Genomic DNA, 57671 nt, shown 5'->3' on the forward strand with positions numbered 1-57671 from the left:
GGCGTGTTGATTGCGAGGGCCGGAAGCCGCAGAAGGTCTTACTCCTCCACTGGCCCGTAGAGGCCGAGCTCATCGAGCAGCGCGCGCTGCCGGTTGACACTTTCGACGAACAGGCCGGTGTGCCGATCGATGATCCGGCCGCGGCGATCCGGATCGGAAACGGCGGAGAGCGCGCCGAGGATCGCCGCGACCTTTTCCGACGTCTGCCGCAGTTCCTCCAGCAGCTCTGCCTTGCCGGCGACCTCGGTAACCACCTGCTTTGTCACCCGGCCAATGCCCGCCGGCGTGCGGCTGCCGGCCGACACGTAGCCCTCCGGCAGATCGCCCTTGAGGTTGGTGACCGACTTGAAGCGGATGACGTCGAAGATCTGGTCGACCGCTTGCTTCGCGCCGGTCACGCGCGAGGGATGATCGGTGTCGGCGGCGGCATGCGGCAGCAACTCCAGCTTGCCCTTGTGGCCTTCTTGGAGCGGCAGGTAAGGAAGCATCGGCCCACTGAGCTTGCCGGTCGCGGCGTCCTTGAAGAGGTCGGCGTCGATCGCCGCGTGCGCGATCTTACCGGACGACAGCGCGTCGTCTAGCGCAGTAGCATCGACGACCTCGCCTCGGTCGTAGTTGACCAGCACTGCGCCGTCGTTCATGGCACCGAGCACCTCCCGATCGACGGTGCGGGCGTTCGAATAGACGCTGGTCGCCGCGTCCAGGCGGCCGAGACCGATGTGGACGGAAAGCACGTCGGCACCTGTCGCCGCCGCGACGGGGCTTGCGGCATAGTCGAAGCCTTCCGTCTCGATCCAGTGCCTGTGATGCTCGCGGGCGTAGATCGCCACCTTCATTCCGAAGGCCTTGGCGAGCTTGGCGACTTCACGGCCGATATTGCCGTAGCCGAGAATGGCTATCTTGCGGCCCTCGAGCTTTGCGGTCGGAAAATCCTTGAGCTGACGGCCGGTATCGAAGTCGCCTTCGGCGACCATTCGGTGCAACCTATCGACCGGCAGATCGGGCAAGACCTTGAGGACCGCCTTCATCGCCATCTGGGCGGTCGCGCGGCTGTTGATGCCCGGCGTGTTCATCAGCGGCGCGTCGCCGCCCTCGCCGTTACCGCCGCCCCAGGAGGCCGAGCTCATGTTGCCCGTGCCGGCGCCGATGCGCACGCCGCCGAGCGGAAATACGGAGGCCTTCGGAATGAAGGTCGCCGCCGCGATCAGCGCGTCGTACTGGCCCTGGTCGGTCTGCGGCAGGATCTCCGCCTCAGTGCTGAGGTTCGGCTGGTAGAAGAAATGGATGCGGCCCTTCTCGAGCGCCGAGCGGTCGCCGAGCGGCCCGAGATGGAAAACGCCGCCCTTTTCCTCGACATAGGCCTTGATCTCGCTGTGGTCTGGCTGGCCGTCCGCGCCGAAGCGCAGGCCGACCAGATCGGCGATCAGAACCGTATAGGCGCGCTCCGGATCGTCCTTGCGGACGGTGCCGGTGGCCTTGGCCGGAGCCTCGAAAGTGACGCCGTTCTTCGCCAGTTCCTCTTCGAGAACGACGACCTTGGCACGCAGATAGGCATATTGCAGATTTTCCAGCAGCGCGACGACGTCTTCCGGCTCGCGGATGCCGCCGACCCAGGCGCGATAGTCGCCGGGCGTGCCCGGGAAGGCATTGACGTAGCGGGCCGCGTCAAGGCCGGACTCGTATTCGCCGTTCGGATGTGTAATGCCCTCATAGCCGAGCAGTTGCTTCGAACGGGCGATGATGCGGGCGTGGACGGCGGGATCGGTGATGCTGTCGTCCTCGACCTTGAGGAGCGTCACCGCCGCGCCGCGCCGCTCGGAATCGGTGACCGTCAGCGACAGGAGCGGATGCGACTTCACCCAGTCATCGATCACCTTGCGGTTGGCCGCGGAGCGGCGGTTGAGCTCGACCACCGAGCCGACGCGCGCCTCGGATTGCAAGAGGCCGAAGGTGGTCTCGGCAAAGGCGAGCGCGCTGTAGGTATTGATGACCCCACCAAGCATGCGGTCTTCGGCGGCATCGTAGAACGGTCCGGCATCGACCGAGCGTTTGGCCGAAAACGGCTGCCTGGGGTCGACCGGCGGCGCGATCTTCAGCTGGCGCGGGATCGCCCAGGCGGGATCTTGCTGGTTCTTCTCGATCAGCGCCAGCGCATGCGGCGTGAAGGAGGCGACGAAATAACCCGAAACCCCGCCGATCGCCTTCTGGAACGGCATGAACAGGCAGCACTTCGCCATGACGGCGCTGACGAGCTCCGGTTCCCACGGCATGGCGCCGAGCATCGAGGTGGCATCGAACACCGCATGGCGGTTTGCCGGATCGCCGTCGATCCAGCTCAAAAGCTCGCGGATCTCACGACCGGTATAGGCATTGGCCCCGGTCGTCTCGTGGCCGACGCCGACGAAGATCGAAACGCCGAGGGCGGAGAGCTCTTCTGCCGTCGGGATTACACCTTCCGAGGCGGCAAAATGGATGCGGCTCTCGCAGCCTTTTTCAGCGAAGCGCTGCATCTCGATGATCTGCGTGGCCCAGGACTGGCGGAAGAACCCAGCGGCCTTGGACGGATCGCTCTCCGGTCGCGGCGTATCGACATAGACGCGCTGCGAGGCGTCATTGGCGTTCATCAGGTGCTGGACGCAGACGGTGAAGCCGCTGTGGCCACCGCCGAGCCCCACGGCCATGCGATTCGTCTTCGGAAAGCCGAAATAGCGATGGATCGCCCGCATCATGTCGGTCAGGATCTTGTCGGCCGGATAGCCGCGATGCATGCTGCGTGAAATCTCGGCGGTGGTGAAGCCGCCGATGTCGTTGCCCCGGTCGTCAAGCTTGCGATAGGTCTTCTCGATCCAGGTATCAAAGGCGATGCGCCGCAGACGACTATCCACTTCGTCGGTGGTCGCATCGGTGATCGGGCCGACGCCGAAGAACGGGTTGGACGGCAGCCTCGGCGCGCCGGATCTCGTCAGTTGGAGTGCCCTCAGTCGCTGTTCCTGCATCTGCGCGATGTTCATCATGATCTGCCTATCTGTTTTCGAGGCGGGAGATGGCGCTGATAGTGGATCGAACACTTCAGAAAGAAGACCTCATATGCGCCGAACAGCACGCGGAATGCGTCATTGTTGCGCCTGCCGTGAGGATTGGTGCCGCGCTGGCAGCATGTCGACGATCCCGCAGGAACTTCTTGCGGAAGGAGGGCGTAAAAGGCGCAAATTTCGACCGGTGCGTATCGGAGGCAGAGACGTCGCTTTGATCAGCCTTGCGATTTGCTGTCGCTAAGAACCCAAGGATGCACGGAAATTTTGCGGTGTGTTGGCGAACCGCCTTCGGAACGTCCGACTGAGATGGGATGAATCACAGAAACCGCTTTCCGCGGCGATCATGGCAATCGACTTGTCGGTGTTCTCAAGCATATGGCGCGCAAGCAAAAGCCGCATCTCGATGAACGCGGTCAGGGGTGAGGTTCCAAGCGCCTCCCTGAAATGCCGTTCAAGGCACCGCTTACCGACCTTTAGATGTCTTGCCATCTCGGAGACGGAGACTGGCGTGTCCAGACTTTGCTGCATGAGCAAGAGTGCTTTCCTGACAATTGGATCCTTGGTCCGGAAGCTGAGCGTCAGGCCAGGCTGCGGTGCGCCCCCGTCCTCCGCCTCGCTGATCATCATGATATTCAAGCTCTTCGTGGATTGAGCCTTGCCGATGTGCCTGTCGACCAGGAATGCCGCGAGATGAGCCGTACTCGTGCCGCCAGAGCAAGTCAGTCGGTCGCGGTCGACCACGAAGATCTGGTCGGAGATCGGCCTGAGCCCGTCGAACTGCGAGAGAAAGTCCTGGTGGTGGAACCAGCTCACACAGCCGCGATAGCCCTCCATTAAACCGGCACGATGGAGGATGAAGGTGCCGGTGCAAAGGCCGACCAGCGGAACTCCGGCCGCGGCGGCCTGGCGCAAATACCGTTCGACCCGCTCGTCGGGCCGGTCCATTTCGTCGATGAGCCCGCCGACCACGACGATATAATCGAAGTGTTTGGGGCTGCCGAACACCTCGTGAGGCTGAACAGAGACACCGCAGCTGGCCGTGATCGGCCGCATGTCCGGGGCGACGACTTTCCATCGGCATTGAATTGGCCGGCTCCGGTCGCCTTCGTCCGCAGCGAGGCGCAACACGTCCACGAAGTTGGCGAAGGCGCAGAGCGTAAATCGCTGCACCAGAACAAACCCCACTGTCAGGCGCGCATCCTGCTCACGCCGCACGCTCCGCTGGGAAACGTCGTTTAAGACCATGCTGTCTCATTTCTACTGCCGATATGACGCAATCATTCTTTTCAGATCTCCAACGCAAGTCAATATTTCGGGAGTATGTCGCGGATAGATGGCCATGCGACGCTGGGGGATACGAGGCCGCTCGGCCGTCGGGGGGAGGAATTTGGATGAGAATAGTGAGCGCTGAACAGCGTCGGTTTGCCTTCTACCTTGTGCCGGAATTCACGATGCTGGCGTTCTCCTCCGCGGTCGAGGCCTTGCGGCTGGCAAACGCGGTTGTCGGTTACGAAGCCTACTCCTGGCGCGTAGTCTCCTCGGACGGTGCCAAGGTCCGCGCGAGTTGCGGCCTCACGCTTGAAGCCGACAACTCCATAGCGGCTGAACGCCAGCATCTAACCAGCCGGCTGCGTCCCTCGGTGTCCGTCATTTGCGGAGGAAAGCACGTGGAGCGCCACGTCGACCGTGCGGCCGATGCCTGGCTGCGCGAATGTCGCAATCGGGGTGTCGCGGTCGCGGGTCTCTGCACTGGTGCCCATTTCCTGGCGAGAGCCGGGCTGCTGGACGAGCGAAAATGCGCGATCCACTGGGAGAACCAACCCGGATTTGCCGAGCGTTTTGGCGCGGCAAACGTCAGCACCGGAATCTACGAAGTCGACGGTAACATCTTCACCTGCGCCGGCGGAGCCGCTTCCTTCGACATGATGCTCCACATCATCGGCCGCGATTTCGACGAGAGCGTTGTGAGTGGCATATGCGAACTGGCACTTGTCGACCGCGTGCGCGATCCCGGGGAACGGCAGCGCCTTCCCTTCGCCCAACGCATCGGGGTTCGAGATCCCATTGTGCTGAAGCTGGTCGAGAAGATGGAGAAGAGCCTGACCGAGCCGATGCAAGTGGAAGAGCTTACCTCTTCAATCGGCCTTTCACGGCGGCAGGTCGAGCGGCTGTTCCGCAACGAGTTGCACTGTTCGCCGGCGCGGTATTATTTGAAGCTCCGTCTCGAGCGCGCCCAACTGCTGCTTGTACAGTCGACGATGCCTGTCGTGGAGGTCGCCATCGCTTGCGGCTTCGTGTCAGCTTCGCATTTTTCCAAATGCTACCGCGAGACCTTTGCGTGTTCGCCGCAGGAAGCGCGGGGCCGCATCATGAGAATGCCGGCGGCGCGCCCGGCCGCATGTGCATCGGCCGCGTGACGCCTCCAGCCGCCCGTCTTATCAGACGCGCAAAGGTCGCTATAGCACTTTGATTTGCTGCCTGTTTTTGTCCTTAAGTCGGCTACGATTTGGGACACATGCAGCAGAGCAGAGCAGTCAAGCGGCCATCTGGCTGTCTTGACCATCCTTCAGGCACTTTTGACCGTTTTGTATTTCCAAACGTGAAGTCAGCCCCTTCGAGGCCGTGCTGAAACGCCGAAGGTGTAGGTGGAAATGCCTGTCCTCAACCATATGTTTGGTCGTATAACTGATCGGCACTGCACTCGTCCCGTCTTTCAGACCACGTCCGACCCCGGAGAGTTCAATGGCACAATCCCAGGACAATATCGTCAAGCTTCAGGTCGCCAACACCCGTCCCGAAGACTCCGGCGGACCATTCGCGAGAATTACGCCGAAGATCATGTCCGCGCTCGGAGTCGAGGAAGGCGACATTATCGAGATTGTGGGGAAACGTCATACAGGTGCGATCGCCTTCCGCGGCTATGGTGAAGACGAGGGCCTCAACATCATCAGACTGGACGGCCTGCAGCGTGTGAATGCGGGCGCAACCAGCGGCGACCATGTCGAGGTTCACAAGGTAGACGCGAGACCTGCCCAGCGGGTCGTTCTCGCCCCTGCTCAGAAAAACCTTCGGCTGCAGGGATCGGGCGAAGCGCTTCAGCGTACGTTCTTTCGCCGCCCGATGGCTGCCGGGGATGTGATTTCGACATCGGTGCAGCAGCGCATCAGCCGCAACGCCCGCACGGAGCACGACATCATGCGCGGCCTGGTCGAGCTTCCGGCTTACGGTCTCCAGGAAATACGTCTGGTGGTCGTGTCGACCCAGCCGCGCGGTATCGTCACGATGGGAGAAAATACCATCGTCGAACTGCGGCCGGAATTCGAGGAGCCCAAGGAAGCCAGGCGAGCCGACGTCACCTATGACGACATCGGCGGCCTTGGTAACGCCGTCGATCAAGTGCGGGAAATGGTGGAGCTGCCGCTTCGTCATCCGGAACTGTTCCAGCGCCTCGGCATCGATCCGCCGAAAGGCGTGCTGCTTCACGGGCCTCCGGGAACCGGCAAAACGCTTCTGGCGCGGGCGGTTGCAAACGAAACCGAGGCTCATTTCTATCATATCGCCGGGCCGGAAATCATGGGTAGCCAATACGGCGAATCCGAACAACGGCTGCGCCAGGTGTTCGAGGAGGCGGCCAAGAACGCTCCTTCCATCATATTTCTCGATGAGATCGACTCGATCGCGCCAAAACGCGAGAAAGTGACCGGAGAGGTGGAACGCCGGATCGTCGCACAGCTTTTGACTTTGATGGACGGTCTCGAGCCGAGGCAGAACATCGTCGTTATCGGTGCCACCAACCGTCGTGACTCGATTGACGAAGCGCTGAGGCGTCCAGGCCGCTTCGATCGCGAGATCGTCATCGGAGTGCCGGATCAGAAAGGCAGGCGCGAGGTTCTTGCCATTCACGCGCGCGGCATGCCTCTGGCGGAAGACGTCGACCTCGACGAAATCGCAAGAACCACATACGGTTTTGTCGGCGCGGACGTCGGCGCGCTCGCGCGCGAGGCAGCGATGGATGCGCTTCGCAGGATATTGCCGGACATCAATCTCAGAGAGGGTATCCCGTCCGAGGTCCTCGAGAACCTGAGCGTCAACCAGGCCGACTTCCTGAGCGCCATGAAGCGGATACAGCCCTCGGCACTGCGCGAAATCATGATTCAGGCCCCCGATGTTCGGTGGGCTGACATCGGTGGGCTCGACGAGGCGCAGATGCGGCTTCGCGAAGGGGTCGAATTGCCGTTGCGGTCTCCGCAATCATTCAAGCGAATGGGCATTCGACCGGCCAAGGGATTCCTGCTGTTCGGTCCGCCGGGAACCGGCAAGACCTTGCTGGCGAAGGCCGTCGCGCGGGAAGCGGAGGCGAATTTCGTGGCCACCAAGTCGTCGGACCTGCTTTCGAAATGGTACGGGGAGTCCGAGCAGCAGGTGTCGCAGCTCTTCGAACGGGCAAGGCAGGTCGCGCCAACCGTGATCTTCATTGACGAAATCGATTCCCTTGCGCCGGCTCGGGGCGGCGGCATCGGCGAGCCGGCGGTGACCGAACGGGTGGTGAACACGTTGCTGGCGGAAATGGACGGATTGGAAGATATGCAAGGCGTGGTCGTCATGGCGGCAACCAATCGGCCGAATCTCCTCGATCCCGCCCTGCTTCGACCTGGCCGTTTTGACGAGCTTGTCTATGTTCCGGTTCCGGATCAAAAGGGCCGGCGCAAGATTCTCGGCATTCACACGCGCAAGATGCCGCTGGCCAAGGACGTTGACCTGGACGATCTTGCACAGAGGACCGAGCGGTTCACGGGCGCCGATCTTGAAGACCTCACAAGACGCGCGGGTCTTATCGCGCTCAGAGAAAATCTCGACGCCCAGGACGTCACGTCAGAGCATTTCAACAAGGCATTCGATGAAATCCGCCCGTCCGTGACGCCCGAAGTCGAGCGCGAATACGAGGCGATGCTCCGCACGCTGAAACAGGAAGACCCGCAGCGACAGCAGATCGGTTTCCTGCCTAGAAAAGGCGGCTGAACCTGCCGGTCCACAGCGCCGTACCGTTGTGGTGGATGCGTTGGGACGATGGAGTGCTTTGATTTATCGCGTGCCGTGCCCAAGATCGGCAAATGCTTTCAAGGAGGCGGAACCGCCCAAGTCTAAGGTAACTCGACGAGCCGGTTCACCGGCCGCTTTCGCCTTTGCAGGAGGGATCGGCTCTGGCAACATCGGGTCGCTTTTCGAACAGAGCCTTTCAGGTCCTGCGGGCCCGGCGGTTAGCCGCCCGGAGCGGCATGGGTGAGCGCCGCGACCCTCTTTATATGCGCAACCGCCGCCGTCCCGCCGGTGGTCTTGGTAAAAAGTTCGAGCGTCTCCTCGTCGTCTGCTCCGACGGGCGTCAGCGCCTGGTCCATGTAGGCCTTCGAAGCCGGATCGCGGGAGATCCTGTAGGCGGCAGCGGTCAACCGGACGATCGTGCCTGCAAGCGTCCCATGCCTGCGCACCGTCTGCAACAAAAACTGCGGCCAGAATATCAGGGGATGCACCCGCTTCATTCCCGGTCGCCGCTCCGACGACCGCTTCAGGCGCAAAAAACCGCTTTGCAGCGGGTGGACGTGTTCGAGCGGCACCATCGTCGCGAAGGAAACGAGCAGTTTGACAAGGCTTCCAACCGGCACGCCCGTCGCGACCGCACGGCGCAGCAAAGTCTCCATGTGCTCTGGCGAGTAATAGAGCCGCCACGCTTCGTGGTAGATGTTTTCCCACTCCTCCCGGCTCATTCTCGCATGCGCCGTGCACACGTGCTCGACATCGTAGACGTTGAGATCCGCCTCCATCTCGACGCCAGTCCTCCAGAGCTTCTGGTGGTCCTCCGAGCCCGGCAGTGGTGTGAGGATGAAGAATTCGACGATGTCGACCGGCAGTTCGTGTTGAATGATGGCGACGTCGCGCCGGATGGTCTCGGGCGTATCCGCCGGAAAGCCGAGGATATAGCCCGCGAGCGTCATGATGCCCTGGGCCTTCCAGGCAAGCAGCATCTTGCGATATTCGGTGATCTTGTTCTGGCTCTTCCTTGCCGCGGTCAGATTTTCCGGGTTGACGTTCTCGAGACCAATGAAAACGCGGGTAACGCCAGCACGCTTGGCCTTCTCGATGAAGTTCGGGATCCTGTGGCAGAGTGTGTCGACCTGGATCATCAGGCCGAGCGGAATGGCGTCCTTCTCCCGCAGTTCGATCAACCGGTCGAAGATCGCCTCCCAATTCCTGTTGCGGGCAAAATTATCGTCGGTGATGAAGAACTTGTGGACACGTTGTGCCCAGTTCATCCGCACCAGCTTCTCGACGTCGTCGGCCGAGCGGAAACGCGACCTGCGCCCCTGTACGTTGATGATCGTGCAGAAGGAACATTGATATGGACAGCCGCGACCGGCATCGAAACTCGTACTGAAGCCGAGCGTGTGGGCTATATTTTCCTTCGGCAGGAAGGGCGCCGGCGTGTCGGCAATGGCCGGCAGGTCATCCATGAAGTTGTAGATCGGCTCCAGCCTGCCGGCAGCCGAATCGCGCAGCACCGCTTCAAGACGGCCCTCCGCCTCGCCGGCAAACATGGAGATGCCCATTTCCCGGCAGGCGTCGAGTTCCACCGCCTTGCCGTCAAGCATGGCAAGGCAGCCCGACACATGAAACCCGCCGATGGCAACGGATATGCCAGCATTGCGGAACGGCCGCGCAATATCGAGTGCGCGCGGAAACTGGTTTGATTGGACGCCGACAAGCGCCACCATGCCGAAATTGTCATGTCGGCCAAGCACGCGCAGAAGGGTCGGGAAATCGACCCGCGTATTCGTTTCGTCGACCACCGTGATATCGATGGCAATGTCCGGGCCGAGCACCTTGCGTTCGGCGCAGTCGGCGGCAATGCCGTAAAGCGCGGCGAGCGAGTTCGAGGGGATCATGGCACGCCACCACCGGATCACGTAGCCTTCGTCATCATAGTGCGACGGCTTGATCAGGATGAGCTGGAAACGCTTCCCGCTAGCTTCGGAAGAATGCGCCACGTGCTCCCTTTCGTTTTTGGAAGCAATGGGAGAGCGTAGCAGAGCCCCGCCACAAGACAAGGCCGCGCCGGTCGGTTCAAGCAGAGCCCGGCATGTCGTGAGATAGCATGCCCCACGACGATCTGGGTGGACTTGAAAGCAAACTGTCAGACCGGCATTGCACGGAGCCTCGCCATCACGGCGCTCGGCACCATGACCTCGCCCTGGAAGAGCCTTCGAGCGGTCATCACGGCGCTCGCGCTTCTCACATCTATGCGACCCGCTTCGTCATCCACCTCGGCCGCCATCGTCCAGGCTCCGCTCGGGTGGCCGATGATAATATCTCCGCCCGCGGCCGCGCGAGCGCTCAGCAACCCGCGAGGGATCGTGCCCGGGATCTTGCAGGCGACCGCAAGGCAAAGTGCCGTCGTGATCGGCACGGCGAGATGTGGCCTGCCGCGTCCGATCATCCTGATGATGATGTCCGTGTCCTCCTGTTCCAGCATACCACCGGAAATGATCGGCGAGCGCGCGCTTCTTGCCACGAAGGCGATGCGGGGCAGCGAGACCGCACCAGCTGCCTCAAGATCCGGTGCGGCGCCTGCGGCCACTGTCACATGTCTGCGAATTCTTTCGATTGTTCCGAGAAGTCCCGGCACGGCTTCAATGGCATCGGGCAGTTCGGAGCCTGAGAGACCGATGCTCTCGGCAGCGACGAACATCACGGGATTGGCGGCGTCGACGAAACTGTAGGCGATGCGCCCTACGCCCGCGACGTTTATCTCGCTGACGGGGACTCCCATCGGGAGAACCTTGCCGGTCGCGGCTCCCGCGGGCGAAAGGAAAGCGATGCGGACGGGCGATCCGGAGCCGGCAATACCATCGACCGCGAAATCGCCGTCGACGCAGGCTCGCCCGCCCCGCATCCGGAAGCGCGATATGATGAGCTTATCCGCATTGACGTCACGAATCCTGACGACAGCGTCACCGTCTTGCGGCACCGGGACCAGACCTTCGTCTGCGGCAAACGGACCTATTGCCGAGGCCATGCTGCCGCAACTGCCGGCATAATCGACGCGCGCCGCATGCATTTCCACCTGCCCGAAGAGGTAGTCTATATCGGCATCGGGATGCGCGGACTTCTCGATAACGCAGACTTTCGAAAGCGAGGAGAGCCCGCCGCCCATGCCATCGAGCTGCCGACCGTTCGGATCCGGCGACCCCATCGCCGCCAGGAAGATCGCATCCCAATCGGCGCGGTCCTGCGGCAGGTCCTTCCTGTGAAAGACCAGGGCCTTCGAGGTGCCCCCGCGCATGAAGACGGCGCGTATGGCCTGCTGCTGCGGATGGATCGACTCCATGCCTTGCCTCCCTTTCTCAGCCGCGCCCGACAAAGGGCATCTTGTTCGCCATCACGGTCATAAAAAGCACATTGCTGTCGAGCGGCAGCCCGTCCATGTAAAGCACCGCATCGGCCACATGTTTCGTGTCCATCAGCGGCTCGGTCGAGCGCGACAGATCGGCCTGCAGCACGCCCTCCCTCATGCGCGAGGTCAGCGGTGTATCGGCATTGCCGATGTCGATCTGGCCGCACACGATATCAAAGCCGCGTCCGTCGAGCGCCAGCTGTTTGGTGAGCCCGGTTATCGCATGTTTGGTCGCAGTATAGGCAGTTGCGAAAGGCCTCGGCGCATGAGCCGAAATTGAGCCGTTGTTGATGATGCGCCCACCCCTCGGCGACTGGCCGCGCATGAGGGCGAATGCGGCACGCGCGCAAAGAAAGGCGCCGGTCAGATTGGTATCAACGACGGCGAGCCAGGTTTCGATCGCCAACTCATCGATTGGCACCGCCGGTGCGCCGCGGCCCGCATTGTTGAACAAAAGATCCAGCCTGCCGAAAGCCTTTTCTGTTTCGGCAAAAAGGCTCTCGACCGCTTCGGCATCGGTCACGTCAGTCGGCAGTACAAGCGACTGGCCGCCGGTTGCGAGGCGGGCGGTTTCCTCGAGTTCCGCGTGCCGGCGGCCCGCCAAGGCAACGCTGTAGCCGGCGCCAAGTAGCCCCAAGGAGACCGCCCTTCCGACACCAGATCCCGCGCCCGTAACGATTGCGACTTTCGACATCCACCCCTCCAACAATTTGGGTGCGGCCCACACCGAAGAAAGCCAACCGGCCACCCTCCTCATGCTTCTGTATTTTATAGTCGACATGCGTATACAATCAACATCCATTTTGCTAGCGTCGCGGAAATCGCCGCAGCAGTAGCGTGATCGCCGGCGCAGTGTTGTGATGCGGCTGATAGGCTCCCAGGTTTGAGCAGCAACGTCATGAACATGCCGAAACCTGTTCTGCCCGAACGATGACGCGACCACACCTTCAATTGAAGAACAGACCGAGAGAAAGGAATATCCAATGGAAATTCGGCTTGACGGGCGAACAGCGGTCATCACCGGCGGCAGCAAAGGGCTTGGATTGGCAATGGCAAAACGTTTTGCCGAGTCTGGCGCCGAGGTCGCAATTCTCGCCAGAGGCAAACCGGCGCTCGACGAAGCGGTGTCGTCGATACGCAGTGGAACGAAGACCCGGATCGAGGGTTTCGTTTGCGACGTTGCCCGACCTCAGGACACCACCGACGCCTATGAGCGCCTCATGACGGCCTTCGGCAAGATCGATATCCTGGTCAACAATGCGGGCCAGTCGCGCCTCTCCACCTTCGAGAACATCACAGACGAGATGTGGCAGGAGGATATCGAACAGAAGCTGATGGGCGCGATCCGCATGACCCGCCATGTCTGGCCGCAGATGAAGGAAAGACGCTGGGGGCGGGTCATCAACGTCCTCTCCATCAACGCCAAGCAGCAGCGTGCCGGGGGTGCACCGACCACGGTCACACGTGCGGCAGGCCTGGCGCTAACGAAGGTACTGGCCGGCGAAGGCGCGCCTCACAACGTTCTCGTCAATGCGCTGATGGTCGGGTCTATCATCAGCGACCAGATCGCTCGCCGCGCCAAAGCCCGGAACGATGGAGTAACCTTGGAACAAATGATCGCGGATGTGGGCAAAGAAATTCCCCTCGGACGCATGGGCACGGCCGACGAATTCGCCAATGTTGCCTGCTTTCTTGCCTCGGAGGCTGCCTCTTACGTTACCGGCGCGGCGCTGCCGGTGGATGGCGGCAAAGCGGCCTTTATTTAGAGCGGGATGAGAAAAAGTGTGCGCGGTTTTCCACCCGCATCCCGCGTCTCAACTTAGATCGCGGTGATCGAAGACGGACTGCGCATCATCGGCGACGCTACGCGGCTCCATTGCCGGCATGCTCGGCGGAGATGGGATGGGTTTCGCCAGTGGTGATCAGCGTGCGCGTCGCCTCGACGGAGGCATATGTCCAGAAGATCCTTGTCAAATCCGTTTCGGACGCATTGAGAAAGCGATGCGGGACGCCACCTGGAATGAATGTCGTGTCATGACGGCCGAGGCGATATTGCCGGCCGTCGATTTCAGCGATGCATTCCCCCTCCAGCACGAGGACGCTTTCCTCGCAATTGTGGGAGTGAAGGGGGATGGCCCCGCCCGGCTTGAATTCTGTGATGCCGTTTAACATGGAAGTCGAACCACAGGCTTTCGTCACCAGAGGGATCGTCGACGCACCGTTGCCGCGCTCCACCCATTGAAGTTCCGCCGGCCGCAGGACCATTCCGGTGCTACCATCTTTCATTCGAAGAGGCCCCGAGCTTCGGCCGCCTCTCCCCGCCCCGACGCCTCAACTCCTGAAATCCGCGTCAGCCTGTGCATGCGGTGCAGGTTATCCGGCAGCGGCTCGCCAGGAAACAGCGATGGCCAGGCCCTGGTGCTGACTTCGCCGACATAGAGATTGCCGCGGGAATCGACTGCGAGCGAATGCGGCGAGAGAAATTGTCCGGGATTACAGGGGCCCGTCGGAAGATCGCCGAAACGGGCGAGGACCTTTCCATCATTGGTGGTAACGCTGATGCGCGGACCGAGATTCGGGTTCTTGCGATTGACGTTCATGTAAGGGCCGATCTCGCCGACATAGCAGATCGGACATTTTCCTGCACTGATCTGCAGGGCACTGGGCCTATGCAGATTGTTGATCTGCGTCTCGTATCTGCCATTGCCGTCGAAGATCTGGATACGATGGTTTTCCCGGTCGGCGACATAGACCCAGCCGTCGGCGTCGCAGCAGATATTGTGGGGAAAGTTGAATTGGCCGGCATCGATGCCCGGAGCACCCCAGGAGAGTATCGGCTTGCCTTCGGGGGAATATTTATGCACCCGGGCATTGCCGTACCCGTCGGATACATAGAAATCGGCCTCCGGCGAAACCGCCGTATGCGTGCATCGGTGAAACGGTATCCCCGACATGTAAGGAGACGGTTTGCCCGGCGTGCCGAGCGTCAGCAGCACCTTTCCGTCAAGCGTGCATTTGCGCACGGTATGATCCCCATCGTCCGTGCAGTATATGCAATCGTCGGGACCGATATGCAGGCCGTGCGGATTGCTGAAGACGCCTTGCCCCCAGGTGTCGAGGAATTCGCCTTCGATATCGACCACGATCATCGGATTAGGACCGCGGTTGAAAAGGTACACTCGATCCTGTCGGTCGACGGCAAGTGCCGCGACATCGCCCATGACGAGACCCGCCGGGAGCTTCACCCACTGTTCCTCGACCCGATAGATAAAATCACCGCTGCCAAGAATGACGCTCATCTGTTGTTCCACCTCTCAGAGGAAATCTGTTCGAGCCCGACGTTCCGCCTCCGGATCAAATCAGCGCGCGTAGCGCCTGCGTGCGCCTGCGGCCGGAATCGATCAGTAGGGTCACGTCGTTGGCGGCGAGAATGAATCGGTATCCCATCTTGAAATAGACGTTCAGATCCTCTGGCGTGCGCACGCCGCCGAGACCCGCATATCGGCCACTCCTCTTGCAGGCAGCCGCAACGCGCTCGAACGCCTCGACGGTGCGCCGGTTCATCACATCGCCTGGAATGCCCAGATCGAGACAAAGATCATTGGCGCCGATCATGATGACGTCGATGCCCTCGACGGCGGCAATCTCCTCGCAGTTTTCGACGCCTTCCATGGTTTCGATCATGATGGCGACCAGGAAATTCTTGTCGAGTTCACGCGTGAGTTCGCCAACCGGCAGCGGGCGAAAATCGACATGGACCTGGACGCTGGAAATCGAGCGGCGGCCGACGGGCGGGTAGCGCAACTGCCTGACCACCTCTCGCGCCTGCGCGGCGTTGTCGACATGCGGCATGATGATGCCCTGGGCGCCCCCGTCGAGTGCGCGGGTCGCCATCGAATATTGAAACTCCGGCACCCTGACGAGCGACGCGATACCGGAATTCAGCGCCGCGATCGACATTTCTGACGCGGTTTCGATCGACATAGAATTGTGTTCGAGATCGAGGAAGAGCCAATCGAAACCGGCCGCTTCCATAATCTTTGCCGTCTCCACGCTGCGTGCCTGCCGAAGGACGATGCCAAGCGATAGTTCGCCATTTTTCAATTTTTCAAGAGCGACGTTGGCCATACCCGATCCCCTGAATTTTTGACTATTGTCCGGGGAAGCCGTTGCAACGCCTCGGCTTCCTTTTCGAGACGGGCTTCAGGACGCCTTGGCGAAGTCCCGCGATCTTGCAGGCCTGACGACGATATCGCTTGCGGGAATTTCCTCCCCCCGTGCCAAGCGCAGCATGTTGTTGAAGGCATGCAAGGCAACGTTGACGACGTTATCGAGCACGCTGCCGGCCGTATGGGGCGTCAGCACGACGTTCTCCAGCTTCGTGAGCTTGCTGGTCGGCGGAAGAGGCTCTGGCTCGAAGGCATCGAGACCGGCCGCCAACAGCTGCCCGGATTCGAGCGCGGCCACCACCGCATCCTCGTCGACGACGTCGCCGCGCGCGGCGTTGACCAGAACGGAACCGCGCTTCATGCGAGCAATCGCGGCGGCATTGATGATCCTGTGATTGGCCGCACCGCCCGGGCAATGAAGCGTAAGGATGTCGCTCTGCTCCATCAGTTCGTCAAAGCTGACGAAGCGGGCGTTGAACTGCTTCTCGATTTCGGGCGGAGACCGGAACGGATCGTGATAGATTATCTCGACATCAAAGCCCGCAAGCCGCTTGGCGACATTCTTGCCGATATTGCCGAAACCGAGGATGCCGACCGTCTTGCCCGAGAGCTTCCGACACTTCGGGCGCAGCTCGGTATAGATCCATTTCCCTTCACGCATCGACCTGTCGGCAAGCGAAAGCTGCCGCAAGGCTGCGATGATCAGCATTATCGTATGTTCGGCAACCACGACGGCGTTGGAGCCGGCGGTAATTGCAACAGGGACGCCCTCGCGCTCGGCAGCTGCCAGATCGATCTTGTCGACGCCGATTCCCCATTTGTGAATTAGCCGCAGCCGCGGCGACTCCCGGATCAGTTTCTCGGTGATCGGCGCCGTGGTCAGAATGAAATCGCTTTCGCGGATGAGCGGATGGCACTTTTCGCCGGGATCGATCTCGAAGGAGATTTCGAATTCGGCAGGGACGACATCGCGGATGAGCGCCTGCGCTTCCGGACCGAAGGCACGCCCGACACAGGCGACCTTGAATTTATTGGGTAAGTGGGTTTCCGGCACGGCTTCCTCCTGAAGATCTGCATTCCGGCACCGTCGCCAGCGAAAGCCGGTAGCGTGCGCTGCGGTTCGTCGCTGGCGGCGGATTGTTACCTGTTGAACTCGAATGGCCGGCAGACCGGCTTAACTCGGTCGGCGAAGATGCGACCTACTTGATCCACGGATCGCTTTCCCAGAGACCCTTGAGCATCGCGGATTCCTTTTGGACCCAGTCCTTGGTCTGCGCGGCTGTCATGGGGTTGAGAAGAAGCGATCGTTCCTTGGCAACTTTCTGGAATTCCGGATCCTTCGAGACTGCTTCAAAACATCCGGAAAGCTTGGCGACGACATCCGGAGGCGTAGCAACCGGAGCACCGATCACATGGTTGGAGCCACCAACGATATCGAAACCCTGTTCCTTGAAGGAGGGAACATCGGGGAGTTCGGCCACGCGTTCGTCTGAAGCGATCGCGAGCGTCTTCAATTCGTTCTGAAATTGAGCAACCTCTGTGAGAGAATTGCCGGATACGTCCACGTGACCGCCGATCACGGCATTGCGCGAGGTTGCCGCGTCTGCCATCGGAATGAAATTGAACTTGACGCCGGCAGCCTTCATGAAGCTCAGCATCTTGATGTGGTCATCTGCGCCATAGTTGCTGATTGCCATGTTGATCGGGCCGGTTTTGGCGGCTTCGACCAGCTGGGCGAGTGTGTCATATTTACCGCCACGCTTGGCGTTGATCGAGACTTTCGAGCCATAGAGGTTGCCGAGGAAGGCGAAGCTCCCCAGTTCGTAAGCCGGCTTCTCCTTGGTGATGGCCCCAACCGGAAAGTTCGGCACGTTGAGCGCGCCGATCGTATAGCCATCGGGCTTCGCATTGGCGAGTTCCGCAAAACCCAGTTCACCGCCGGCGCCCGGCTTATTGACGAAAACCACTGTCTGGCCAATGCATTTTTCGAAGAAGGGTCCCCAGGTGCGGGCGCCGACATCGGAGGTGCCCCCCGGTCCATAGGGAATGATGAAGGTAATCGGCTGATCGGGGTATTCCGCAAAGGCTGGTGCGGCCATGCCGGCGACCGCAAAGCCGGCGAGCAGTATCTTTGTCAGCATGCGCATTCTAATCCTCCCTTTGTAAGCTTACGCGCCACGGAAAACCGTGAGCGTTGCGTTTCCCATTATTTCGGTTGCATGAGTTCGATCCGGATGCCGTCGGGCGTCTCGACGAAGGCCACCATCGCGCTGCCCACCCCCGGCCGCGGTCCTTCGATCAGCCGCGCACCCATCGCCTGAAGACGCTCGACGTGCGCGACGACGTCGGCCGTATCGATACCGATATGCTCGATACCGAGATGAACCCCGGTCGCTCCGTCGTGGAGCACCTCTCCGTCTCTCTCCCCGGAGAAGAACACGCGCATCCCGCCGTCCTCGGTAAGGCAGCGAACGAACCGGTCTCCGGTGCTGCGCTGTTCATCGGTCAGGACCTGAAAATTGAAAGCCTGCACGAACCAGTCGGCGGATGCCTTCGGATCGCGTGATTTCAGATGAAGATGATTGATCCTGAACATCCTCGCTCCCTACCGCCACATGCATGCTGTTGTATACAAACAAATACTTGCATATTCAAGCCGGAAGTTTCAAGGAAATATCGGGCTGCATAGTAATCTTGGTCAGATTCGCCGGAGCGGCATCGTCCAGTTCAATACCGCTGCCACGGCCGCCATCCCGGCAATGGCCAGAAAGGCGGCGCGGAACGACTGAGCGAATTCGGCCTGTATGGCCTTCGCCCTCTCCGCCGGGAGATCGTGGAGCGCGGCCATGCCATCCTGCAGCACGTGACCGAACAACCGGCCGGCTTCCGGGTCCGTGCCGGAGAGCATCGAGAAGAGCACGGCAGCCGTGAATGCCGTGCCGAGCGCCGCTCCCATCGAGCGCGAATACTGCACTGAGGCCGCGCCCGCGCCGATCTTCGCCTGGCCTGCGGCGCTCTGCACCGTGACCTGCACGACGCTCATGACCGTTCCCATGAACAGGGCCATCAGCCCGAGCGAGGTCGACAGCTGGAGGGGGCCGAAATCCGAGACGAAGAAGGCTATCAGCACAAGTCCGGTCGTTGCGAATACAAGCCCCCATGACGGCAGGATCGCGGTCCTTCCCGTCCGGCTGACGATCTGCCCGGTGATCAAGGAGCCGATGCCGATACCCACAGTCATCGGAGCGATGAGAAGGCCAATTTCGGCGGCGGAGGCTCCATGCACCACGCGCAGCTGGATCGGCACGAAGGTGAGCAGCGAAACCAGAATGCCGCCATGACAGGCTGCCACGGCATTGGCGCGCCAGATTGCGGGGTGCCGGAAAAGATCGACGGGCAGAAGCGGCGCGGCCACGCGATGCTCGACGGCGACGAGCAGAGAGATCGAAACCATCGCGACGGCAAGCAGCGCCAGGATCGCCGGTATTTCGCTGGGCTCGAAGCTCTGGACACGATCGAGAAGGAGCAGCATGGAGACAACGAAACAGGCAAACAGGAGCAGACCGTAGTAGTCGAATTTCATCGCGCGGTTGTTTGCGGAGCGCTTCGGCAGCCGACTGATGAGCCAGAACGCCAAAAGCGAGACTGGCACGGAAAACAGGAAGACGGATCGCCATCCGAAATTTTCCGTCAAAATTCCGCCGAGGACAGGCCCGAGCGCATTGGACGTGACGCCGACCGAAGCAAGATAGCCCTGATATCTCGCCCTTTCGCGCGGTTCGACGGTTTCTCCGATCAGGGCCTGCGAAAGCGCCATCAGTCCTCCGCCGCCAAGTCCCTGAAGAACGCGTCCAGCCACCAGCATCGCCAGATTCTGGGAGAGCAGGCAGATGATCGAGGAAGACATGAAGATAGTTAGCGCGCACAGGAGTAGTATCCTGCGACCGAAGAGATCTCCGAGCCGACCGTAGACGGGCGCTGCGATGGTCGCGGCGATCAAATAGCCGATCACGACCAGCGAGACCTGCTCGACGGACCCGATTGAGCCGGCGATTGCGGGCAAGGCCGCTGCCACGATCGATTGGTCGGACAGCGCCAGAAACATCGGAAGCGCAACTTTGGGAAAGACGTAGAGGAAACTCCTTGGCGACGCCTGTCTGCCATCTACGCCTTCGGAAGAATGGTCAGGGCTCACGTTAGGCCATTTGGATTAGCAACTTGACTGATGCAGCAGCCAAAGGCAGCTGACGTATCCCAATGTATAACGCTGTATACGAACGTGCGCAAGCATCATCGCGTGTCCGGCATCGCACGTGCCGTGTCGCTAACGGCGCTGAATCTAGAATGGCTAACGGTTCATCAGCATCCTCAGACGCGAACGCTGGGCTTCCCGGATGTGCAGGCGGCTCGCTGCCTCGGCCCCTTCGCTATCGCGGCTCTCGATCGCCGAAACGATTGCCTTGTGCTCCCGAGAGGCAGAGCCATGGCGCTCCGGCAACGAGAAAGTGGTGTTCTGAAGCAGCGACAGCGCATCTTCGAGATTGTTTAATGCTTCATGCATGTAGCGGTTGCGGGCCGCTTCGTAGATTGTGCGATGCAGGGCATGGTTGATGCGAGCAAGCTCGGCGGCGTCCCCTTCGGCGGTATCGAATTCGTTGAGCAACTCGCGCATCATGGCGATCTCCGCAGGCAGCGCATGCTGAGCCGCAAAGCGCGCTGCCGCGCCTTCCAGCACCTCGCGCATCGCGTAGAGCTCCATCACCTGCTGGGTGTTGAGCTCTACGACGACGATGCCTCGACCGGGAGCCACCTCCACGAGACGGCGTGCCTGAAGCTGTTGGAGCGCTTCGCGAACAGGCGTACGGCTGACGCCGAGCGATTGGGCAACATCCTCTTCGCGAATGCGATCTCCCGGGCGGATTCGGCCGGCACGAATGCCCTCAAGCAGAGCCTTGTAGACGAGTTCGCCTCTGGGACCGCCGCGCGAAGACAGCATGGAACCGGGTATCTCCTTGTCTGCCAGGTTATCCGGGTCCGTCGCCATTCAGTCTTTGCCTCGCTGTCTTGAATCATGTCCCGAAAAAGTACCGCACCTTTTCGTAGACTACTGTATACGATGTGGCGTCATAAGCCCATCATGTCAACAGGCGCAAGGCAGGCGCTTAGCTGTCCCAAGCTTTTTCATTTGCGCGGATTTGCTGCCACCATGACCTCGATGTCGATTTTCAACTCCAGCAACGCCGGTGTTCCGGAGGCTTGGGCACGTGCGAAGGCCGCTGGAAAATCCTCAGTGGTTGCAACGGTTTCGCCATAGGCGCCGTAGGCCTTGGCAAGGGCAACAAAGTCGGGATTGTTGAGACCCGTCGCAAACACGCGACCGGGATAGTCCCGTTCCTGATGCATGCGTATCGATCCATAACTGCTATTGTTGACCAGGACGATGACGACTGGGACGTTGTACCTTATGGCCGTCGCCAGTTCCTGAGATGCCATCAGGAAGCAGCCATCTCCGGCAAAGCATACGACCGTGCGCTCTGGATGCAGGATCTTTGCAGCGACGGCGGCCGGGAAGCCATATCCCATCGCCCCGCTCGTCGGCGCCAACTGCGTCCTGAACCGGCGGTAGACGTAATAGCGGTGGACATATCCGGTATAAGTTCCTGCGCCGTTCGCGATGATGGCATCGTCAGGCAAGGTGTCGCGAAGATACTTCACCACATAGCCGACATCGAGGGGCAGGCCATTGTCCTTCGGCACGATCTTCTTCTGGTACGCAGCCCGACCTGTCTGGATCCATTCCTCACGTGTCTTATCGCCCGCCGGAATGCCGGATAGCGCCGCTGCAAAGTCGCGAACGGTGGCTGCGATCAGCAGCTCGCCTTCATAGACGCGCCCAAGTTCCTCCGGATCGGGATGGACATGGATAAGCTTCTGTATGGGTCTCGGAATGTTGATCAGCGAATAGCCCTTGGTGCTGGCCTCGCCGAGCCTCTCGCCGACGACGATGAGCAGATCTGCCTTGCGAACCATATCGGCCAGTGCCGCGTCGATGCCGAGGCCGAGATCGCCGACATAGTTCGGATGCGAATTGTCGAACAGGTCTTGGCAGCGGAAGCCGACGGCAACCGGCAGATGGTGCTTCTCGGCAAAGTCTCGAACCTGGTCGATCGCGGTAGCATTCCAACCGCCACCACCAACGACGACGATCGGCCGCTCCGCCTCAGCAACCATACTGCCGAGCTCTGTCAGCGAGGCAGCGCCCGGTGCCGCGACTGCACGTTTGAACGGCGACGGAACAGGGCTGGTGCAGGGTTCTTTCAGGACATCCTCGGGAATGGCAACGACCACAGGCCCCGGTCTGCCGTTGACCGCGACGTGGAACGCGCGGCTGACGAGCTCCGGGATCCGTGCCGCATCATCGATCTGCACGACCCATTTGGCGAATTTGCCGTACATCTGGCCGTAATCGACTTCCTGGAACGCTTCGCGCTCGAGATGGCCGCGCGCCGCCTGCCCCACGAATACGATGAGCGGGGTTGAATCTTGCTGGGCGGTGTGGATGCCGATGGCCGCGTGAGAGGATCCTGGACCGCGCGTGACGAAGACGACGCCAGGACGCCCGGTCAGCTTTCCGGTGGCCTCGGCCATATTGGTCGCGCTCGCCTCATGCCGGCAGACGATCATGCGGAACTTGTCCTGGACCTCACGCATGGCGTCGAGCGCGGCGAGAAAGCTTTCTCCGGGAACGCAGAATGCAAGGTCGGCGCCTTCGGCGATCAGCGTATCGATCAGCACTTGACCGCCAGTCCGCGCTGCCGTCGCGGAAACAACATTGTGGGGATGAGCCAGATTCATTCTATTTATCCTGTTTCGGCATGGTGAAGGAGCCCGCCCTGTTGGCGAGATCGGGGACTGGCATCCCGGCAGCGATATCCTCCTGGCGCCGCGCTTCGGCACCGGCGATCTCGCGGGCGCGCCGCAGCACGTCGGCCGCAATCTCCTGCGGCACGAAGCAGATTCCGGTCTCGTCGGCGATGACGATATCGCCCGGGGTCACCTGCACGCCGGCAATCTCCACCGGATGATTGATCTGAACTGTCTGGATCCGCCATTTGCCGGTGAGCGGCGTAACGTCCCGGCTCCACATAGGATAGCCGATTGACCGACATTCGCCGACATCGCGCACTCCACCGTCGACAATGGCACCGATTTCGCCCTGCCGCTTGCCAATGGCAGCGGAAATGCCCCCGATGTTCGAGACACCGTGAACTCCTTGAATGACGAGAACATCGCCGGGTTCGGCGAGATTATGCGCCTCGATTTCCGCCAGTCGGGAAATTTTGGCAGACGCTCCCTTGTACGGACTCGTCTCCTGGACAACGTTGCGCAGCGTGAGCGCCCGCCCGACGAGAGCCGCGCCCTGATAGATGGGTCGCAGCACGGATGCCCCGATCGCCTTTGCGTAGCCCATCTCATCGAGTACATCGGAAACCAGGCTCGAAAGATCCGCGCCAAGGGCCCGAAATTCTTCGATGGTCTCCGGAGAAATTGCCGGCAGATCAAGACGCCCGATTCCCGAGCGATGGATCTTGCCAGTCAGTTGGCGTTCGGACATACAGGCCTCCTCCCATTGTCCATTCACGATGGCCTGCCGAAGGATACTCGCGGCAGGTGGGATCCTTGTCAGGAAGCCTTCGACCGGGCTTCAGTGCGGGCGAGGGCCGACAGCCCGGCGCTTTTGCCGGCCGTGCGGCCGAATACCGCGCCGGCCATAAGGCCCGTACCGCCCGGATAGTTGAAGTAGAACAGGCCTCCCACCAATTCTCCTGCCGCAAAGAGATTGGGCATGAGCGCGCCTTCGGTGTCAACGACCTGAGCACCCGTGTCTACACGCAGGCCGCCGAATGTGAACGTCACACCGCAGGTTACCTGGAAGGCTACATAGGGCGGTGTATCCAGTACATTTGCCCAGTTCGACTTGTTGATCTTCAGTCCCTGCGTGCTGCGGCCGTCCTTGATATTGGGATTGAACGGCATGTCGCGCCGGATCGAAGCGTTGTAGGCCTCGACTTCCCGAACGAAGTTCGCGGCATCGACACCTTCCAGCTGCCTCGCCAGATCTTCGATCGTATCTGCCTGTACCTTGGTGATCTGCTTGATACGATACTCGTCGCGCAGCAGATGCACTACCTTCTGGTCGAAGATCTGCCAGGCAAATTGCTTCGGCTGGTTGAGAATGACGCGGCCGTATTTCGCGTATGTATAGTTGCGGAAATCGGCACCCTCGTCGACGAAGCGCTCACCGTTCGCATTGATCATGATGCCGAATGGATAGCTGTGCTTCTGGAAGCCATCGCCGACGGCGAGGTCGCCAAAGGGCGGCGCATTGAAGTCCCAGCCGACAGCGTGACAACCAGACCAGTGGCCCCAGGGCATAGCCCCCGCATCGAGCGCCATACGGATGCCGTCGCCAGTGTTGAAGCGTGTGCCGCGCACCTTCGCAAGCTCCCAATTCTGACCGAGGTAACGGCTGCGCCATTCGGAATTTGCCTGAAAGCCGCCGCTAGCAAGGACGACGGATCCGGAACGCAGCTCCGTGGTGCGACCGTCGACGCGGGCGACGACACCGTGAATGCCGTCGTCATCAGAGATCAGCGACAGAGCGCGCGCATTGTGCCGCACCTCGATGCCGTCATGGGCCGCGCGCTTGTGCAAAGCCTCAACAAGCCCCGGCCCCCCACCCCAGGATTCCACTGTCATCCCGCCCCAAAACTTGAAGCGACCTTCAACCTTGAATGCCTGGCGTCCATAGATCGGCTGAAACCGCACACCCTTGGTTCGCATCCAGATCATCGTGTCCAGACTTTTGGTGACAAGCATTTCCGCCATGTCGGGGTCGGTGCGGTATTCGGTAATGCGACCCATGTCGTCGAAAAACTGGTCTTCGGTATAGGTGCCGAAATCGGTCCGCTCGATTTCTTCCTCGGTGAGATCCGGCATCACCTTACGGAGGTCATCGATACCGGCATAGGCGAAGCGCATGCCGCCAGCCGTAAAGGCGCTATTGCCGCCGTGCTCCTCGAGCGGAGCCCTCTCAAGCACGAGTACAGAAGCGCCCGTTTCCCGCGCGGAGAGGGCTGCGCACATTGCGGCATTGCCCGCGCCAACGACGATAACATCATAATAAGGTTCAGACATTTCCTACCCACCGTTTCAGAAATCGTGGTGGTCAATTTAACGTATACAAATGTATGCGCAAGTGTTTTGTCGCCAGCTTTTGAATTTTTTGGCCGGCCCCGGCCAGCCGCAACTTGACCGTAACCCCTTTTTGTATACATTTGTCGACATAACTATACGAGCACCACGCTCGTATTGCTAGCGCTTAGAGTCATCATTGGGAGGAGACGTGATGAGGCTAACGGCAGCGCGGAATTCTTGGATTTCCGTTGGACACATATCGAGCAAAAACATCGGGATACCCCGCATCCATGGAGGGGCCTGATGGTTGCCCCCTTTGAGCTTCATCGCCAACAGATCGAGCTTATCCTTATCGCATGGGGCATGCCGCAGGCTCACGCAGAGCGCACAGCAGAAGTCCTGTCCTGGGCCGATCTTCATGGCGTTGAGAGCCACGGCATTTCCATGCTTGTCGAATATGACATGCGGTTCCGTGACGGCCGCCTGAAGATGGACGCTGATTTCAAGGTCATGCGAGAAAGCCCGGTATCCGTCCTCATCGACGGTGACGGCGGGATGGGTCACGTGGCTTATGCAATGGCCGCGGAGGCAGCAATCAGCAAGGCGAAGTCTGCCGGTATCGCGGTCGCCGCCGTCCGCAATTCCTCTCATTTCGGCGCCGTCGGCTATTTCACGAACCTCGCGGCGCGTGCGGGCCTGATCGGTATGGGCGCGACCAGTGCAGCTGGCATTCGTGTGGCGCCGACCGGAGGAGCGGAGGCGAAACTCGGCACCGATCCATGGTCTTTTGCCGCGCCAAGCATGGACGACAATCCGTTCCTCTTGGATATGGCGACGACAACAGTCGCTTACGGAAAGATCCGCAACAAGATGAACGAAGGCCTGCCGATGCCTGTCGGCTGGGGTTCGGACAACGCAGGCAGGGCGTCCACCGAGCCGCTGGACGTGACGCGGCGCGGCGGTTTCATGTCGCCTCTCGGAGGCACGCCTGAGGGCAGCAGCTACAAGGGATATGGCCTGTCGATGATGGTCAACATCCTCTCCTCCTGCCTGAGTGGAGCAACGCTGATCACCGATCCCATGCACACGAAGAAGCCTCAGGGCTTCGATATTGGCCATTTCTATCTGGCCATTGATCCCCGGCTCTTCCGTGATGATGGCGCGTTTGAAAGCGATGTGGCGACATTCTGCAACGCGCTCCGGGCGACAAAACGCGTGGAGTCCGAGGTTCCGGTCATGGTCGCCGGCGATCCGCAATGGGCAATGGCCGAGCAGCGCATGCGTGAGGGAATTCCGATTGGAAAAGGGCTGCGTGCAAAGCTGATCCAGGTCGCTGAGGCCGCAAAGGTCGAGTGGCTTCTGGACAAGAATGAAAGCACTTCATCCGAAACAAAGCCTCCGCAATTCGACGCCTCGTCAACTGCGGCGACATATTAGCGGTCGAGCTTCGTTTCCAATTGCTGCTAGCAAGGATGGGGGATACTTTCGTCGACGCGAGAATACAAATGGGAGGAAGCTTTGTATTTGAACCTTGAAAATCCGCGGGCCTCCTGCGGCGCGGGATACGGAACCCGCAAGACATGGGAGGCGGCTCATGGCCATCAAGGACATTATTAGTTCGATCGTCGTTTTCCTGTTTTCGCTAAGCGCCTATATCCTGGCGGCGGATTTCGGCGGTGGAGCGGAACTTTTTCCGCGCGGGCTTGCCATCATCATGATGATAGCGTCGGGGCTGATGTTCCTGCGTGCGGTCTTCTGGCCGCGCCTGGTGCCGGAAGGTGAGTCCAGGATGGAAATGGCCGATGTCAAACGCACGGCCGTGTGCGTCCTGATCACAATTGCCTATGTCGCCCTGATCGTGCCGTTGGGCTTCGCCACGGCCAGCATCGCGTTCATCATCGCCATCGCCTATGCAATGGGATACCGCAACCACCTGGCGCTGTGGCTGACGGCGGTGCTCTTCGTCGGCACGCTGTATCTCATGTTTGTACGCGTGTTCCACACACCGCTGCCCGAAGACATTATCTTCGGCCTATTCCACTAAGGGCAGGTGCCTACCATGTTCAACGACATCTTTAGCGGTCTGCTCGCGCTTTTCGATTTCTGGACGATCGTCGCCATGATCGCAGGTACAAGCCTCGGTATTTGCCTTGGGGCCTTACCCGGAATCGGAGCTACACTCGGCATCGCCCTCGCCATTCCGTTCACCTATGGAATGGGCCCTCTGCCGGCTCTTGCACTGCTTGCCGGCATCCATAACGGCTCTTCGCAAGGCGGCGCCATTCCGGCCATCCTGCTGCGCATCCCGGGCACGCCTGGTTCCATCGTGACCTCCTGGGACGGCTACCCGCTGGCCAAGCAGGGAAAGGCGGGCGGCGCCATCAATCTTTCGGCCATCTCCTGCGCGGTTGGGGGCGCGCTTTCGGCTCTGTCGTTGATATTGCTGGCACCGCCGCTCGCAAGGATCGCCCTGGCATTCGGTCCGCCGGAGATCTTCTGGGTCAACGTCTTCGGTATCGCGACCGTTGCAGCGCTGCTTGGCGACGATCTGCTCAAGGGGCTGCTGGCGGCATGTTTCGGCCTGCTGATCGGTACGGTCGGCCTAGACAACGTGTCCGGCCATGAGCGATTCACGTTTGGCATGCTCGATCTCGTCAACGGCATTTCCACGATCGCCGTCATGGTCGGCATGTTTTCGTTCCCGCCGGCCTGGAACCTGGCAGTCGGCGCCCGCAAACAAGCTCTTGAGACCAGACCCGTCGAACGCTTCAAAATCGTATCCGAGCGTATCTGGACCTTCGCCGGCGTATGGCGCGCATGGGCTGTGGCCTCGTTCATCGGGATCATCAATGGCATCTTGCCGGGATCGGCGATCGCATCCTTCATTGCCTATAATGAAGCGAAACGGGTCTCCAAGACGCCGGAGAAGTTCGGCAAGGGTTCGATCGAGGGGTTGGCTGCGGCCGAATGTGTCAACGCGGCCGACAATGCCTCGGCGCTGATCCCGACGCTGACGCTCGGCGTTCCCGGCAGCAACGTCGCGGCCCTGATCCTCGGCGCTTTGCTGATCCAGGGCTTCCAGCCGGGTCCGCAGCTGTTCCGCGATGCGCCAACCATCGTTTATGGGTATTCCTGGGCGCTTATGTTCACGGCGCTGCTGCTGATCCCGCTCGGTGGCTCAGTCGCCAGCCGCGTCTTTGCGAATGTGCTGCGCATTCCGACGCTGATCCTGTTGCCGCTGATCATCGTGATCGCCTGTGCCGGCTGCTTCGCGTCTCAGAACTCGATGTTTGACGTTTATATGGCGGCACTGTTCGGAATAGTCGGACTCGCAATGATCCGCTTCGACTTTCCGATCGCGCCCGTCATCATCGGCGTGGTCTTGGGGGCCAAGGCTGAGTTCAACCTGCGTGTCTCCCTCATGATGTCCGCAGGCGACTACTCCATCCTGTACAACCGCCCGATCACCATCGTCCTGATCGTCTTGACCGCACTGATCATCTTTTTCCCGCTCTATCGGGTCTACAAAGATTGGCAGCATCGGCGCAAGAACGGCACGCCGGGGCCGGCTACGACGGATACGATGAACTGAGCTCCCATGACATCGGGAAAGGCCGGCGCGACCCTGGCCTTTCCGTTTTCCCTCGGGCGACAAGAACGGTCGTCAAGCCTAAAACCCATTGTTTCTGGCGGAATGACGTGCATCCGACCGTATGCATCCGTTGCTGGATACGCGATGGGCGTTCCTGTAAGTCTTGTAATGGCAAGGAGATGCCAATGAATCCCGCAGATCGTCCTTGGCACGAAAGCATTCGCGACGTGCTGAAAGACAATAATGTCCGGCTGGTCACCTACGTGCCTGACAACGTGCTCAACCCTCTGATCAAGGCACTGCATGCCGACCCGTTCTTCACCACCTTTTGCTGCACGCGCGAGGAGGAGGCAGTCGGCATTGCGACCGGAGCATGGATGGGGGGCATGCTCGGTGTTGTGCTGATGCAGACCAGTGGCTTCGCAACACTTCCCAACGTGCTCGCCTCGCTTGCCGTGCCTTATCAGATCCCGCTGCTGATGATCATTTCGGAGCGCGGTACGCTCGGCGAATTCAACCTGGGTCAGGCCATGGTCTGCCGGACGATGCGTCCGGCCCTGGATTCCATGGGCATCGAGCACCACACGATCCGCCGGCCGGACGAGGTCGAGTTCGTCGTCGGCCGCACCATCAGTCAGGCGGTTTCCACCCAGGCGCCGGCCGCACTCATCCTCAACCCATTCCTGACGGGCGGCAAAGTCGAGAAGAAGGAAAAGTGATAATGACCGAGGGATCACAACACAACGAGCGCAGACGGATGAGCCGCGCCGACCTGACGAAGCGGATCGTCGGCAAGCTGAAGAACGAGGAAGCCGTCGTCGGCGGCATCGGCTTCACCAATTTTGAGCTCTGGGGAGCAGGACCGCGCCCGCAGAATTTCTACATGCTCGGCAGCATGGGCCTCGCCTTCCCGATCGCGCTTGGCGTGGCGCTTGCCCAGCCGGACCGCCGGGTCATAGGACTTGAGGGTGACGGCTCGCTACTCATGCAGGTCGGCGCGCTTGGTACGATCGCCAGCTTGCAGCCGAAGAATCTGGTCATGGTCGTCTGGGACAACGGTACCTATCAGATCACCGGCGGTCAGCCGGCTACCACCGGGACCGTGGTCGATCTTGTCGGACTTGCCCAGGCATCTGGCCTCGAAAAGGCATTCTGGGCTAAGGACGAGCCGCATTTCGATACGCTCATCGACCGCGCGTTGAAGGAGGAGGGTCCTTTCTTCATCGCCGCCAAAATCGACGGCGCGAGGCCGGAGGCAACCACCCATCGCGATCCGGTGCAGATCCGCGAGCGTTTCATGCGTGGATTGGGAGTCCGGTCCGATCCGGCCGTGGCATGATTGCCGCGCTTGCGTCGCGGTCGAAAGATCGCGGCGCTTAAAATCGGCTTTGGACCGCCATCCGGCAGACGTGATCAGCAAGCGCCAGCGATGATGTCAGCCCGGGCGACTCAATCCCGAAGAGGTTGATCAATCCCGGCACGCCGTGGCTCTCCGGGCCCTGGATGCAGAAATCCTGGTTGGCGATCTCGGGCGGCACGATCTTTGGCCGAATTCCGGAATAGGCCGGCGCGAGCGCCCCCTCCTTCAGGTCCGGATAGTACCGGCGGATCCCTTGGTAGAAGAGCACGGCCCTTTCCGGGTCCACCTGGTAGTCCACCTGGTCGATCCACTCGATATCGGGCCCGAAACGCACGCGGCCGGCCATATCGAGCGTCAGGTGAATGCCGAGACCGCCCTTGACCGGCACCGGATAGATGAGGCGTGAGAACGGCGTCCTGCCGGTCAGCGAGAAATAGCTACCCTTGGCGTAATAAGCCGGCGGCACCAGGTGCCGCGGCACGCCTTCGAGTGCATTGGCAAGCGCCGGCGCGTGCAGGCCCGCCGCATTGACGAAGAGCCTGGAGCGAAACGTGAGCGGATCGTCGCCGCCAGTGTCGATCTCGAAGCCGGCGTCGTCGGCCCTGACACGGACGACGGGGCTTTTCAGCGCAAGAAGTGCGCCGGCGCTCTCGGCATCGCCGAGCAGCGAGAGCATATAGGCGTGGCTGTCGATGATCCCGGTGGACGGGGACAGCAGGGCGCCCGTGGTGGAAAGTGAAGGCTCCAGTTCCCTCGCCTCGGCCGCGGATATCTGGCGGATGTCGGCAACGCCATTTGCCGCAGCCTTGGCCGCAATCTCAGGCAGGCGCCGCAGTTCCTCCGCCGACGTTGCGACGATCAGTTTTCCGCAGTTCCGGTGCGGCAGCCCACGTTCCCGGCAATAGGCGTAGAGCGCCTTGCGCCCGGCGACGCAGAAACGGGCCATGAGGCTGTCGGCCGGGTAGTAGATGCCGGCATGAATGACCTCACTGTTGCGAGACGAGGTCTCCGTGCCGATCGCATCGGCCGCCTCGAGGATCAACACCTCACGGCCGGCGAGCGCCAAGGCTCGCGCGACCGCAAGACCGACCACACCCGCACCGGCGACCACACAATCGAGTTCGTCCAAGATCATCTCCGCATCCGAAGCCGATGGTCTGTAAGGGAACACAGACCAGCCGCTTCTCGCAAGACGCGATATCGCCCCACCCGAAAGCGCGCCTGATCAGCGGCGTTATTCGCTCACGCGATCTGCGACACCAAAGGTTCGCCGGCGAAGTGTGCCCTGAGATTATTGACGACGCGGTTCATGGCTTCGGAGACGGATTCAGGCGAGCGGCCCGCCATATGCGGCGTGATGATGAGGTTCGGCGCGCCGATGAGTTCCTGCGTCACCACCGGCTCTCCCGCCACCACGTCGAGTGCCGCTCCTGCGATACGCTTCTCATGGAGTGCCTTGATCAGCTCGTCGGTGTCGACGATGGAGCCGCGGCCGATATTGATGAGATGCCCCTTCGGCCCCAGCGCATCGAGGAATTCCCTCCCGACCAGCCCTCTTGTTTCGGGCCCACCCGGCATGACGACGATGACGAAGTCGCTGTCCCTGGCGAGTTCCAGGGGCGTCTCCTTGTATGCGTAGCTCACATCGCTGCGTTTGCTGCGATTGTGGTAGCTGATCTGCATGTCGAACCCGGCCGCTCGCTGCGCGATCTGCAGCCCGATTTCACCGAGACCCAATATGCCGAGCCGCTTCTTCCAGGCGAGTGGCTGCGGGCCGCGCGATTTTAGCCAGTCGCCCTGGCGCACGCGTCTGTCTATCGACGGAATGTTGCGGGCAATCGCCAGCAGCAGCGCCATACCGTGATCAGCAACGGAAAAGGCGTTAGTGCCCTTGCCCGTGGTCAGCACCAGCCCGAGCTCCTTCACGGCAGCCATGTCGACATTCTCGTAGCCGACGCCCTGGGTCAGTACCATCTCCAGCTTCTTCAGCCGGCGAAGCTGATCGCCGGTGACACCGATCGAACCATTCGTGACCAGGGCACGGGTCTCAGGAAACTCCTCGATGGCCTTTTCGAATTCTTCCAGAGAGGGGGAATAGTGAACGGTAAAGTGCTGTGCGAACATCTCCAATGCCGCGGACGGGAACTGAATCCGAACGATAATTTCCGGCCTCATGCTGCTTTGCCTCCCGCTTTTTCATCTTCTGCCGCAAGAGCGGCGAGTAATTCGGTGTAATCCTTGTCGAAGGCGAGTCCCGATGCCTTCAGCTTTTCATGAGCGGCTTTGATCGTTTCCGAAATAGCCAGGGAAAGAACAGGCCTGAGCCCAAGGCTTTCCAGCGTTGCGGCCGCCTCCTTCATTTCCGTGACACGGCGCGCGCCGTGCTGCTGCGTGCGGCCGATGTAGTAGGTGGCCGTCTGTCGCCAGTCGATTCCGGGGAAGGTCTCGGAGATCGAATCCAGAATGCGCTCCCGCACGCCGGCCTTTTCCGCAGCCGTCAGGCTCTCGATCAGCAGTGCTTCCACGCCCTTGACGATGACACTGCGGATCATCTTCACAGCACATGCCTGGCCGATTTGGGTCCCCACCGCCTCGATGTCCATGCCGGCCTTCGTCAAAAGGGCTGCGGCACGCTCGGCCGCCGCGCCAGCGAGCAGGATCGGAACTTTGTGTTTGTATGGCGGCACCCGCGCCATGACCGCGCCTTCGACGAAGGCAGCCTTTCCCCCCTGTGCCAGCGCCTCCCCCACCTTCTTTTTGGCGTCTGGCGAAATCGAGTTCAGGTCGACGAAGATCTGATCAGCTTTCAGCACCCTGCCCGCCTCGGCACCGACATGCACCGCGGCTGAGCCGACGACGAGGGAAAGGACGATATCCGCGGCCGCAACCGCCTCGCCGATCTGCGCATGAGTGGAAACCTTCCACTCCGCCGCCTTGGCCGAAAGTGCCGGCGCTTGCGCCCCGTCTGCGAAACGGATGTCGAATGCAGACAGAGCAGAAACCCCCGGCTCCTCCGCGAGCCCCGAAGCCATGGCCTGTGCGGCCTCTCCGAAACCGATGAAGGCTATCTTTGTCATGTCCTTTTCCTGTCGTGATTGGCTGTGTTGGACGTCTCTAAATCCTTCATCCTCACGCCGGATCCAGCATTGTATTTCTTTGTCGACTTTTGTATGCAATGATTGGAACTAACGCAAGTCTCTTGAAGAAAAATTCCTGTCGATGGCGGAGGGGCGGAACATGCCGGCGAATCTACTCAAGGAACGACTGAAATCAGGTGAACCCACGTTCGTCTTTTCCGTGCGCATGTCGCGCACCGTGAACATAGTCTCGCTGGCACAGGCTACAGGCTACCACGGGCTTTATGTGGATCTGCAGCACAGTTCGATCTCGATCGACACCGCGGCGCAGATCTGCACGACGGCTCTTCATAGCGAGGTCACGGCCTTCGTGCGCGTGCCGAGCCTTGAGCCCGGCCTGATCTCGCGCGTTCTCGATGCGGGTTCGCAGGGCATTCTCGCGCCGGACATCCGCTCTGCCGCCGACGCGAAAGCTCTGGTCAAGGCGGCACTGATTGCACCGAAGGGCGACCGCTCGGTCGGTGGCGGCATTCCCAATCCGCGCTTCAGGGGGCTTTCCGGCGGCGCGCTGGCGGGTGCGATCAACGACGCGACCCTGCTCATCGCGATGATCGAGACGGAGGAAGGCGTGGCGGCAGCAGCCGACATTATCGGCGTAGACGGCATCGATGCCATCCAGATCGGCAGCAACGATCTCACCACCTCTATGGGCATTCCCGGTCAATACAAACACGAACGCGTCCAGGAAGCCTATCGCAAGGTGATCGAGGCCTGCAAGGCAGCCGGAAAGCCGCTGATCATCGGAGGCATCCGCAAGAGCGACGAACTCGAGCCCTATGTTCGAATGGGCGCGGCGCGCTGCTACTTCACGGGCGCGGACAGCGTCTTCATGGTCGAGGGCGCGAAGATGTTCCTCAACGAAGCCAAGAATGCCGACGCGACCATCACCGGCTGAGATGCACCGGAATCCAGCGGCCGGCGCAATCCAGAGCCGGCCGTTGGGAAAAAATGGGCTGCCTTAGGCTCCAGACTCAATTGGTCCACCAGATGATGATAGCGGCGATGTGGACGGCAGCCTGGAAGTTTGTGGCGAGCTTGTCGTAGCGGGTGGCGATCCGCCGCCAATCCTTGAGACGGCAGAACATCCGCTCGATGACGTTGCGCTGGCGATAGGCCGTTGCATCGAAGGGATGGCGGCGCTTTCTGGTCGGGTTGTTGGGAATGACCGGAATGGTGCCGCGTGCGGTCAGATACTGGCGCAGGGCATCGCTGTCGTAAGCGGTGTCGGCGGCGAGGAAATAGGCGGGTGGCAGGTGCTGGAGTAACGGCACGGCGGCGCGCACATCGCCCATCTGCCCCGGCGAGATCTGCAGGCCGAGCGGCCGGCCGCGCCCGTCTACGACGGCGTGGATTTTCGTCGTCCGGCCGCCGCGGGAGCGACCAATCGCCTGCGTCTGCGCCCCCCTTTTCCACCAGCGGCGGAGCGATGGACCTTCGCGGTGGTACTGTCGATCATCTGCATATCGCATGGACTGGCCGCGACCAGGGCCGAAAACAGCTTCTGCCACAGGCCGCGGCCGGCCCAGCGATGAAAGCGGTTGTAAATCGTGGTTGGCGGGCCATAGACGGCCGGGCAATCCTGCCAACGGCAGCCGACACGCAACACATGGACAATGCCGCTGATGACGCGGCGGTCATCGACCCGGCGCGCACCGGGCCGGTTCTTCGGCAGCAGCGGTTCGATCACGGACCATTGCTGATCACTTAGCCAGAATTCGCTTCCCATGCCTCACCTCCGCTATTTCGGAATAGAATCATGGAAATCAAACGCCATCAATAGGCTGATTGAGTTTTAACCCTAGTGTTTGGCGGCGACAGGAGGATAGGCTTTGAGCGCTTCCTCGTCGATGTCGGCGCCCCAGCCCGGACCACCGGGCAGGCGCATGTGGCCATTCTCAATGCGAGGAGCCTGGGTGATCAGTTCATTGGTCCAGGGAACCTGTACCACGTCCATTTCCATCACCCGGAAATTCGGGACGGCGGCGCAGAAATGCGCGCTGATCAGCGTCGCGATCGGACCGCAGAAATTATGCGTGGCGACATTGACCTCGAAGGCGTCGGCAAGGGCGGCCATTCGCATCGCCTCGTATATGCCGTTCCAGGGCACGTCGATGATGACGACATCCACGGCATTCTCCTCCAGGAAAGGCCGCAACTGCCGCCTGCCGCTCAGCGTCTCGCAGGATGCTATCGGGATATTGCTGCCGCGCCGGACCTGCGCAACGGCCTTGGCGTCGAAATTGTCGATCTCCAGCCATTCGAGGTCGAGCGGTTCGAGTGCCCGAGCCATACGCAGATAGCCTTCGGGGCGGAAATTGAAATTGATGTCGAGCTTGATACCGACCTCCGGCCCGGCGCCTTCGCGGAAGGCAGCCATCTGATCGACGGCGGCGGAAATCGCCGCCCGCGTCGGGTTGCGGTCGGGATCGCCTGAACCGCCGGCAAAGCCCGGCCGATACATATAGGGCTCGGGCTTGTCGAACATCATCAGGTTCGTTTTCAACGCGTGATAGCCCGATTCCCGCACTTGGCGCCCAAGCATCTTGACGTCGTCGAGCGACGTTATCCGCGGCACTCCGAGGTCTTTCCAGTTGGTGACATGGTAGGAGCCGCAATGCGACCAATACATGCGGATACTGTCACGCATCATGCCGCCGATCAGTTCATAGGCTGGCACGCCCATCGATTTTGCCTTGATGTCGACCAGCGCATTCTCGATCGCCCCTATGGCGCGGGAAACCGCACCAAAGGGCACGCCCCAGCTAGCACGCCGCAGGCGATCGATCAGCGGATGGATGCGGCGAGGATCCTCGCCCACAATCTGCTGCGTGAGATGGCCTACCAAGGGCGAGAGCACATTGTTGATATGGTTCTCGGGAAACTCCGACCAGCCGACGAGCCCCTCGTCCGTGGTGATCTTGAGAAAGGAGAGATTGCGCCATCCGGCGTTGCAGTAAAGCGTTTCAAAGCCGCTGATCTTCATGGTGCCTCCGATGTCTTCGTTGGGAGATGGCCGCCGTGTTCCGGCGGCCTCCCCGGCGCGGCAGGTCATTTGATCCAGGGACTGGTATCCCAGATGCGCTTGAGAGCCGTGTATTCGCCCTTCGCGAACGTCTCCGTCTCCTTGGCGTTCATCGGCGTGAAGATGAAGTTGCGCTGAGCGATCGCCTGCCGGTAGGCCGGATCTTCGGCCACCTGCTGAAAGCACTTGTTGAGCTTGTCCTTGATTTCCGGTGGCAGGCCCTTCGGGGCGCCGACCAAGAAGGTATTCCCGCCCGTAATGTCGTAGCCGATCTCCTTCAGAGTGGGCACGTCCGGAAGACCGGAAAATCGCTCGGTACCCGCAACGGCCAGGGTTTCGAGCTGATCCTTGAAATTGGCGCTCTCCGTCACCGAGAGACCGAGAATCTCGACATGGCCGCCCATTACCGCGTTTCGCGCCTGGGGCGACTCCACCATCGGAATGAAATCGAATTTCGCGCCGGTCGCCTCCATCAGGCGAAGAAGAACCAGATGGTCATCGGCACCGGCCTGGGTAATCGCAGCCTGGATGGGACTGGTCTTGGCCGCTGCCAGCAGATCCTGGATCGTCTTGAACCTGCCTCCCTTCTTGGCGCTGATCGCGACGCGCGTGCTCACAAGATTGGCGAGATAGTCGAAGCTTTCCATCGTGTAGCGGGGTGCATTCACAGCGATGGTCCCGACAGGCAGGTTCGGCGTCAGGAGAGAGCCGATCGTATAACCGTCCGGCGCAGCCGCGGCGATATCGATCATGCCAAGCGTGCCGCCGGCACCGGGCTTGTCGATCACGACGATATCGCCGCCGACGCATTTCTCCAGAAAAGGTTCGGCGATCCGCACACCGACATCAGCGCCGCCGCCCGGCGCAAAGGGCACGATATAGGTAATGACCTTACCGCCCGGATATTCCGCCTGCGCGGCACTCGTCCAAGCCGCGACCGTCAATGCGGTCAGCAGCGCAACGCAACATCTCATCTCGACCTCCCAGTCGTCCGAAACAAAGCTGATTGTTTGAAGAAAGGCCGCTGTCTTCCGCAACGGCCTGTAGCCCGGGTCATCGCATGGTCATTGCCAGGGATCAGACTTCCAGAGCGCCCGAAGATCCGCATCCTCCTTGGAGATGAACTCCTTGACCTCGCTATCACTCATGACGTTAAGGGCGATGGAGCGCTTTTTCGCCTCTTCCAGAAAGCCCGGATCCTTGGCCACCTGCGCAATGCAGCCGGCAAGCTTGGCGCGGATCGGCTCCGGCGTGCCGGCTCGAATGCCGAGCACGTGATTGGAGCCAGCCACGAGGTCGTATCCAAGCTCGCGGAAGGTAGGAACGTCGGGCAGTTCCTTGACGCGTTGAGGGGCGGCGACCGCCAGAACCCGCAGCTGGTCGAGATAGGGTGCGGTTTCCGTGTTGGAGATGCTGCCGACCTGAACATGGCCGCCGATGACGGCATTGCGTACGCCGCCAGCGCTTTCGAGCGGCAGCGTCGTAAACCTGACACCAGCCATCTTGGCGAAGCGCAACGCCATGAGGTGGTCGTCCGCGGCAATCGAAGCCGTTCCGAGGTTCATCGGGGTCGAACTTTCCTTCGCCACCTTTATGAGATCATCGAGCGTCTGGATGTTGCTGCTCTTGCTGACTGCCAGCGTCACATTGGTCCCGACGATGTTTCCGAGCAGATCGAACTTGTCGAGCGTATAACTGGTCCCGGTGATGGCGCCGACTTCGACGTTTGGCGCATTCAGCGTCGAAATCATGTACCCGTCGGGGTTTGAGGTCGCGAGGTGGGCAAAGCCGAGCTGGCCACTTGCACCAGGCTTGTTCTCGACGACGATCGTCGCACCGTTGCCGATGCAGCGCTCGAGATAGGGAACCGCCGTGCGAACGCCGACATCGGTGCCGCCGCCGGCTCCGAACGGGATCAGGAATGTGATGGGATGATCAGGATATTCAGCCGCCGCGGTGCCGATGCCCGCTGCGACCATCAATGCTGCGCCGAACATTGTCGGTATGACGTTCATTGCTTCCTCCCGATTGCGCGTTGTTGTACCGCCTCTTCATCTGCATGCGGCCCATCCCCTCTCGGCGTCGGACCGTCTCCTCGTTTATTCCAGGCCCTCCCGAGGCCATTGCTATTGTGTACAATGATATGCATTGATATGCAAATGACGTATACGACGATATACAGAAATTCGGCGGAGTAAGTGCGCCGCGCCGGTCGGCTTGGATTCCGAGGGAGCTGGAGGAGCAGATCAATGAAGATCACCGATCTTACCGTGACGATGTTCGAACGAGCCATTCCGAAGGCTTCCTATGGCCGCCACACAATGCCGGGTTCGGGCAAGGTTTGCCTCGGCCTGGTGACTGTCTCCGCGGATGACGGCGTTCAGGGCCACGCGTTCCTGGGCTCGCCGGTGCGCACGGCCGAACTCGATGCGGCATCCCTCATCATCGCGTTGAAATCCGTGGTTATCGGGCGGGATCCCCTGCAGCGGGAAGCGATATACAAGGACCTGGCACGCCGCGCAGGGCTGTCGAGCTGGCGATGCGTCGGCGCCATCGATGTGGCGCTATGGGATATCGCCGGCAAGGTCGCCGGCCTGCCCATCTACCAGCTGATCGGCGGCTTCCGGGAAAAGGCTCCGGCCTATGCCAGCTCGCCGGGCTGGGCCAATGTCGAAAGCTATATCGAGGAAGCGCGGGCGGTGAAAGCGCATGGCTATGCCGCCTATAAAGTCCATCCGCCCCGGCTCGATCCCCAAGAGGATCTGGCGGTGGCAAGAGCGGTTCGCGAGGCCGTTGGCGACGACTACCGGCTGATGTTCGACGCCACGGGCGTCTATAATTATCCGCAGGCACTGATGGTCGGCCGCGAGCTGGAATCGCTCGGCTATCATTGGTTCGAGGACCCGCTGCCCTTCGAGGACATCTACAACTACACCAAGCTCAAGCAGAAGCTCGATATCCAGGTCATGGCGACGGAACTTTCGCCCGGCGCCTTTCACGCCTACGAGCCCTGGGTGTCGCAGAAGGCAACCGATGCGCTTCGCGGCGACGTCGCGCTGAAAGGCGGGATCACCGCCTGCCTGAAAACGGCCCATCTTGCAGAAGCCTTCCGGCTGAACTACGAGCTCCACCACGGCGGCAATTCGCTGAACAATGTCGCCAACCTGCACCTCTTCTGTGCGATTCCGAATACAGACTATTTCGAGGTCGTTCTGCCTGACGAGGCGCAGAAATGCGGCTTGATTGACGATCTGCAGGTTGGATCTGACGGCTTCGTTCACGTGCCGAAGAAGCCCGGCCTCGGCGTCGACATCGACTTCGAGCTCATCGAGCACTCGAAAATCCGGGTCCTCAGCTGATTGAGCCGCGTTGGCTGCTACAGCGCCGCGCGTCTACAGCGCCGTGCGTCCTTCAGAACGCACCAAGGACGCTGTAGTCTTTGAATCTACGCATCGTGCTTTCCGAAAATCGATTCCGATTTTCGGGCCGATGCGCTAGTCAGCCGCGCATAGGTCGCTTCCGAATTTCGCATCCTACTGCAGGCGGTCAATCAATCGGCCTTGCGTGCGGCCAGCACGTTGAGCAGTTCGGGATATTGTGCGTTGGGGTCGTAGGGCACGTCCTTCAAACTCGCATAGCCGGACGCGATCGTCTCGGCGATCGCCAGTGACATCCGCGGTTCCATCCCAAGCGTCTCCAGCGTCATGGCGGATTCCTTCATTTCGGAGACGCGTCGCAGGCCGTGTTCGTGCGTGCGCTTGAGGTAATGCGAGGTAAGCTTGCGCCAATCGAGCCCCGCGAAGGTGACGTTGACGGAATCGAGGATGCGTTCCGTTACGCCGGCGGTTTCGGCAGCCAGCATGCTCTCCAGGATCAGCGCCTCGACACCTTTCATCATGACGCTGCGGATCATCTTGACAGAGCAGGCCTGGCCGATCCTGTCGCCGATCGCCTCGCAGACCATCCCCACCGCATTAAGCTTGTCCGCTGCCTCCTCAGCGAGGGGGCCGGCAAGCAGGATGGGCACCTTGTGACGCCGCGGCTTCACCGCGTCCATGATTGCGCCTTCGACGCAAGCGCCCACGCCGCCCATGAAGATCGCATCGGCGACACGCTGTTTGGCATCGGGCGATATCGAGTTGAGATCGATGAATATCTGCCCGGGCTGCAGGTACGGTGCTACAGAGTCGGCGACTTTCGGGGCCGCCGATCCCTGCACCATCGATAGCACAACCGCCGCTCCTCCCGTCGTTTCTTGAATGGAGGCGGCGAGACAAACACCGAGCTCTTCGGCTTTGGCTTTCAGTCCCGGGCCATAGGCGGCGTCGTGCAGGCGGATATCATAGGCGGCCAGCCCCTCGAGGCTTGCCTCGTTCCTGAAACCAGCGGCCATAGACTGCGCCGCTTCGCCGAAGCCGATGAAAGCAAGTTTCATGATTTGTACCCCTATCGGATCTTGGTGAGCTTGGTCAGGCAATGCAATGGCTCCGGCGCCGGCACGCCCGGGTTGAGGTTGCCCCACGCTGTTCGCGAGACTTCGCCGACATAGATGCTGCCTTCGGAGTCGACGGATATTCCGTGCGGCGAGAGGAATTGACCGGGATCGTTCCCGGCCTGGACGTCGCCGAGTTGCGCAAGCGTCCGCCCCCTGTGGTCGAGAATGCTCACGCGGGCGCCGAGATTGGGAACTTTGCGATTGATGTTCATGGTCGGCCCGGCCTCGCCGACATAGCAGATCGGACAGGAACCCAGCGGCATGTAAAGGCCGCTCGGCCGATGGAGGTTGTTCCACTGGGTTTCGTATCGGCCTTCACCATCGAATACCTGGATGCGATGGCTCTCGCGATCGGCGACGTAGACCCAGCCATCCGCGTCGCAGGTGATGTTGTGCGGAATGTTGAACTGGCCCGGCTGAGTGCCGGGAGTTCCCCAGCTCTTCAAGTAGCGGCCGTCAGCAGTATATTTGTGAACGCAGGCATTGCCATATCCGTCCGAGACGTAAATGTCCCCGTTTGGCGCGCACGCCGTGTGAGTGCAGCGGCAGAAGGGCCTGAGACTCATATAGGGTGATGGCTGGCCGGGTACGCCGATCGTCAGCAGCACCTTGCCGTCGAGCGTGCATTTTCGGACCGTGTGATCTCCGTCATCCGTGCAGAAGATCGTGTCATCGGGTCCCATATGGATCGCATGAGGACGCTTGAAGATACCCTCGCCCCAGGATGAAAGGAAATTGCCTTCGCGATCGAAGACGACCATCGGGTGCTCGCCTCTGTTGAAAACGTAGACGCGATCGCGGGCATCCACCCCCACACCACCGACCTCGTTGAGGGACCAGCCGCCAGGAAGGCGCCCCCAACCGCGCTGCACGGAATAGCGGTAGTCCCCCTCCCCTAATATCACCGTCATAAGTACTCCCGGTCGAAACAGCCTGCCAGCTCACTTCAGATTTTCTGTATCCTACAGTCTACTGCTGTATACAATCAATCTCCAATTCGTTATTGTCGCGGTGTCAGGGCAAAATTTCCGGTCATCGGCTGATTGACGAGGACTGGAAGCCCAAGGACTCTGACAGGGAGAGACGAGCAAGAGATGTCGGATGAACAGCAGGGCGCGGCCTGGCCGCACACGATCTACCGGCTTTTGAGAGAAGCCAAGGTAAGGCAGATTTCCTATGTCCCGGATGGCGGGCACAAGGAGCTGATCCAGCATTGCACGGACGACGCGGACATGCGGACGATATCGTTGACTACCGAGCAGGACGGCATCGGTTTGGCTTCAGGCGCCTGGTTGGGCGGAGTCCGCAGCGCGATGCTGATGCAGTCGAGCGGCGTAGGCAACTGCATCAATGCGTTGAGCCTCATCAAGAACTGCCAGTTCCCCTTCCTGACCTTCGTCACCATGCGAGGCGATTTCGGCGAGGCGAATAACTGGCAAATGGCCATGGGACAGGCGACGCCCGTGGTTCTCGGCGCGATGGGTATGGTTTGCTTGCGAATCGAGCATGCCGAAGAGGTCGAGGAAACGGTGAGCGCAGCCTTGCGCATGTCTTTCCTCGCGTCACAATCGATCGCCGTCCTGTTGTCCCAGCGCCTGGTCGGCGCCAAGATCTTCAAATGAGTCTGCCATGACGAACACGAATACGCTCAGCCGCCGCGCCGCGGTAAAACATATCCTCGCCGATCGGGGCGATGCCTTGACCGTATCGAGCCTCGGCGGTCCCTCCTACGACGTGGCAGCCGTACAGGTGGATTTCGACGGGGATTTTCCGCTCGGCGGCGCCATGGGCCAGGCGACGATGGTCGGCCTCGGGCTTGCCCTGTCGCAACCCAGGCGTCGCGTCATCATCTTTGCCGGCGACGGCGAGATGTTGATGAGCCTCGGCTCGCTCGCCACCATTGGTGCCGAAAAGCCGGACAACCTCGCTATCGTCGTCATTGACAACGAGCATTATGCAGAGACCGGCATGCAACGCACCCATACCGGTCGCGGCGTCGATATTGCAGCTGTCGCGGCGGCGTGCGGTTTCGCAACCGTACGCACCGTAAGAAGCCTGGCGGATCTGGAGGAAGCCACTCCTCTCATCCATTCGGCTCCGGGCCCGGTCTTTGTCACGCTCAAGGTCAGCAATGAGGTGGGCGAGCTTTTCCCCCGTAATCGCGACGGCGTTTGGCAGAAAGGCCAGTTTCGGCGGGCGCTTTTGGGCCATGTCTGAGGAGCCAGGTCGAAAGGTCTGCCATAAGTGTAAAACCCGCCGCCCGGATTTGGCGCGGTGGTGTTGTTGATAGGGAGATTGAGGAAATGACGGATTACAAGGCCCCCTTGATGTTCATTGCCGGCGAATGGACCAGGGGATCCGGCCAACCGACGGAAGTGATCAACCCTGCGACAGAAGAGATACTAAGTTCACTGCCCAGGGCCACGGCCGACGATCTCGATCGTGCGCTTGCCTCCGCCCAGAAGGGCTTCGAAAGATGGCGCAGCATGTCCGCCGAGGCTCGCTGCGACATCGTCATGAAGGGCTGCCGCATCCTGCGCGAACGGGCTGACGAGATTGCCCCGCGCATCACCCTGGAGCAGGGCAAGCCGGTCGGCGAGGCGAAGCTCGAGATCATCCGCGCCGCCTCGATCGTCGAATGGGACGTCAATGAAGGGCGTCGCGCCTATGGCACGATCGTCCCGAGCGATCCGGGCTTCAACCGTTTCGGCTTGCGCCTGCCGATCGGGCCGGTCGCAGCCTTCACGCCATGGAATTTCCCGATCTCCTCGCCGGGACGCAAGATCGGCGCGGCGCTCGGCGCCGGCTGCTCGGTCGTCATCAAGGGGTCGGAAGAGACGCCGGCCTCGGTCGTGGCGCTGGTCGAATGCCTTCTGGAAGGTGGATTGCCGGCCGATGTCATCAATCTCGTCTTTGGCGAGCCGGCCATGGTCTCGTCCCATCTCATTGCCTCGCCGATCATTCGTGCGATCACCTTCACCGGCTCCATTCCCGTCGGCAAGCATCTCGCGCAGCAGGCGGCCGCCTATATGAAGCCTGCGGTCATGGAACTCGGCGGTCATTCGCCGGTCATCGTCTTCGACGATGTCGATCCGGCCGTGGTGGCAAAACAGGGCGTCGCCGGCAAATTCCGCAATGCCGGCCAGATCTGCACGGCGCCCACCCGCTTCATTGTCCAGGACAAGGTTCACGACGCCTTCGTCGACAGCTTCGTCACTGCCGCAAAGGCGCTCAGGGTGGGCAACGGCCTGGAAGAGGGCGTGCAGATGGGGCCGCTCGCCAATCCTCGGCGGCTACAGGCACTGGAGGGCTTCGTCGCGGATGCCGTTGCCAAGGGCGCCAAGGTGGCGGCCGGCGGCAACCGCATCGGCAATCGCGGCTATTTCTTCGAGCCGACGGTTCTGACCGATATTCCGGAGGATGCCGATGTCATCAATCTCGAACCCTTCGGCCCGATCGCACCGGTCATCCGCTTCAGCGATTTCGAGGAGGCGATCGCCATTGCCAACCGGTTGCCTTATGGTCTCTGCTCCTATGCATTCACCAGTTCGCAGGCCCGGTCATACGAGCTCGCTCATCGCGTTGAGAGCGGCATCATGTCGTTGAACCACTACGGTACTTCGCAGGCTGATACGCCCTTCGGCGGCGTCAAGGAAAGCGGCTATGGCCGCGAGGGCGGCTACGAGACGCTCGATGCCTTCATGATCACCAAATTCATCTCACAGAAAGTCAGCGTCTGATCCTCCGATCGTCCCGCTGACCGGACCTGCCGATCGTCGGCGGGTCCTTTTCGTTCACGAAATGCCGCATAAAACCTACGGCCATTGCCAGCGGGCGGCTGCCTCGACAATCTCTGGCAGCGGCACCAACGCCAACACAAAATCAGTACTAACAGACAGGGCGGCAGCGCCAAGCAGGCCGACGGCCGTTGCTGCCCATACGCGTCCGCCAATGACCTCATGGTCACGATTGAGCAGCGAATTGGCGAAGACACGGAATACAAGCGACAGCCGCTGGATCGGCGTTACGACGGAGACCGGCGCGATCGCAAGTGCAAGATAGCCGGTCATTTGCGAAAGTCCGACGAGGACGCCCGAGACGGAAAACCACGTCCGGGAAGGACCGTCCATGCTGAGGATGCACCTCCTCATCCCTCGCGAGAGAAGTGGTACGGTCATGACGACTGCCGCCGCTATATGGGCGATCAATCCGGCGGCAATGCTGGAGGCAAAGTCGGCATCCTGAAGGCTAATGCGGACAAGGATCGGACTTGTGCCGTAACCGAGCGCGGACAGGAGGGCGAAAGTATAGCCTTCAACATAGTTCGGCTTGAACGCCAGTACCCTTGGGCTCAAGACGGGCATCTTTTTGATCGGACGAAGCGAAAGCGCCGGCCCTATGACGACCAGAAGAATTCCGAAAAGCCTGAGCGGTGTCAGGTTTTCATCAAGGATTAGGATCGCCAGAACGAGTGTCACCACAATGCTCATCTGCTGTGGCGGGCCAACCAGATTGGCGCCCATCGCCTTGGTTGCGCGAAAATTGCAATACCGGCCCCAGGCGAAGTGGAGAATGCCTGCAGCACAGAGCATGGCGAGCGATTGCGGTGGGAATGTCGCGGCGGATTGCCATGCGCCCGAAAGCATCGTCGCAATCAGGAAGATCCCGACGCCGAGCGCTAGCGAAATCGCCATGCCCTGCGCCACGGTGCCGGTCACGGCGCCGCGGCGGAAGGCTGCGTTGTTCAGAGCGAAGGTGATTGCCGCGAGCAGCGCCAGAAAACCGCCGAGCATGTTGCTACTCCGAATACTCGTGCCGAAGCGGCTCGCAACTTCACCCTATTTCGAAATCCAGGGATTGGTTTTCCAGAGTTCCCGGAAGATATTTTCCTGGTCGTGCACGAAGGTCTCGGTCTGCTTTGCGTCCATGATGTTCAACGACAGGGAGCGCTTCTTGGCGTCAGCCAGGAAGGCAGGATCGGCCGCGGCCTTGGCAATGCAATCGGCGAGCTTCGTCTTGACCTCTTCCGGTGCACCCTTGGGCAGGCCGATCACATGGTCGGAGCCTGAGATGAGATCGTAACCCTGCTCTTTGAAGGTCGGTGTGTCTGGATAGAGCGGATCCCGCTGCACCGAAGCGATCGCCAGCGGCCGGATCTCATCGCGGAATTGCGCTGCCTCGCTGTTCGACATGAACGCGATCTCCACCTGGTTGCCGAGCAAGGCATTGCGCGAATCCGCGCCGGAACCGAAGGGAATGAAATTGAAGTCGACTCCGATCATCTCTTCGAAGCGCAGCCCGCCGAGATGGTCGTCGGCACCGAGCCCGCCGAGCCCGACATTGATCGGCGCGCCGCTCTGCTTTGCGAAGGCGACGAAATCCGCCAAAGTCTTGAACTTGCTGTCGGGCCGCACTGCGATGACGGAGCGCACGCCGACGATATTGCCCAGATAGTCGAAGGAATCGGTGGTGAAGGTCATCTGCTTTGCGATCTGGTTCGTCACCAGTTGCGGCATGTTGAGCGAGGCCATCGTGTAGCCGTCATGCGGCGCCTTGGCAGCTTCACTCATGCCGACCGCCCCGGTCGCGCCCGGCATGGCCGTTACCGCGAAGGCGGCACCGTTGCCGACGCACTTCTCGACATAGGGAGCCCAGGTGCGGATACCCACATCGGTACCTCCGCCGGCCGAATTCGGATTGATGAAGGCGATCGGATGATCGGGATATTCGGCAAGCGCCGGCATTGCGGCAGCTCCTGAGAGCAGGAGGACGACCAGTGCGGATTTCAATGTCATGGTGTACTTCCCTAGTTTGTATACATTGGTATATTTTTGTCATCCTACGAACACCACCAGCCTTTGGCAAGAGGCAATCGCAGCAGCGCGCAAGCGGCCGCACAAGGAGACGGAAACATGCAGGGACCTCATATCGAAAACGCCGTATTGCAACGGATGCGCAACGACGAAGTGGCGCTCGGCCTTGTCGTGCGCTTGGCGCGATCAGGCGAAATTGCCGCGATCGCCAAGGCGAGCGGGCACGACTTTCTCTTCCTCGACACGCAGCATGCGCTGTTTTCGGTGGAAACGATCGGGCATATCATCCAGGCAGCGCTCGGTTGCGGCATCGCCACCATCGTGCGGGTTCCACGCTACGACGATCCCGACATAGCGAAATTCCTGGATGCCGGCGCATCCGGAATCGCCGTCGCCGATGTAGCGACCGCCGAACAGGCACGAAAAGTGGTCGAGGCCTGCCGTTTTCCCCCGCTCGGCAAGCGCTCGGTGCAGAGTACATATTCCGCCACGCGCTACGGGTCTTATCCAATCGACGCGCTGCTGCAGGAACTCGAGCGCAAAACGCTCGTCGCCTGCATGATCGAAACACGCGAAGGCGTCGCCAATCTTGACGAGATCTGCAGCGTGGAAGGCGTCGACCTCATTCATCTCGGCTGCAGCGATCTTCTGGCCGATATGGGCAGGCCTGGCGCTTTCGACGATCCCGAACTGCGCGCGATCACGGATCGCCTGATCTCTGTCTGCCGGGAGAAGAAGAAATTTGCAGGCCTCGGCGGCGATCGGGACATTGCGCGGCTGAGCGCCTTCATCCAGAAGGGCCTGCGCTTCCACACCACGCAGACCGATGTCAGCTATCTCATCGAAGCAGCGTCCCGCCGCGCCGGCATGCTGCGCGAGGTGCTTCCCGGCGGGCGGGGATAGCAATCTCCGGCAAAGGGTTCGCGCCGGTTGCATGTATTCCTCCGCGGCGACTTCAATTCTTTCATTCCTCGAATCGCCTCTGGACTCGCCTTGTTTACCATTGTATACAAATGTATTCGCATACTAATGGGAGGTGGGAATGCGAAAACTGATCAGACTGGCCAGCGCCATGCTGCCCCTCGGGCTGATGTCGACGACGGCCCTTGCCGAATATCCCGATAGGCCGATCGTCGTCGTCAATCCGAATTCGGCTGGAGGCGGAACGGACGTCGGCATCCGCACCTGGCAGCCTTATGTCGAGAAATGCCTCGGCGGCGCGGCCCTCGTCCCGACGGCAATGCCCGGAGCCGCTTCTGCCGTCGGCATCTCTGCCCTCAGCCAGGCCGCGGCGGATGGCTATACGATCGGCATGGTCAACATGCCGAACCTCGTGACCAACAAACTTTCAAAGCCGGAACAGCCTTCGATCGATGGCTTCGTCTATATCGGCAACATCATCGGCGTTCGCTCGACGCTCAATGTGCGGATGGACAGCAAGTTCAAGACATTGCAGGAAGCCATCGCTTATATGAAAAGCGCTGGCGGGCCGGTCAACCTCGGAATAGGTGGCATTGGCGCCGACGACCACCTGGTCGGATTGCAGTTGGAACGGCTGCTGGGCGTGAAGTTCAATTTCATTCCCTTCGGCTCCGGCGCGGATTCGCGCAATGCGCTGCTCGGCAAGCAAGTTGAATTCTCGATGATGTCGAATGTCGAGGCCGCCGGTTTTCGCGAGGAAGTGCGCCCCCTCGCCGTGGCCGCGGACAAACGCACGGACCTGTTTCCAGACACCCCGACTTTCAAGGAACAGGACCTGGACCTCGTCGGCGGTTCCACTCATGTCATCGCAGCTCCGAAAGGCTTTCCTCAAGAAGCCCTCTCGAAGTGGCGCGAATGCATACAGACTGCAGGCAAGGATCCCAAATTCCTCGAAGACGCCAAGAAGCGCTCGCTTTCACTGGAGGTCATGACAGGAGAACAGACCGAGACCTTCGTCCACGACCAGGCGAAATTGTTGACCGATCTTTGGAAGGCTGATCCCTGGATCAAACCGTAACCATCCGGGGCTGCTGCCGCATTGGAATGGCGACGGCGGCAGCCCTACCGCCTTCGGAAACTGCACCGAGACAAACCCATGAGAATTCTCGTCACCCGTCAAGCGGGTGGTTGATTACAACGTGAAAATCCGGGTCAAGCCTGGTGCCACGAGTGTCGGGCTTGCGAACTTGAAGATGTCGTCGAGGATATCGCAGCGTCGTTGACCAGCGCGCGGGTGTGCCTCAAAGGGCGATGACCCAGAATAGGCGACGCAGTATCCATCCATAAGGACTGTTGGTGCGCGCTCCTTCGGCAGTGCCCTCCCTATCGCCACGCCTGGGTACGGGCAAGCAAGCCGCGGGCGATCAGCGCGTGGATAAGCTTCGCGGCGATATTTGTGTAGAAGATCATCATGCCCATGGCCGCTGCTGGCGCGATGTCGCCTGCATCGTCCATGTTTAGCACGGCGACCGAGGCAAGCTTGGTGCCCGTGGCATACAGGAAGACCACGGCCGAGACCGTCGTCATCGCATTGACGAAGAGATAGATCGCGATGTCGAGGATTGCCGGCAGGCAGACCGGCACCGTGACACGGAAGAACAAGCGGTGGAAAGGCTGCTTCAAGGAGGCGGCGACGGATTCGAATTCCGGGTCCATCTGCTTGAGCGCGGTGAGCGCCGTCAGGTGCGCGACCGTGTAGAAGTGCGTCACCGTACAGACGACGAGGATCGTCATCGTGCCGTAGATCGGGTGCAGCGGATTGGCCGGATTGTTGAAGAAGAAGATATAGGCAAGGCCGAGCACCATGCCCGGCACGGCCATGGGCATCATTGCTAGGAAATGGAAAATGCTGCGCCCGAAGCGGAAGCCATCCGCTTTCTCGACCATATAGGCGCCGGCAAAGACGACGACCGAACCGAAGAGCGCCGTCAGCAGCGCGAGCCTGATCGAGTTGGCATAGGCTGCCCAGCCACCACCGTCCATCAGGTCAAAGGCGAAGTTCTTCGCCGTCAGCGCTAGGTCGTAGGGCCAGAACTTCACGATCGCCGCGATCTGACACATCGCGATCATGCCGAGGATGAACAGGCTGACGAGGCCGGCGAAGGCGAAACAGAGTGTATCCATCCGCGCATTGCGCTTCGGCACATAGGGCACCGCGCGCGCCGAGAGCAGCGCCACCTGTCGTCTCTGCATGCGCCGATCGACCGCAAAGGCGAGCACGGCCGGCACGAGGAGGATGACGGAGACAACGGCCCCCATCTCGAAGTTCTGCTGGCCGATCACCTGCTTGTAGATATCAACGGCGAGCATGCCGTACTGGCCGCCGATCACCTTGGGCAGGCCGAAATCGGTGATGACCAGCGTGAAGACGACGAAGGCGGCCGAGACGATGCCATAGCGCGCGCCCGGCACCGTCACGGTTGTGAAGGTGCGCCATTTGCTGGCCTTGAGCGAGGCGGCGGCCTCGTAGTGCCGCGCATCGGCGATGGAGAGCGCCGTCAGGATAATGAGGAAGGCGTGCGGCAGCGTGAAAAAGACCGAGCCTATGACGATGCCGATCGGGCCATAGATGGAGTAGCCCATCAGCCAGTCCTTGAAGACGCCCTGATTGCCGAAGAGATAAACGAGCGCGATGCCCGGCAGCAGCGATGGAACGAGGATCGGAATCGTCAGGATTCCGCGGAACAGACCCTTGAGCGGCATGCAGCTTCGCGTCAGGCCATAGGCAAGCGCAAAGGCGATCGAGATCGTCACCACCGTGCTGATCGCCGCCATCAGCACCGAATTGTGGATGGACTGGGCAAGCGCGGGCGTCGAGAAATAGGTTCTGAAGTTCTCGAAGCCGAGGCTGCTTGCCGGACGCAGCACGACACGCCGAAAGGTGCCGGAATCGTATTCACGCCATGCCGTGCCCTTTTCCCGCGTGGAGCCGACGAGGAAGGCGGCATCGTCCGTCGTGCCACGAATGCGATAATGCACCGGACTGCGGAACTTGAATTCCGGGAAGAACTTCGTCGCGGCGAGCCGGCCGTCGGAATTCGTGGAAAGCTCCGTGTCCGCCACGGCGCCAAGCTCACGATTCAGTTCTGCCGCGCTGACAACCGGACCCCAGTTCGCACCCGTCTCGTCGCTCACCTGGAATTCAAAGGCGGCCAGTTCGAACCGGTAAGTCGAAAGCGATTTCGACAACATGACGAAGAGCGGAGCAGCGAGCGCGACGATGAGGTAGAGACCGATGACGGCCATGAAGCCGAGCTTGACGAGATCGTCGCGGGAGGCTTCCTGCCGAAGCCGCTTGCCAGTCAGTGGCAGGTGGGACGCTTCAAGAGCGAAGTTCATCGTCAGGCACTCCTTGGGTAGAGCAGCAGGCGTTCCCGCGGGATCTCGACCTGAATGACGCCCCCCGCCTCGATACGCAGGCGGCGGACCGCATTGACGGAGAAGTCGGCAACGAGCGTGCGTTCACCGAGCCGCGGCGCCGTCAGCCGCGTGCGCCAGAACATACCGAGGAACTCCATCTCCTGCACCTGAGCATCGATCAGATTCTGCGGCGTTGCGGGCCGGTCGACAGCATTGGCGGCATGCGCGTCGGCGCCGTGCGGGATGATGTCGACGGGGCGCACGACGGCGGTCGCCGCCTGGCCGGTCGCGAAGTCCTCGCTCGGGCAGCAGAAGGCCGAATGACCGATCTCGACCTCGCCGTCGCTCAGGACCTTTGCAGGAAACTGGTTGGTCTCGCCGATGAAATCGGCGACGAACAGGGTTTTGGGGTGGCGATAGATTTCGGAGGGCGAGCCAACCTGTTCGATGACGCCGTGGTTCATCACGACGATCCGGTCGGCCATGGCGAGCGCCTCCTCCTGGTCATGCGTGACCATGATGGTGGTGACGCCGAGTTTTCGTTGCAGTGCCTTGATCTCGTGCCGAAGGTGGACGCGAACCTTCGCGTCGAGTGCAGAGAGGGGCTCATCGAGCAGAAGCAGGCCCGGCGAGATGGCGATGGCGCGTGCAAGCGCGATGCGCTGCTGTTGGCCGCCGGAGAGTTGGGCGGGATATTTCTTGCCATGCGCCGACAGGCCGACCGTTTCCAGAAGCTCGGCGACACGCCCGGCCACCGCTGCCTTCGAACGGCCGATGTTTTCCAGGCCGAAGGCAATATTCTGCTCGATGGTGAGGTTCGGAAAGAGCGCGTAGGACTGGAAGACGATGCCGTAATCGCGCCTGGAGGCCGGCAGCGTTGAGATGTTGCGGCCATCCTGCAGGATGGTGCCTTGCGTCTGAAGGTCGAGGCCGGCAATCGCCCTGAGCAAGGTCGTCTTGCCGCAGCCCGAGGGGCCGAGGAAACAGATGAACTCGCCCTTGCCGATGTTGAGCGATATGTCGCGCAGCGCGACGAAATCGCCATAGGCCTTCCACAGATCGGTGATCTCCAGATAGGGCGTCGGCTCAGCGCCCGCCTGCTTCGCGGCGCGGTGAATGGGCGTGGGCGTCGGTTCGATCGACAGGGCATGTCTCATCTGCAAGCTCCGCTGGCTTCAGGGATTTCGGGAGAATGCGATGGGCGGAGCGCATCGGCGCCCCGCCCGGTCGATCAGGATCAGCTCTTCGGCTCCGACTTGGCGTCGTAACGCTTCTGCCATTCCTTCAGAATGGCAGTGCGGCTGTTCGCGGCCCATTCGAAGTCATTGTCGATCATCTTGGAGGAGATGTCGGAGGGCAGGTGTTCGACCGCCTTGGCGACGCCCGGATAGGCCACGACGGCATAGCCGACATTGTACATCTCGTTGGCTTCCTTGGTGATCGACCAGTCGACCAGCGTCTCGGCGGCTTCGAGGTTGGGCGTGCCGGCGATGATCGCCGTTGCCTCGGCTTCCCAGCCCGAGCCTTCCGACGGGAAGATGATGTCGATCGGCGCGCCGGCGCTCTTGGCCTTGGCGCCGGGAAACTCGAAGGAAACGCCGATCACTGCCTCGCCGGCACCCGCCATCTTGCAGGGCTTCGAGCCGGAATGGGTATAGGCGGAGATGTTCTCGTGGAGCTTATCCATATAGGCCCAGGCCTTCTCCTCGCCCCACAACTGCATCCAGCCCGAAACGTTGAGGAAGCCCGTGCCGGAGGAAGCCGGGTTCGGCATCACGATATGGCCCTTGTACTCCGGCTTCGTCAGGTCTTCCCAACTCGTCGGCGCTTTGAGGCCGAGCCTCTCGCCTTCCACCGTGTTGTAGCAGAGCGCAGCGACGTAGGCGTCCATGCCCACCCAGCCGGGCGGGGTGTCGTTATCGACGAATTTCTTGTCCAGGTCCTCGACGCCCTTGGGCTGGTAGGGCTCCAGCATGCCTTCGGCCTTGAGGAGAAGCAACGACGTGGCGGCAAGACCCCAGACCACGTCGGCCTGCGGATTGTCCTTCTCGGCGAGCAGCTTTGCCGTCATCACGCCGGTGGAGTCGCGCACCCAGTTGATCTTGATGTCGGGGTGGGCCTTTTCGAAAGTCGCCTTGTAACGATCGAGGTCGACGGCCTCGATCGCGGTGTAGACGGTGAGTTGGGTTTCAGCAAAAGCAATGGCGGGGAGCACGGCAGAAACGGCGCCGGCAAGCATAAAAAGCACGCGTCTGTTCATGATTGATGTTCTCCTCTGAAGACCTGGAAAAACCAGGAAGCGCGGCGGGCAATCTTGATGCTGCCCCTCTGTCATCGGCTTCATGAGGCATTCTGCGCAGGGCTTTTTAGTTAGTAAAATTTATTATTCTTATCATTTAGAAAGTAAAATCTATGACCTCTCTGCCGCCAAGCGAGGCGTGTGGACGGCGAACGATAAATAAGGCAGCACTTTCAACGCGACCACGATGATCAGCCGCATGGCGAGGCGGATGCACAATTTCGCGCTCGCCACGCCCACCCGTCGTGTCAACAAAAAAGGAGCCGCCAAAGGCGGCTCCCAGAGAGGTGAAACAGCGGGGGAAACGCTCACATCACCATGGCAGAGAGAATGTCTTGACGTTGGTAAAGCTCTTCATCGCCTCGATGACGCCTTCCTTGTAGCCATTGCCGGAGTCCTTGATGCCGCCGAAGGGGCTCATCTCGATGCGGTAGCCCGGCACCTCCCAGATATTGACAGTGCCGACCCTCAGCCCGGCAATGTATTTCTGCATGCGCCGGAAGTCGTTGGTGCAGACCCCGGAGGAAAGGCCGAATGCCGTCGAGTTCGACAGCGCGATAAGCGCGTCATCGTCGTCCGGCGCGCGCACGATCGGGATAATCGGCGCGAAGGTCTCCTCCATGACCAGTTCGCTCGAGTGCGGCACCCGGTCGACGACGATCGGCGGCAGCAGGGCGCCCTTGCGGCCGGGGTCGTAGAGTATCTCCGCCCCCTCTTCCGCCGCCTTGTGCACCCGTCGCTCGAACACCTCCGCCGCCCGGGCATGCACGACCGTGCCGAGTTCCGTCGCCCGGTCCATCGGATCGCCGAACTTGAGCTTCTTCGCCCGCTCCAGCACCAGAGGGACGAAGCGATCGGCGACGCTCTCCTGGCAGAGGATGCGTTTCACTGCCGTGCAGCGCTGGCCGGAATTCTTCGTGGCGCCGGCAACAGCAAGGTCCGCCGCCTTGGCGAGATCGGCGTCCGACAGGTCGTTGAGGATGATCAGCGGATCGTTGCCGCCGAGTTCCAGCACCTGACGCTTGTAGTGGGCGTTCGCCGCGATCAGCTTGCCGACCGGCACGCTGCCGGTAAAGGTGATGAGGTCGAAGTTCGGGTTGGTCATCATCTCCATCCCGACATCGCCCGGCCAGCCGGTGACGACCGAAAGCATTTCCGGCGGGAGGCCCGCCTCGTAGAGTATGTCGGCGAAGACGAGCGCCGTCATCGGCGTCAGCTCCGTCGGCTTCAGCACGACGCAATTGTTCGTTGCGACCGCCGGCGCCACCTTGTGCGCCACCATGTTGAGCGGATGATTGAAGGGTGTGATCGCCGAAATGGCGGTCAGCGGTTCGCGGGTCGTAAATATCTTGCGCGACTTGCCGTGCGGGGTGAGATCACAGGAGAAGATCTCGCCGTCGTCACGGATGCACATCTGACCGGAGAGCGTGAGCACATCGAAGGCGCGGCCGACTTCGTAGAGCGAGTCCTGCTTGGAGATGCCGAGCTCCAGCGTGATGAGGTCGGAAATCTCCTCCTTGCGGGCGACGAGCATGTCCGCCGCCCTGAGCAGGATGCGCTGGCGCTCGTAGCGCGTCAGCTTCGGCTGATAAGCCGCCGCGATTTCGAAGGCCTTGCGGGCATGCTCCGCGTTGCCGGCCGGAACGGTGCCGATGACGGCGTCGTTCCAGGGGTAGTGCACCTCGATACGCCCTTCGGTATCGACCGCCTTGCCGGCGATCCGCATGGGCTCGTGGCGAATGGCAAATGCCGTTTCCACTTTAGTCATCGTTCCCTCCCTATTGCGCCGGCTGGGCGGCTGCGACGAGCGCGTAATAGAAGGCGTCGAAGTTGCGCAGCGTGCCGGCCGTCAGAAGTTCGGGCAGCTTGCGGTTGGCGACGAAGGGCACTTCCTGCTCCGTGAGGCCGCCATGCGAGCGCAGCGGCTCGTTCAGCGCAGCAAGATCGTGCCGGTGCTCGCTGGTACCGAGCGTCTTGTTTTCGGACGAGACCAGCACGACGTCGCCGATGCGGTCGTCCGGCAGCTCGAAGCGCACGCAGGCCTCCGGGCGGGAGAGCACGACGTCAATGCCATCGATCCCCTTCAGCCGCTCGATGATCTCCTCCTTGTCAGTCCCTTCGGGCAGGTAAGCCGTAGCAAAGGAACCGAGCGCCCCGTGATGCACCACATAGGGATCGGTGATCGGCAGGATGACACGGGCCGCATCCTTGCCGAGCCATTCGTCCAGCAGGTCCTGCACATAGATGACATCCGGCGTACCGTCCGCCTTGTGCTTGGGCTTCATGCCGTGGTCGGCGGTGACGATGATCGCCGCGCCGAGGGCGTCGAGCTCGGTCAGGTACCTGTCGAACATCTCATAGAAGGAGTTCGCCTCGGGCACGCCGGGCGCGTATTTGTGCTGCACATAGTCGGTCGTCGTCAGGTACATGACGTCCGGGCGGAATTCCTTGAGCAACTTGACGCCCGCGGCGAAGACGAATTCCGAAAGGTCCGCCGAATAGACCTCCGGCACCGGACGGCCGAGCCAGGCCGAGGCATTGTCGAGGCCGTTTTCGGCCTTGGTCGACTTGTCGGCTTTCTCCGACGAGAAGCAGATCGCCCTGCCCTCGTCGAACTTGAGGCCGTGGCCGAGCAGCGCACGCAGCTTGTCCTTCGCCGTGACCACGGCAATCTTCGCGCCGGCATCGTAGAACTGCTTGAAGACGGTCGGCGCGCGCAGGAAGCGCGGATCATTCATCATCACTTCCTTGCCGGTCTGCGGTTCGTAGAGATAGTTGCCGCAGATGCCGTGAATCGCCGGCGGACGGCCGGTGGCGATGGAGAGATTGTTGGGGTTGGTGAAGCTCGGGATGACGCTCAACGCAGTGCGTTCCGTGCCCGTCATGCGGATGCGGGCAAGTGTCGGCATCAGGCCGGCCTTGATTGCCTCGTCGAGATAGGCCGGCTCGCAGCCGTCGAGGCAGATGGCGATTGCCGGGACGTTCGGCCAGGGATAGGTGCGCCGGTTGGCGGTGACGGTGATCTTGGACATCTGATTCATGGGAAATTCCTTCGTTCAGGCGGCGAGGCGGCTGCGTTCTTCAAGGGCGACGGCTGGCGGGGCGGCGCTATCGACGCCCATTTCGGCGAGCGAGCTTCGAGCGGCTTCCACCACACGGCGCATGACATGTTCGTCCATGCGGCCGATGCAGCCGACACGGAAGCTGTCGACCACGGTCAGCTTGCCGGGATAGATGATGAAGCCTTTTTCCTTCATCAGATCGTAGAAGCGATCGAAGGCGAAGGCCGGATGGGCGGGGCTGAAGAAGGTGACTATGATCGGCGACAGCCACTGATCGGAAAGCAGCGTCTCGAAACCCGCCTCGCGCATGCCGGCCACCATGACATCGCGATTGTGGGCATAACGCGCGCCACGACCGGCAACGCCGCCTTCTTCACGATGGATACGGAGCGCCTGGAGGAACGCGGCAACCACGTGGGTCGGTGGCGTGAAGCGCCACTGGCCCGTCTTGCTCATGTATTCCCACTGGGCATGCACATCGAGGCTCAGCGAGTGGCTACGACCCTTGGCCGCCTCCAGTTCGCTCTTGCGTGCGATGACGAAGCCGAAGCCCGGCACGCCCTCGATGCACTTGTTGGCGGAGGAGACGATCGCCTCGTAGCGGAAATCGGCGATGCCGGCCGGCACGGCGCCGAAGGCGCTCATCGAGTCGACGAGCAGCTTGCGACCGCGGGCGTAGACGGTGTCAGAGATTTCCTTCAGCGGATTGAGTATGCCGGAGCTGGTCTCGCAGTGGACGACGACCACATGGGTGATCGCCGGATCGGCATCGAGTGCGGCGGCGACTTCGGGACCCCGGGGCGGCATGTAGTCGCCCTTGTCGATCGTCACGCGGTCGCGGCCAAGATAGGAGAGCGTCTGGGCAATGCGCTTGCCATAGGCACCGTTCATCAGCACCAGCACCTTGCCGTCCCGCGGGACGAAGCTGCCAAGCATCGCCTCGACCGAGAACGAGCCGCTGCCCTGCATCGGCACGCAATCGAACTCGCCCTTCGTGTCACCGGCGATCTCAAGGAGCTCACGACGCAGCTGCGCGGTCATTGCCCGGAAGTCGCCATCCCACGAACCCCAGTCCTTCAGCATGACTTCCTTGACTTCATAGGCCGTTGTCAACGGGCCGGGCGTCAGCAGATAGGGCTCGCCGAGTCTCGGCGATTCCAGTGGCGCGATGGTTCTATCAGAAGCGATGTTTGGCATGGTCCGTCCTCGCGTTTGGCATGTTCGAGAAAGACAATGCGGCGGAAACACATATCTGTAAAATCGTTCTTTTGTATCAATCTATAGGGATAATTTATGCATCTAGGCTGCCGGCACCAGTCGGCTTTCCAGCAGGTCTCCGGTCTCGCGCAGTCGCGGATAGGCCATGGTCGTGACCAGCGAATTGACCTCCTTCAGCGCCCGGACGATCTCCAGATGCATGTCGCTCGACTGGATGCTCGCCGCGATACCCTGCCGAAGCCGCTCCAGGTGGCTCTTGCTGCTCTCCTCGACGAGACGGCGCACATGCTCTTTCTGCCGGACCATCTCGCGGGCGATCACAGGGTCAGGCGAGACGAGAAGATTGGCCGCGAGCCTGACATTGGAAAACACGGCAGCGTGCAGCAAGGTGAGCTCACGCCACCCCTCCTGCGAGAAGGCGCCGGCGCCATCCAGCCGCTCCTCGGCCATCTGCAGGAGGTTTTTCGCGACGACGTCGCCGGCA

General features: G+C 61.1%; 48 protein-coding genes and 2 pseudogenes (1 of these 50 cut by a window edge). 16 read left to right on the top strand and 34 right to left on the bottom strand.

Annotated elements, in window-relative coordinates; genetic code table 11:
* Positions 1 to 38: 38 nt before the first annotated feature.
* Together FKV68_RS16265 and FKV68_RS16270 are read right to left on the bottom strand one after the other, a co-directional pair.
* Entirely contained in the window at positions 39 to 3014 is a 2976-nt protein-coding gene (locus FKV68_RS16265) for an NAD(P)-dependent oxidoreductase (RefSeq protein ID WP_180938848.1), read from the bottom strand.
* Between the two features lie 258 nt (positions 3015 to 3272).
* Positions 3273 to 4280 (bottom strand): GlxA family transcriptional regulator, encoded by a 1008-nt coding sequence (locus tag FKV68_RS16270; RefSeq protein ID WP_180938849.1) that lies wholly within the window; start codon positions 4278 to 4280, stop codon positions 3273 to 3275.
* Positions 4281 to 4426: 146 nt separating this feature from the next.
* Here FKV68_RS16270 and FKV68_RS16275 point away from each other — a divergent pair, with 146 nt between their 5' ends.
* Both FKV68_RS16275 and FKV68_RS16280 read left to right on the top strand, forming a co-directional pair.
* A complete protein-coding gene (locus FKV68_RS16275) occupies positions 4427 to 5452 on the top strand; it encodes a GlxA family transcriptional regulator (RefSeq protein ID WP_180938850.1) in 1026 nt (341 codons plus the stop codon).
* Positions 5453 to 5777: 325 nt separating this feature from the next.
* The gene (locus FKV68_RS16280; RefSeq protein ID WP_180938851.1) at positions 5778 to 8054 is read left to right on the top strand and encodes a CDC48 family AAA ATPase; all 2277 of its coding nucleotides are present in this window, start codon (positions 5778 to 5780) and stop codon (positions 8052 to 8054) included.
* A 239-nt stretch (positions 8055 to 8293) separates the two neighbouring features.
* On the opposite strand, the gene FKV68_RS16285 is transcribed toward FKV68_RS16280, so the two are convergent.
* From FKV68_RS16285 to FKV68_RS16295, 3 genes are all read right to left on the bottom strand, one after another.
* On the bottom strand, positions 8294 to 10075 hold the full coding sequence (locus FKV68_RS16285) for a B12-binding domain-containing radical SAM protein (RefSeq protein ID WP_180938852.1): 1782 nt from the start codon (positions 10073 to 10075) through the stop codon (positions 8294 to 8296).
* Positions 10076 to 10221: 146 nt separating this feature from the next.
* Complete coding sequence (locus FKV68_RS16290) at positions 10222 to 11415, bottom strand: PrpF domain-containing protein (RefSeq protein ID WP_180938853.1); 1194 nt, start codon at positions 11413 to 11415, stop codon at positions 10222 to 10224.
* A 16-nt stretch (positions 11416 to 11431) separates the two neighbouring features.
* Positions 11432 to 12175: an SDR family oxidoreductase gene (locus FKV68_RS16295; protein ID WP_180938854.1), complete on the bottom strand. Its 744-nt coding sequence runs from the start codon at positions 12173 to 12175 to the stop codon at positions 11432 to 11434.
* 289 nt (positions 12176 to 12464) lie between these two features.
* Here FKV68_RS16295 and FKV68_RS16300 point away from each other — a divergent pair, with 289 nt between their 5' ends.
* Positions 12465 to 13247: an SDR family oxidoreductase gene (locus tag FKV68_RS16300; protein ID WP_180938855.1), complete on the top strand. Its 783-nt coding sequence runs from the start codon at positions 12465 to 12467 to the stop codon at positions 13245 to 13247.
* A 97-nt stretch (positions 13248 to 13344) separates the two neighbouring features.
* On the opposite strand, the gene FKV68_RS16305 is transcribed toward FKV68_RS16300, so the two are convergent.
* From FKV68_RS16305 to tcuA, 11 genes are all read right to left on the bottom strand, one after another.
* Positions 13345 to 13767, bottom strand: a complete 423-nt coding sequence (locus FKV68_RS16305; RefSeq protein WP_180938856.1) for a cupin domain-containing protein — start codon at positions 13765 to 13767, stop codon at positions 13345 to 13347.
* Positions 13764 to 14780, bottom strand: coding sequence for a peptidyl-alpha-hydroxyglycine alpha-amidating lyase family protein (locus FKV68_RS16310; RefSeq protein ID WP_180938857.1), 1017 nt, complete (start codon positions 14778 to 14780; stop codon positions 13764 to 13766). The genes FKV68_RS16305 and FKV68_RS16310 overlap by 4 nt, the downstream gene beginning before the upstream one ends.
* Positions 14781 to 14835: 55 nt before the next feature.
* Positions 14836 to 15609 carry an HpcH/HpaI aldolase family protein gene (locus FKV68_RS16315; protein ID WP_180938858.1) on the bottom strand — a complete coding sequence of 258 codons (774 nt, stop codon included), beginning with the start codon at positions 15607 to 15609 and terminating at the stop codon, positions 14836 to 14838.
* 75 nt (positions 15610 to 15684) lie between these two features.
* Complete coding sequence (locus FKV68_RS16320; protein WP_180938859.1) at positions 15685 to 16704, bottom strand: 2-hydroxyacid dehydrogenase; 1020 nt, start codon at positions 16702 to 16704, stop codon at positions 15685 to 15687.
* Between the two features lie 145 nt (positions 16705 to 16849).
* Positions 16850 to 17797, bottom strand: coding sequence for a tripartite tricarboxylate transporter substrate binding protein (locus tag FKV68_RS16325; RefSeq protein ID WP_180938860.1), 948 nt, complete (start codon positions 17795 to 17797; stop codon positions 16850 to 16852).
* Positions 17798 to 17856: 59 nt separating this feature from the next.
* Positions 17857 to 18246, bottom strand: coding sequence for a VOC family protein (locus FKV68_RS16330; protein WP_180938861.1), 390 nt, complete (start codon positions 18244 to 18246; stop codon positions 17857 to 17859).
* Positions 18247 to 18348: 102 nt separating this feature from the next.
* Positions 18349 to 19845, bottom strand: a complete 1497-nt coding sequence (locus tag FKV68_RS16335; protein ID WP_180938862.1) for an MFS transporter — start codon at positions 19843 to 19845, stop codon at positions 18349 to 18351.
* 153 nt (positions 19846 to 19998) lie between these two features.
* Positions 19999 to 20694 (bottom strand): GntR family transcriptional regulator, encoded by a 696-nt coding sequence (locus FKV68_RS16340; RefSeq protein ID WP_342454798.1) that lies wholly within the window; start codon positions 20692 to 20694, stop codon positions 19999 to 20001.
* A gap of 137 nt (positions 20695 to 20831) precedes the next feature.
* On the bottom strand, positions 20832 to 22505 hold the full coding sequence (locus tag FKV68_RS16345) for a thiamine pyrophosphate-binding protein (RefSeq protein WP_180938863.1): 1674 nt from the start codon (positions 22503 to 22505) through the stop codon (positions 20832 to 20834).
* A gap of 1 nt (position 22506) precedes the next feature.
* Positions 22507 to 23265, bottom strand: coding sequence for an RraA family protein (locus tag FKV68_RS16350; RefSeq protein WP_180938864.1), 759 nt, complete (start codon positions 23263 to 23265; stop codon positions 22507 to 22509).
* A gap of 68 nt (positions 23266 to 23333) precedes the next feature.
* Positions 23334 to 24848 carry an FAD-dependent tricarballylate dehydrogenase TcuA gene (tcuA, locus tag FKV68_RS16355; RefSeq protein ID WP_180938865.1) on the bottom strand — a complete coding sequence of 505 codons (1515 nt, stop codon included), beginning with the start codon at positions 24846 to 24848 and terminating at the stop codon, positions 23334 to 23336.
* Positions 24849 to 25151: 303 nt separating this feature from the next.
* On the opposite strand from tcuA, the gene FKV68_RS16360 reads away from it, so the two are divergent.
* The 5 genes from FKV68_RS16360 (at position 25152) to FKV68_RS16380 (ending at position 29779) form a co-directional block, all read left to right on the top strand.
* Complete coding sequence (locus FKV68_RS16360) at positions 25152 to 26285, top strand: Ldh family oxidoreductase (protein ID WP_180938866.1); 1134 nt, start codon at positions 25152 to 25154, stop codon at positions 26283 to 26285.
* Between the two features lie 157 nt (positions 26286 to 26442).
* A complete protein-coding gene (locus FKV68_RS16365; RefSeq protein WP_180938867.1) occupies positions 26443 to 26892 on the top strand; it encodes a tripartite tricarboxylate transporter TctB family protein in 450 nt (149 codons plus the stop codon).
* A gap of 15 nt (positions 26893 to 26907) precedes the next feature.
* Complete coding sequence (locus FKV68_RS16370) at positions 26908 to 28440, top strand: tripartite tricarboxylate transporter permease (RefSeq protein ID WP_180938868.1); 1533 nt, start codon at positions 26908 to 26910, stop codon at positions 28438 to 28440.
* 185 nt (positions 28441 to 28625) lie between these two features.
* Positions 28626 to 29159 carry a thiamine pyrophosphate-binding protein gene (locus FKV68_RS16375; RefSeq protein ID WP_180938869.1) on the top strand — a complete coding sequence of 178 codons (534 nt, stop codon included), beginning with the start codon at positions 28626 to 28628 and terminating at the stop codon, positions 29157 to 29159.
* A 2-nt stretch (positions 29160 to 29161) separates the two neighbouring features.
* Positions 29162 to 29779 (top strand): thiamine pyrophosphate-dependent enzyme, encoded by a 618-nt coding sequence (locus FKV68_RS16380; RefSeq protein WP_180938870.1) that lies wholly within the window; start codon positions 29162 to 29164, stop codon positions 29777 to 29779.
* A gap of 37 nt (positions 29780 to 29816) precedes the next feature.
* Here FKV68_RS16380 and FKV68_RS16385 read toward each other — a convergent pair whose 3' ends face one another.
* The 3 genes from FKV68_RS16385 to FKV68_RS16395 all read right to left on the bottom strand — a co-directional run bounded on the left by FKV68_RS16385 (position 29817) and on the right by FKV68_RS16395 (position 32877).
* Positions 29817 to 30929 carry an NAD(P)/FAD-dependent oxidoreductase gene (locus FKV68_RS16385; protein WP_425347594.1) on the bottom strand — a complete coding sequence of 371 codons (1113 nt, stop codon included), beginning with the start codon at positions 30927 to 30929 and terminating at the stop codon, positions 29817 to 29819.
* Between the two features lie 113 nt (positions 30930 to 31042).
* Complete coding sequence (locus tag FKV68_RS16390; RefSeq protein WP_180938872.1) at positions 31043 to 31975, bottom strand: 2-hydroxyacid dehydrogenase; 933 nt, start codon at positions 31973 to 31975, stop codon at positions 31043 to 31045.
* Positions 31972 to 32877 (bottom strand): NAD(P)-dependent oxidoreductase, encoded by a 906-nt coding sequence (locus FKV68_RS16395; RefSeq protein ID WP_180938873.1) that lies wholly within the window; start codon positions 32875 to 32877, stop codon positions 31972 to 31974. Before FKV68_RS16395 ends, FKV68_RS16390 begins: the two co-directional genes overlap by 4 nt.
* Positions 32878 to 33037: 160 nt before the next feature.
* Here FKV68_RS16395 and FKV68_RS16400 point away from each other — a divergent pair, with 160 nt between their 5' ends.
* Positions 33038 to 33832 carry an HpcH/HpaI aldolase family protein gene (locus FKV68_RS16400; RefSeq protein WP_180938874.1) on the top strand — a complete coding sequence of 265 codons (795 nt, stop codon included), beginning with the start codon at positions 33038 to 33040 and terminating at the stop codon, positions 33830 to 33832.
* Between the two features lie 76 nt (positions 33833 to 33908).
* On the opposite strand, the pseudogene FKV68_RS16405 reads toward FKV68_RS16400, so the two are convergent.
* From FKV68_RS16405 to FKV68_RS16420, 4 genes and pseudogenes are all read right to left on the bottom strand, one after another.
* Positions 33909 to 34663, bottom strand: a pseudogene (locus FKV68_RS16405) (IS5 family transposase).
* Positions 34664 to 34735: 72 nt separating this feature from the next.
* On the bottom strand, positions 34736 to 35920 hold the full coding sequence (locus FKV68_RS16410) for a mandelate racemase/muconate lactonizing enzyme family protein (protein WP_180938875.1): 1185 nt from the start codon (positions 35918 to 35920) through the stop codon (positions 34736 to 34738).
* 65 nt (positions 35921 to 35985) lie between these two features.
* A complete protein-coding gene (locus FKV68_RS16415) occupies positions 35986 to 36933 on the bottom strand; it encodes a tripartite tricarboxylate transporter substrate binding protein (RefSeq protein WP_180938876.1) in 948 nt (315 codons plus the stop codon).
* Positions 36934 to 37023: 90 nt separating this feature from the next.
* Positions 37024 to 37974 (bottom strand): tripartite tricarboxylate transporter substrate binding protein, encoded by a 951-nt coding sequence (locus FKV68_RS16420; protein WP_180938877.1) that lies wholly within the window; start codon positions 37972 to 37974, stop codon positions 37024 to 37026.
* Between the two features lie 234 nt (positions 37975 to 38208).
* Between FKV68_RS16420 and FKV68_RS16425 the strand changes: the two genes are divergently transcribed.
* Positions 38209 to 39318 carry an enolase C-terminal domain-like protein gene (locus tag FKV68_RS16425; protein WP_180938878.1) on the top strand — a complete coding sequence of 370 codons (1110 nt, stop codon included), beginning with the start codon at positions 38209 to 38211 and terminating at the stop codon, positions 39316 to 39318.
* Between the two features lie 191 nt (positions 39319 to 39509).
* On the opposite strand, the gene FKV68_RS16430 is transcribed toward FKV68_RS16425, so the two are convergent.
* Positions 39510 to 40394: an NAD(P)-dependent oxidoreductase gene (locus FKV68_RS16430; protein ID WP_180938879.1), complete on the bottom strand. Its 885-nt coding sequence runs from the start codon at positions 40392 to 40394 to the stop codon at positions 39510 to 39512.
* Positions 40395 to 40405: 11 nt separating this feature from the next.
* The gene (locus tag FKV68_RS16435) at positions 40406 to 41365 is read right to left on the bottom strand and encodes a peptidyl-alpha-hydroxyglycine alpha-amidating lyase family protein (protein WP_180938880.1); all 960 of its coding nucleotides are present in this window, start codon (positions 41363 to 41365) and stop codon (positions 40406 to 40408) included.
* Positions 41366 to 41548: 183 nt separating this feature from the next.
* On the opposite strand from FKV68_RS16435, the gene FKV68_RS16440 reads away from it, so the two are divergent.
* The 3 genes from FKV68_RS16440 (at position 41549) to FKV68_RS16450 (ending at position 44194) form a co-directional block, all read left to right on the top strand.
* Entirely contained in the window at positions 41549 to 42076 is a 528-nt protein-coding gene (locus tag FKV68_RS16440; RefSeq protein ID WP_180938881.1) for a thiamine pyrophosphate-binding protein, read from the top strand.
* Between the two features lie 7 nt (positions 42077 to 42083).
* Positions 42084 to 42671, top strand: coding sequence for a thiamine pyrophosphate-dependent enzyme (locus FKV68_RS16445; RefSeq protein WP_180938882.1), 588 nt, complete (start codon positions 42084 to 42086; stop codon positions 42669 to 42671).
* An 86-nt stretch (positions 42672 to 42757) separates the two neighbouring features.
* Positions 42758 to 44194: an NAD-dependent succinate-semialdehyde dehydrogenase gene (locus FKV68_RS16450; protein ID WP_180938883.1), complete on the top strand. Its 1437-nt coding sequence runs from the start codon at positions 42758 to 42760 to the stop codon at positions 44192 to 44194.
* Positions 44195 to 44269: 75 nt separating this feature from the next.
* On the opposite strand, the gene FKV68_RS16455 is transcribed toward FKV68_RS16450, so the two are convergent.
* Positions 44270 to 45247, bottom strand: coding sequence for an EamA family transporter (locus FKV68_RS16455; protein ID WP_180938884.1), 978 nt, complete (start codon positions 45245 to 45247; stop codon positions 44270 to 44272).
* Between the two features lie 45 nt (positions 45248 to 45292).
* Positions 45293 to 46249: a tripartite tricarboxylate transporter substrate binding protein gene (locus tag FKV68_RS16460; RefSeq protein WP_180938885.1), complete on the bottom strand. Its 957-nt coding sequence runs from the start codon at positions 46247 to 46249 to the stop codon at positions 45293 to 45295.
* A 117-nt stretch (positions 46250 to 46366) separates the two neighbouring features.
* Between FKV68_RS16460 and FKV68_RS16465 the strand changes: the two genes are divergently transcribed.
* The 3 genes and pseudogenes from FKV68_RS16465 to FKV68_RS32940 form a co-directional block, all read left to right on the top strand.
* Positions 46367 to 47170: an HpcH/HpaI aldolase family protein gene (locus FKV68_RS16465; protein WP_180938886.1), complete on the top strand. Its 804-nt coding sequence runs from the start codon at positions 46367 to 46369 to the stop codon at positions 47168 to 47170.
* A gap of 139 nt (positions 47171 to 47309) precedes the next feature.
* Positions 47310 to 48266, top strand: a complete 957-nt coding sequence (locus FKV68_RS16470) for a tripartite tricarboxylate transporter substrate binding protein (protein WP_180938887.1) — start codon at positions 47310 to 47312, stop codon at positions 48264 to 48266.
* Positions 48267 to 48344: 78 nt separating this feature from the next.
* Positions 48345 to 48447 (top strand): annotated as a pseudogene (locus FKV68_RS32940) (electron transfer flavoprotein subunit beta/FixA family protein); the annotation flags it as partial.
* A 124-nt stretch (positions 48448 to 48571) separates the two neighbouring features.
* On the opposite strand, the gene FKV68_RS16475 reads toward FKV68_RS32940, so the two are convergent.
* From FKV68_RS16475 to FKV68_RS16505, 7 genes are all read right to left on the bottom strand, one after another.
* Positions 48572 to 50587 carry a putative 2-aminoethylphosphonate ABC transporter permease subunit gene (locus FKV68_RS16475; protein ID WP_180938888.1) on the bottom strand — a complete coding sequence of 672 codons (2016 nt, stop codon included), beginning with the start codon at positions 50585 to 50587 and terminating at the stop codon, positions 48572 to 48574.
* Positions 50588 to 50589: 2 nt separating this feature from the next.
* A complete protein-coding gene (locus tag FKV68_RS16480) occupies positions 50590 to 51765 on the bottom strand; it encodes a putative 2-aminoethylphosphonate ABC transporter ATP-binding protein (protein WP_180938889.1) in 1176 nt (391 codons plus the stop codon).
* A gap of 80 nt (positions 51766 to 51845) precedes the next feature.
* Positions 51846 to 52868, bottom strand: a complete 1023-nt coding sequence (locus tag FKV68_RS16485; protein WP_180938890.1) for a putative 2-aminoethylphosphonate ABC transporter substrate-binding protein — start codon at positions 52866 to 52868, stop codon at positions 51846 to 51848.
* 352 nt (positions 52869 to 53220) lie between these two features.
* Positions 53221 to 54675 (bottom strand): phosphonoacetaldehyde dehydrogenase, encoded by a 1455-nt coding sequence (gene phnY, locus FKV68_RS16490; RefSeq protein WP_180938891.1) that lies wholly within the window; start codon positions 54673 to 54675, stop codon positions 53221 to 53223.
* A 10-nt stretch (positions 54676 to 54685) separates the two neighbouring features.
* Positions 54686 to 55948, bottom strand: coding sequence for a phosphonoacetate hydrolase (phnA, locus tag FKV68_RS16495; RefSeq protein WP_180938892.1), 1263 nt, complete (start codon positions 55946 to 55948; stop codon positions 54686 to 54688).
* 15 nt (positions 55949 to 55963) lie between these two features.
* Complete coding sequence (locus FKV68_RS16500; RefSeq protein WP_180938893.1) at positions 55964 to 57166, bottom strand: 2-aminoethylphosphonate--pyruvate transaminase; 1203 nt, start codon at positions 57164 to 57166, stop codon at positions 55964 to 55966.
* 102 nt (positions 57167 to 57268) lie between these two features.
* Positions 57269 to 57671, bottom strand: partial view of a Na/Pi cotransporter family protein gene (locus FKV68_RS16505; RefSeq protein ID WP_180938894.1) — the 3' portion only. It continues 1250 nt past the right edge of the window; only the last 403 of its 1653 coding nucleotides appear in the window; its start codon lies beyond the right edge, outside the window; its stop codon occupies positions 57269 to 57271.

Source organism: Sinorhizobium mexicanum (assembly GCF_013488225.1).
In the GTDB taxonomy this organism is placed as follows: domain Bacteria; phylum Pseudomonadota; class Alphaproteobacteria; order Rhizobiales; family Rhizobiaceae; genus Sinorhizobium; species Sinorhizobium mexicanum.

What these genes read in the sequence shown, in the direction of transcription:
- FKV68_RS16265 (WP_180938848.1), bottom strand. Translation starts at nt 3,014, where the DNA reads ATGATGAACATCGCGCAGATGCAGGAACAGCGACTGAGGGCACTCCAA.
- FKV68_RS16270 (WP_180938849.1), bottom strand. Translation starts at nt 4,280, where the DNA reads ATGGTCTTAAACGACGTTTCCCAGCGGAGCGTGCGGCGTGAGCAGGAT.
- FKV68_RS16275 (WP_180938850.1), top strand. Translation starts at nt 4,427, where the DNA reads ATGAGAATAGTGAGCGCTGAACAGCGTCGGTTTGCCTTCTACCTTGTG.
- FKV68_RS16280 (WP_180938851.1), top strand. Translation starts at nt 5,778, where the DNA reads ATGGCACAATCCCAGGACAATATCGTCAAGCTTCAGGTCGCCAACACC.
- FKV68_RS16290 (WP_180938853.1), bottom strand. Translation starts at nt 11,415, where the DNA reads ATGGAGTCGATCCATCCGCAGCAGCAGGCCATACGCGCCGTCTTCATG.
- FKV68_RS16295 (WP_180938854.1), bottom strand. Translation starts at nt 12,175, where the DNA reads ATGTCGAAAGTCGCAATCGTTACGGGCGCGGGATCTGGTGTCGGAAGG.
- FKV68_RS16300 (WP_180938855.1), top strand. Translation starts at nt 12,465, where the DNA reads ATGGAAATTCGGCTTGACGGGCGAACAGCGGTCATCACCGGCGGCAGC.
- FKV68_RS16305 (WP_180938856.1), bottom strand. Translation starts at nt 13,767, where the DNA reads ATGAAAGATGGTAGCACCGGAATGGTCCTGCGGCCGGCGGAACTTCAA.
- FKV68_RS16310 (WP_180938857.1), bottom strand. Translation starts at nt 14,780, where the DNA reads ATGAGCGTCATTCTTGGCAGCGGTGATTTTATCTATCGGGTCGAGGAA.
- FKV68_RS16315 (WP_180938858.1), bottom strand. Translation starts at nt 15,609, where the DNA reads ATGGCCAACGTCGCTCTTGAAAAATTGAAAAATGGCGAACTATCGCTT.
- FKV68_RS16325 (WP_180938860.1), bottom strand. Translation starts at nt 17,797, where the DNA reads ATGCGCATGCTGACAAAGATACTGCTCGCCGGCTTTGCGGTCGCCGGC.
- FKV68_RS16330 (WP_180938861.1), bottom strand. Translation starts at nt 18,246, where the DNA reads ATGTTCAGGATCAATCATCTTCATCTGAAATCACGCGATCCGAAGGCA.
- FKV68_RS16340 (WP_342454798.1), bottom strand. Translation starts at nt 20,694, where the DNA reads ATGGCGACGGACCCGGATAACCTGGCAGACAAGGAGATACCCGGTTCC.
- FKV68_RS16345 (WP_180938863.1), bottom strand. Translation starts at nt 22,505, where the DNA reads ATGAATCTGGCTCATCCCCACAATGTTGTTTCCGCGACGGCAGCGCGG.
- FKV68_RS16350 (WP_180938864.1), bottom strand. Translation starts at nt 23,265, where the DNA reads ATGTCCGAACGCCAACTGACTGGCAAGATCCATCGCTCGGGAATCGGG.
- tcuA (WP_180938865.1), bottom strand. Translation starts at nt 24,848, where the DNA reads ATGTCTGAACCTTATTATGATGTTATCGTCGTTGGCGCGGGCAATGCC.
- FKV68_RS16360 (WP_180938866.1), top strand. Translation starts at nt 25,152, where the DNA reads ATGGTTGCCCCCTTTGAGCTTCATCGCCAACAGATCGAGCTTATCCTT.
- FKV68_RS16365 (WP_180938867.1), top strand. Translation starts at nt 26,443, where the DNA reads ATGGCCATCAAGGACATTATTAGTTCGATCGTCGTTTTCCTGTTTTCG.
- FKV68_RS16370 (WP_180938868.1), top strand. Translation starts at nt 26,908, where the DNA reads ATGTTCAACGACATCTTTAGCGGTCTGCTCGCGCTTTTCGATTTCTGG.
- FKV68_RS16375 (WP_180938869.1), top strand. Translation starts at nt 28,626, where the DNA reads ATGAATCCCGCAGATCGTCCTTGGCACGAAAGCATTCGCGACGTGCTG.
- FKV68_RS16380 (WP_180938870.1), top strand. Translation starts at nt 29,162, where the DNA reads ATGACCGAGGGATCACAACACAACGAGCGCAGACGGATGAGCCGCGCC.
- FKV68_RS16390 (WP_180938872.1), bottom strand. Translation starts at nt 31,975, where the DNA reads ATGAGGCCGGAAATTATCGTTCGGATTCAGTTCCCGTCCGCGGCATTG.
- FKV68_RS16395 (WP_180938873.1), bottom strand. Translation starts at nt 32,877, where the DNA reads ATGACAAAGATAGCCTTCATCGGTTTCGGAGAGGCCGCACAGGCCATG.
- FKV68_RS16400 (WP_180938874.1), top strand. Translation starts at nt 33,038, where the DNA reads ATGCCGGCGAATCTACTCAAGGAACGACTGAAATCAGGTGAACCCACG.
- FKV68_RS16410 (WP_180938875.1), bottom strand. Translation starts at nt 35,920, where the DNA reads ATGAAGATCAGCGGCTTTGAAACGCTTTACTGCAACGCCGGATGGCGC.
- FKV68_RS16415 (WP_180938876.1), bottom strand. Translation starts at nt 36,933, where the DNA reads ATGAGATGTTGCGTTGCGCTGCTGACCGCATTGACGGTCGCGGCTTGG.
- FKV68_RS16420 (WP_180938877.1), bottom strand. Translation starts at nt 37,974, where the DNA reads ATGAACGTCATACCGACAATGTTCGGCGCAGCATTGATGGTCGCAGCG.
- FKV68_RS16425 (WP_180938878.1), top strand. Translation starts at nt 38,209, where the DNA reads ATGAAGATCACCGATCTTACCGTGACGATGTTCGAACGAGCCATTCCG.
- FKV68_RS16430 (WP_180938879.1), bottom strand. Translation starts at nt 40,394, where the DNA reads ATGAAACTTGCTTTCATCGGCTTCGGCGAAGCGGCGCAGTCTATGGCC.
- FKV68_RS16435 (WP_180938880.1), bottom strand. Translation starts at nt 41,365, where the DNA reads ATGACGGTGATATTAGGGGAGGGGGACTACCGCTATTCCGTGCAGCGC.
- FKV68_RS16440 (WP_180938881.1), top strand. Translation starts at nt 41,549, where the DNA reads ATGTCGGATGAACAGCAGGGCGCGGCCTGGCCGCACACGATCTACCGG.
- FKV68_RS16445 (WP_180938882.1), top strand. Translation starts at nt 42,084, where the DNA reads ATGACGAACACGAATACGCTCAGCCGCCGCGCCGCGGTAAAACATATC.
- FKV68_RS16450 (WP_180938883.1), top strand. Translation starts at nt 42,758, where the DNA reads ATGACGGATTACAAGGCCCCCTTGATGTTCATTGCCGGCGAATGGACC.
- FKV68_RS16455 (WP_180938884.1), bottom strand. Translation starts at nt 45,247, where the DNA reads ATGCTCGGCGGTTTTCTGGCGCTGCTCGCGGCAATCACCTTCGCTCTG.
- FKV68_RS16460 (WP_180938885.1), bottom strand. Translation starts at nt 46,249, where the DNA reads ATGACATTGAAATCCGCACTGGTCGTCCTCCTGCTCTCAGGAGCTGCC.
- FKV68_RS16465 (WP_180938886.1), top strand. Translation starts at nt 46,367, where the DNA reads ATGCAGGGACCTCATATCGAAAACGCCGTATTGCAACGGATGCGCAAC.
- FKV68_RS16470 (WP_180938887.1), top strand. Translation starts at nt 47,310, where the DNA reads ATGCGAAAACTGATCAGACTGGCCAGCGCCATGCTGCCCCTCGGGCTG.
- FKV68_RS16475 (WP_180938888.1), bottom strand. Translation starts at nt 50,587, where the DNA reads ATGAACTTCGCTCTTGAAGCGTCCCACCTGCCACTGACTGGCAAGCGG.
- FKV68_RS16480 (WP_180938889.1), bottom strand. Translation starts at nt 51,765, where the DNA reads ATGAGACATGCCCTGTCGATCGAACCGACGCCCACGCCCATTCACCGC.
- FKV68_RS16485 (WP_180938890.1), bottom strand. Translation starts at nt 52,868, where the DNA reads ATGAACAGACGCGTGCTTTTTATGCTTGCCGGCGCCGTTTCTGCCGTG.
- phnY (WP_180938891.1), bottom strand. Translation starts at nt 54,675, where the DNA reads ATGACTAAAGTGGAAACGGCATTTGCCATTCGCCACGAGCCCATGCGG.
- phnA (WP_180938892.1), bottom strand. Translation starts at nt 55,948, where the DNA reads ATGAATCAGATGTCCAAGATCACCGTCACCGCCAACCGGCGCACCTAT.
- FKV68_RS16500 (WP_180938893.1), bottom strand. Translation starts at nt 57,166, where the DNA reads ATGCCAAACATCGCTTCTGATAGAACCATCGCGCCACTGGAATCGCCG.